General features: G+C 72.4%; 50 protein-coding genes (1 of these 50 only partly in view). 28 read left to right on the top strand and 22 right to left on the bottom strand.

Translation table 11 applies throughout. From position 1 onward, the window contains the following. Positions 1-210: 210 nt before the first annotated feature. From ACFV6E_RS31285 to ACFV6E_RS31320, 8 genes are all read left to right on the top strand, one after another. Positions 211-861, top strand: a complete 651-nt coding sequence (locus ACFV6E_RS31285) for a GntR family transcriptional regulator (RefSeq protein ID WP_385177447.1) — start codon at positions 211-213, stop codon at positions 859-861. Between the two features lie 216 nt (positions 862-1,077). Then, positions 1,078-2,250 carry a 4-oxalomesaconate tautomerase gene (locus tag ACFV6E_RS31290; RefSeq protein WP_385177449.1) on the top strand — a complete coding sequence of 391 codons (1,173 nt, stop codon included), beginning with the start codon at positions 1,078-1,080 and terminating at the stop codon, positions 2,248-2,250. Beyond that, positions 2,231-3,181, top strand: coding sequence for a catechol 2,3-dioxygenase (locus ACFV6E_RS31295; protein ID WP_385177451.1), 951 nt, complete (start codon positions 2,231-2,233; stop codon positions 3,179-3,181). Before ACFV6E_RS31290 ends, ACFV6E_RS31295 begins: the two co-directional genes overlap by 20 nt. A 275-nt stretch (positions 3,182-3,456) precedes the next feature. Next, positions 3,457-4,788 (top strand): MFS transporter, encoded by a 1,332-nt coding sequence (locus ACFV6E_RS31300; protein ID WP_385177453.1) that lies wholly within the window; start codon positions 3,457-3,459, stop codon positions 4,786-4,788. Between the two features lie 279 nt (positions 4,789-5,067). After that, positions 5,068-6,096: an amidohydrolase family protein gene (locus ACFV6E_RS31305; RefSeq protein WP_385177455.1), complete on the top strand. Its 1,029-nt coding sequence runs from the start codon at positions 5,068-5,070 to the stop codon at positions 6,094-6,096. 25 nt (positions 6,097-6,121) lie between these two features. Continuing rightward, the gene (gene ligK / locus ACFV6E_RS31310) at positions 6,122-6,805 is read left to right on the top strand and encodes a 4-carboxy-4-hydroxy-2-oxoadipate aldolase/oxaloacetate decarboxylase (RefSeq protein WP_385177457.1); all 684 of its coding nucleotides are present in this window, start codon (positions 6,122-6,124) and stop codon (positions 6,803-6,805) included. A 261-nt stretch (positions 6,806-7,066) separates the two neighbouring features. Then, on the top strand, positions 7,067-7,987 hold the full coding sequence (locus ACFV6E_RS31315) for an amidohydrolase family protein (RefSeq protein WP_385177920.1): 921 nt from the start codon (positions 7,067-7,069) through the stop codon (positions 7,985-7,987). A gap of 39 nt (positions 7,988-8,026) precedes the next feature. Beyond that, positions 8,027-9,406, top strand: a complete 1,380-nt coding sequence (locus ACFV6E_RS31320) for an MFS transporter (RefSeq protein ID WP_385177919.1) — start codon at positions 8,027-8,029, stop codon at positions 9,404-9,406. A gap of 257 nt (positions 9,407-9,663) precedes the next feature. On the opposite strand, the gene ACFV6E_RS31325 is transcribed toward ACFV6E_RS31320, so the two are convergent. Next, positions 9,664-10,068 (bottom strand): cupin domain-containing protein, encoded by a 405-nt coding sequence (locus tag ACFV6E_RS31325; protein WP_385167052.1) that lies wholly within the window; start codon positions 10,066-10,068, stop codon positions 9,664-9,666. A 183-nt stretch (positions 10,069-10,251) separates the two neighbouring features. On the opposite strand from ACFV6E_RS31325, the gene ACFV6E_RS31330 reads away from it, so the two are divergent. From ACFV6E_RS31330 to ACFV6E_RS31385, 12 genes are all read left to right on the top strand, one after another. Further along, entirely contained in the window at positions 10,252-10,845 is a 594-nt protein-coding gene (locus ACFV6E_RS31330; protein ID WP_385167050.1) for a carboxymuconolactone decarboxylase family protein, read from the top strand. 38 nt (positions 10,846-10,883) lie between these two features. After that, on the top strand, positions 10,884-12,422 hold the full coding sequence (locus ACFV6E_RS31335; protein ID WP_385167049.1) for a sugar ABC transporter ATP-binding protein: 1,539 nt from the start codon (positions 10,884-10,886) through the stop codon (positions 12,420-12,422). Beyond that, positions 12,419-13,426: an ABC transporter permease gene (locus ACFV6E_RS31340; RefSeq protein WP_385167047.1), complete on the top strand. Its 1,008-nt coding sequence runs from the start codon at positions 12,419-12,421 to the stop codon at positions 13,424-13,426. Before ACFV6E_RS31335 ends, ACFV6E_RS31340 begins: the two co-directional genes overlap by 4 nt. 101 nt (positions 13,427-13,527) lie before the next feature. Next, positions 13,528-14,490 carry a sugar ABC transporter substrate-binding protein gene (locus ACFV6E_RS31345; protein WP_385167045.1) on the top strand — a complete coding sequence of 321 codons (963 nt, stop codon included), beginning with the start codon at positions 13,528-13,530 and terminating at the stop codon, positions 14,488-14,490. A 112-nt stretch (positions 14,491-14,602) separates the two neighbouring features. Beyond that, positions 14,603-15,514 carry a LysR family transcriptional regulator gene (locus tag ACFV6E_RS31350; RefSeq protein WP_385167043.1) on the top strand — a complete coding sequence of 304 codons (912 nt, stop codon included), beginning with the start codon at positions 14,603-14,605 and terminating at the stop codon, positions 15,512-15,514. Positions 15,515-15,562: 48 nt separating this feature from the next. Next, positions 15,563-16,495, top strand: coding sequence for a VOC family protein (locus ACFV6E_RS31355; RefSeq protein ID WP_385167042.1), 933 nt, complete (start codon positions 15,563-15,565; stop codon positions 16,493-16,495). Positions 16,496-16,537: 42 nt separating this feature from the next. Further along, positions 16,538-17,986, top strand: a complete 1,449-nt coding sequence (locus ACFV6E_RS31360; RefSeq protein WP_385167040.1) for an NAD-dependent succinate-semialdehyde dehydrogenase — start codon at positions 16,538-16,540, stop codon at positions 17,984-17,986. Further along, the gene (locus tag ACFV6E_RS31365; protein WP_385167038.1) at positions 17,983-18,810 is read left to right on the top strand and encodes a fumarylacetoacetate hydrolase family protein; all 828 of its coding nucleotides are present in this window, start codon (positions 17,983-17,985) and stop codon (positions 18,808-18,810) included. Before ACFV6E_RS31360 ends, ACFV6E_RS31365 begins: the two co-directional genes overlap by 4 nt. Continuing rightward, the gene (locus ACFV6E_RS31370) at positions 18,807-19,178 is read left to right on the top strand and encodes a VOC family protein (protein ID WP_385167036.1); all 372 of its coding nucleotides are present in this window, start codon (positions 18,807-18,809) and stop codon (positions 19,176-19,178) included. Before ACFV6E_RS31365 ends, ACFV6E_RS31370 begins: the two co-directional genes overlap by 4 nt. Positions 19,179-19,204: 26 nt before the next feature. Continuing rightward, complete coding sequence (locus tag ACFV6E_RS31375; RefSeq protein WP_385466191.1) at positions 19,205-19,999, top strand: alpha/beta fold hydrolase; 795 nt, start codon at positions 19,205-19,207, stop codon at positions 19,997-19,999. Further along, entirely contained in the window at positions 19,996-20,502 is a 507-nt protein-coding gene (locus tag ACFV6E_RS31380; RefSeq protein WP_385466194.1) for a heme-binding protein, read from the top strand. The genes ACFV6E_RS31375 and ACFV6E_RS31380 overlap by 4 nt, the downstream gene beginning before the upstream one ends. Before the next feature lie 2 nt (positions 20,503-20,504). Further along, positions 20,505-21,563 (top strand): methionine synthase II (cobalamin-independent)-like protein, encoded by a 1,059-nt coding sequence (locus ACFV6E_RS31385; protein ID WP_385466196.1) that lies wholly within the window; start codon positions 20,505-20,507, stop codon positions 21,561-21,563. Between the two features lie 26 nt (positions 21,564-21,589). Here ACFV6E_RS31385 and ACFV6E_RS31390 read toward each other — a convergent pair whose 3' ends face one another. Then, complete coding sequence (locus ACFV6E_RS31390) at positions 21,590-21,877, bottom strand: putative quinol monooxygenase (protein WP_385466197.1); 288 nt, start codon at positions 21,875-21,877, stop codon at positions 21,590-21,592. 221 nt (positions 21,878-22,098) lie between these two features. On the opposite strand from ACFV6E_RS31390, the gene ACFV6E_RS31395 reads away from it, so the two are divergent. The 5 genes from ACFV6E_RS31395 (at position 22,099) to ACFV6E_RS31415 (ending at position 28,759) form a co-directional block, all read left to right on the top strand. After that, entirely contained in the window at positions 22,099-23,550 is a 1,452-nt protein-coding gene (locus tag ACFV6E_RS31395) for an aldehyde dehydrogenase family protein (RefSeq protein ID WP_385466199.1), read from the top strand. Between the two features lie 45 nt (positions 23,551-23,595). After that, positions 23,596-24,804 carry an L-2-hydroxyglutarate oxidase gene (gene lhgO, locus ACFV6E_RS31400; protein ID WP_385466202.1) on the top strand — a complete coding sequence of 403 codons (1,209 nt, stop codon included), beginning with the start codon at positions 23,596-23,598 and terminating at the stop codon, positions 24,802-24,804. A 185-nt stretch (positions 24,805-24,989) separates the two neighbouring features. Continuing rightward, the gene (locus ACFV6E_RS31405; RefSeq protein WP_385466205.1) at positions 24,990-25,850 is read left to right on the top strand and encodes an amidohydrolase family protein; all 861 of its coding nucleotides are present in this window, start codon (positions 24,990-24,992) and stop codon (positions 25,848-25,850) included. A gap of 9 nt (positions 25,851-25,859) precedes the next feature. Next, positions 25,860-27,599, top strand: coding sequence for a thiamine pyrophosphate-dependent enzyme (locus tag ACFV6E_RS31410; RefSeq protein ID WP_385167023.1), 1,740 nt, complete (start codon positions 25,860-25,862; stop codon positions 27,597-27,599). Between the two features lie 74 nt (positions 27,600-27,673). After that, positions 27,674-28,759: an Ldh family oxidoreductase gene (locus ACFV6E_RS31415; protein WP_385167021.1), complete on the top strand. Its 1,086-nt coding sequence runs from the start codon at positions 27,674-27,676 to the stop codon at positions 28,757-28,759. A 118-nt stretch (positions 28,760-28,877) separates the two neighbouring features. Here the strand turns inward: ACFV6E_RS31415 and ACFV6E_RS31420 are convergent, their stop codons facing one another. Continuing rightward, entirely contained in the window at positions 28,878-29,942 is a 1,065-nt protein-coding gene (locus ACFV6E_RS31420; RefSeq protein WP_385167019.1) for a YncE family protein, read from the bottom strand. 188 nt (positions 29,943-30,130) lie between these two features. Then, positions 30,131-31,936, bottom strand: a complete 1,806-nt coding sequence (locus tag ACFV6E_RS31425; RefSeq protein ID WP_385466208.1) for a hypothetical protein — start codon at positions 31,934-31,936, stop codon at positions 30,131-30,133. A gap of 204 nt (positions 31,937-32,140) precedes the next feature. On the opposite strand from ACFV6E_RS31425, the gene fes reads away from it, so the two are divergent. Next, entirely contained in the window at positions 32,141-33,409 is a 1,269-nt protein-coding gene (gene fes, locus ACFV6E_RS31430; protein WP_385466211.1) for an enterochelin esterase, read from the top strand. 27 nt (positions 33,410-33,436) lie between these two features. Here the strand turns inward: fes and ACFV6E_RS31435 are convergent, their stop codons facing one another. From ACFV6E_RS31435 to ACFV6E_RS31465, 7 genes are all read right to left on the bottom strand, one after another. Continuing rightward, entirely contained in the window at positions 33,437-37,363 is a 3,927-nt protein-coding gene (locus tag ACFV6E_RS31435; protein ID WP_385466214.1) for an amino acid adenylation domain-containing protein, read from the bottom strand. After that, the gene (locus ACFV6E_RS31440) at positions 37,360-38,232 is read right to left on the bottom strand and encodes an isochorismatase family protein (RefSeq protein ID WP_385167013.1); all 873 of its coding nucleotides are present in this window, start codon (positions 38,230-38,232) and stop codon (positions 37,360-37,362) included. The genes ACFV6E_RS31435 and ACFV6E_RS31440 overlap by 4 nt, the downstream gene beginning before the upstream one ends. 16 nt (positions 38,233-38,248) lie before the next feature. Beyond that, positions 38,249-39,943, bottom strand: coding sequence for a (2,3-dihydroxybenzoyl)adenylate synthase (locus ACFV6E_RS31445; RefSeq protein ID WP_385466217.1), 1,695 nt, complete (start codon positions 39,941-39,943; stop codon positions 38,249-38,251). Then, positions 39,940-41,136: an isochorismate synthase gene (locus tag ACFV6E_RS31450; protein ID WP_385466220.1), complete on the bottom strand. Its 1,197-nt coding sequence runs from the start codon at positions 41,134-41,136 to the stop codon at positions 39,940-39,942. The genes ACFV6E_RS31445 and ACFV6E_RS31450 overlap by 4 nt, the downstream gene beginning before the upstream one ends. A gap of 58 nt (positions 41,137-41,194) precedes the next feature. Beyond that, a complete protein-coding gene (locus tag ACFV6E_RS31455) occupies positions 41,195-41,986 on the bottom strand; it encodes a 2,3-dihydro-2,3-dihydroxybenzoate dehydrogenase (RefSeq protein WP_385167008.1) in 792 nt (263 codons plus the stop codon). 694 nt (positions 41,987-42,680) lie between these two features. Continuing rightward, positions 42,681-43,493 carry an SAM-dependent methyltransferase gene (locus ACFV6E_RS31460; protein WP_385466224.1) on the bottom strand — a complete coding sequence of 271 codons (813 nt, stop codon included), beginning with the start codon at positions 43,491-43,493 and terminating at the stop codon, positions 42,681-42,683. A gap of 157 nt (positions 43,494-43,650) precedes the next feature. Beyond that, a complete protein-coding gene (locus ACFV6E_RS31465; RefSeq protein WP_385167054.1) occupies positions 43,651-44,178 on the bottom strand; it encodes an NUDIX hydrolase family protein in 528 nt (175 codons plus the stop codon). Positions 44,179-44,389: 211 nt separating this feature from the next. On the opposite strand from ACFV6E_RS31465, the gene ACFV6E_RS31470 reads away from it, so the two are divergent. After that, entirely contained in the window at positions 44,390-44,881 is a 492-nt protein-coding gene (locus ACFV6E_RS31470) for a VOC family protein (protein WP_385167005.1), read from the top strand. 30 nt (positions 44,882-44,911) lie between these two features. On the opposite strand, the gene ACFV6E_RS31475 is transcribed toward ACFV6E_RS31470, so the two are convergent. The 10 genes from ACFV6E_RS31475 to ACFV6E_RS31520 form a co-directional block, all read right to left on the bottom strand. Further along, positions 44,912-46,147, bottom strand: a complete 1,236-nt coding sequence (locus ACFV6E_RS31475; RefSeq protein ID WP_385466227.1) for a M48 family metallopeptidase — start codon at positions 46,145-46,147, stop codon at positions 44,912-44,914. A 260-nt stretch (positions 46,148-46,407) separates the two neighbouring features. Next, the gene (locus ACFV6E_RS31480) at positions 46,408-46,758 is read right to left on the bottom strand and encodes a UBP-type zinc finger domain-containing protein (RefSeq protein ID WP_385167001.1); all 351 of its coding nucleotides are present in this window, start codon (positions 46,756-46,758) and stop codon (positions 46,408-46,410) included. Then, entirely contained in the window at positions 46,755-48,251 is a 1,497-nt protein-coding gene (locus ACFV6E_RS31485; protein WP_385167000.1) for an ATP-binding protein, read from the bottom strand. The genes ACFV6E_RS31480 and ACFV6E_RS31485 overlap by 4 nt, the downstream gene beginning before the upstream one ends. Continuing rightward, positions 48,248-49,924, bottom strand: coding sequence for an FAD-dependent oxidoreductase (locus tag ACFV6E_RS31490; protein ID WP_385466230.1), 1,677 nt, complete (start codon positions 49,922-49,924; stop codon positions 48,248-48,250). The genes ACFV6E_RS31485 and ACFV6E_RS31490 overlap by 4 nt, the downstream gene beginning before the upstream one ends. Before the next feature lie 86 nt (positions 49,925-50,010). Continuing rightward, entirely contained in the window at positions 50,011-51,297 is a 1,287-nt protein-coding gene (locus tag ACFV6E_RS31495) for a DUF4032 domain-containing protein (RefSeq protein ID WP_385166996.1), read from the bottom strand. A 110-nt stretch (positions 51,298-51,407) separates the two neighbouring features. Next, positions 51,408-51,863: a Crp/Fnr family transcriptional regulator gene (locus ACFV6E_RS31500; protein ID WP_385466233.1), complete on the bottom strand. Its 456-nt coding sequence runs from the start codon at positions 51,861-51,863 to the stop codon at positions 51,408-51,410. Between the two features lie 170 nt (positions 51,864-52,033). After that, the gene (locus ACFV6E_RS31505) at positions 52,034-52,843 is read right to left on the bottom strand and encodes an SAM-dependent methyltransferase (protein ID WP_385466236.1); all 810 of its coding nucleotides are present in this window, start codon (positions 52,841-52,843) and stop codon (positions 52,034-52,036) included. A 38-nt stretch (positions 52,844-52,881) separates the two neighbouring features. Beyond that, entirely contained in the window at positions 52,882-53,388 is a 507-nt protein-coding gene (locus ACFV6E_RS31510) for a hypothetical protein (RefSeq protein WP_385174236.1), read from the bottom strand. A 181-nt stretch (positions 53,389-53,569) separates the two neighbouring features. Beyond that, positions 53,570-53,815, bottom strand: coding sequence for a DUF397 domain-containing protein (locus tag ACFV6E_RS31515; protein ID WP_385466239.1), 246 nt, complete (start codon positions 53,813-53,815; stop codon positions 53,570-53,572). A gap of 3 nt (positions 53,816-53,818) precedes the next feature. Further along, entirely contained in the window at positions 53,819-54,685 is an 867-nt protein-coding gene (locus tag ACFV6E_RS31520) for a helix-turn-helix domain-containing protein (protein WP_385466242.1), read from the bottom strand. A gap of 249 nt (positions 54,686-54,934) precedes the next feature. Here ACFV6E_RS31520 and ACFV6E_RS31525 point away from each other — a divergent pair, with 249 nt between their 5' ends. Next, positions 54,935-56,344 (top strand): hypothetical protein, encoded by a 1,410-nt coding sequence (locus tag ACFV6E_RS31525; protein ID WP_385174244.1) that lies wholly within the window; start codon positions 54,935-54,937, stop codon positions 56,342-56,344. Between the two features lie 82 nt (positions 56,345-56,426). On the opposite strand, the gene ACFV6E_RS31530 is transcribed toward ACFV6E_RS31525, so the two are convergent. Continuing rightward, positions 56,427-56,820 carry the final stretch of an SDR family NAD(P)-dependent oxidoreductase gene (locus ACFV6E_RS31530; protein ID WP_385174247.1) on the bottom strand. Its footprint extends 419 nt past the window's final position, so the window shows 394 of its 813 coding nt (coding positions 420-813); its start codon lies beyond the right edge, outside the window — the gene reads right to left on this strand; it ends in the stop codon at positions 56,427-56,429.

A 56,820-nucleotide genomic window follows, 5' to 3' on the forward strand; every position in this document is an offset into this window, starting at 1 on the left:
GTTCCCGGCCGGGAACCGGCGACCGCGTCTCTGTGAGCGGCGGGGGAGGCGGCGGCGCCGGGCAACCATGGGACTCTTATGGCCGGTCAACGCTGTCGTGGCCGGGGCGCACACGGTCGGGGAGCGTGGCGCCAACATAGAGAACAAAATTGTTGACAATGTTGTTGGCCTAGATTTAGGTTCGACAGGCACTCACTCAGGGAGGGCACGATGCAGGAGGAAGCCCGTCCGGGCACCGGAGAGCAGGCCAAGCAGCACGCACTGGTGCAGCTCAGGCAGGCGATCCTGCGCGGCGAGATGGCACCGGCCCAGCGGCTGGTGGAGAACGAACTCGCCGAGCAGTTCGGTGTGACGCGGGCCAGCATCCGGGCGGCGCTCATCGATCTGGCGTCGGAGGGGCTGGTCGAGCGGATCCGCAACCGCGGTTCCCGGGTACGGGTGGTGACGGTCGAGGAGGCGGTGGCCATCACCGAGTGCCGCATGGTCCTCGAAGGGCTGTGCGCGGCCAAGGCGGCGGTCTCGGTGACCGACGAGCAACTGGCCGAACTGACCGCACTGGGCGAGCGGATGACCAAGGCGGTCGCGGGTGGGGAGCCGGTGAGCTACTCCGAGCTCAACCATGAACTGCACGCCCGCATCCGGGAGTTCTCCGGCCAGCAGGTGGCCGTGGAGCTGCTGGAACGGCTCAACGCCCAGTTGGTGCGCCACCGTTTCCAGCTCGCGCTGCGTCCGGGGCGCCCACAGAAGTCCCTGGGTGAACATCTGGCCATGATCGAGGCGATCAGGGCCCGGGATCCGAAGGCGGCCGAGGAGGCCGTCCGTGTCCACCTCGCCGGTGTGATCGACGCGTTGCGCGAATGACACCCGCCGGGTGGGCCGACCGGCCTGTCCAGCAAGGAGACTGACCATGACGCACGGCAAGGCGCCCACCGCCTGCCGCCCGGCCCGGACGACGGCCGGGCCCGCCGGTTCCACGGCCGCGACGACGGCCGGCACGCACCTCGTAGCCCTCCAAGGACGGCGGTCCGGCGGCGCTTCCCGCCCGCAGGTCTGTGCAGCGGCTCCCGGGAGGCTGTCATGAGCGGCCGGGACGCGGCCACCGCTGCCGTGCACCGTACCGGCGACGGGACGCCGGACGAGGTGCGCTGCATGCTCATGCGCGGCGGTACCTCCAAGGGTGCCTATTTCCTCGCCGAGGACCTGCCCGCAGACCCCGCGGCCCGCGACGATCTGCTGCTGCGCGTCATGGGCAGCCCCGACCCGCGCCAGATCGACGGCCTCGGCGGCGCCCACCCGCTGACCAGCAAGGTCGGGGTCATCTCCGGGTCCGGGGAGCCGGACGCGGACGTCGACTACCTCTTCCTCCAGGTCAACGTCGACACCCCCGAGGTCTCCGACCGGCAGAACTGCGGCAACATCCTGGCGGGAGTGGGCCCCTTGGCCGTGGAGCGCGGTCTGGTACCCGCCGGTGACACCGAGACGTCCGTCCGGATCCGCATGCTCAACACGGGCGAACTGGCCGTCGCCACCTTCCCCACCCCCGGCGGACGCGTCGACTACACCGGCGACGCCGAGATATCGGGCGTGCCCGGCACCGCCGCCGCGGTCGTCATCGAGTTCCCGCAGGGCAGCAGCCCCCTGCTGCCCACGGGCAATGTCCGCGACACCGTCGCGGGCACGGAGGTGACCTGCGTCGACAACGGGATGCCCGTGGTGCTGATCGCCGCGGAGTCCCTGAAGATCACCGGCTACGAGTCACCGGCCGAGCTGGAGGCCGACGAGCGGCTCGCCGCGCGCCTGAGGGAGATCCGGCTGGCGGCCGGCCCGCTGATGGGCCTCGGCGACGTCGAGGGCACCACCGTGCCCAAGCTCAGCCTGCTCGCGCCGCCCAGAAACGGCGGCGCGGTCACCACCCGTACCTTCATCCCCGTCCGCTGCCACACCTCCATCGGCGTGCTCGGCGCCGCGAGCGTGGCCGCGGGACTCCGCCTGCCCGGCGGGGTGGGGGAGCCGCTCGCGGAGCTGCCCGGCAGCGGCGACCGCCTGCGCATCGAACACCCCACCGGATTCCTGGAGGTCGAGACCGCCGTCGACCCCGGCTCCGGTGCCACGGCCCCGGTGGTCCGCCGTACCGCCGTCGTGCGCACCGCACGGAAGATCTTCGACGGCACCGTGTTCCCCCGGCCCGCCGGGACGGCACCGATTCCCGCACCATCCTCTGGAGGCAACGATGACTCCGCCGCTCGGTGACATCGCCCATATCGGCCACGCCCAGCTCTTCACGCCCGACCTGGACGCCAGCGTCGCCTTCTTCACGGACTACCTCGGGCTCACCGTCAACGGGCGGCAGGGCGACACCGTGTACCTGCGCACCTTCGACGACTACGAGCACCACAGCCTGGTCCTCACCGCCCGCGAACAGCCCGGCCTCGGCCGGCTCGCCCTGCGCACCTCCTCGGAGGGGGCGCTCCAGCGTCGGGTGAAGGCCCTGGAGGAGACGGGCCGCCCCGGCCAGTGGGTCGAGGACGAGCCGGGCATCGGCAAGCTGTACGTCAGCACCGACCCCGACGGCCACGAGCACGCCCTGTACTGGGAGAGCGAGTACTACCGGGCCCCCGAGGAGCTGCGGCCCGCGCTGAAGAACCAGCCGCAGGCCAAGCCCAACCGGGGCGTCGGCGTACGCCGCCTTGACCACGTCAACTTCCTCGCCTCGGACGTGCTCGCCAACGCCGAGTTCCAGGAGCAGGTCCTCGGGGCCCGCGCCACCGAGCAGATCAGGCTCGACACCGGGCGGATCGCCGCACGCTGGCTGACCTTCACCGACAAGTCGTACGACGTCGTCTACACGGAGGACTGGACCGGGTCCTCGGGGCGGCTGCACCACATCGCCTTCGCGGCGGACACCCGCGAGGACATCCTGCGCGCCGCCGACCTCGCCATCGACACCGGTGTCTTCATCGAGACCGGCCCGCACAAGCACGCCATCCAGCAGACGTTCTTCCTGTACGTCTACGAGCCCGGCGGCAACCGCATCGAACTGTGCAACCCGCTCACCCGGCTGGTGCTGGCCCCGGACTGGCCGCTGGTCACCTGGACCGAGGAGGAGCGGAAGAAGGGCCAGGCCTGGGGGCTGAAGACCATCGAGTCGTTCCACACCCACGGGACCCCGCCGCTCGGCTGAGTACGGGGGGAGCACGGGGGCAGCAGGGGCGGGCGGCACACCACCACGGGGTGCCGCCCGCCCTGTGTCACCTGGCGGTTCGCGCTGCTCGCGGAGGCTCCGGTGGCGTTGACGAAATCGTTTCTTAGATTGTTGACAAAAGCGTTGACACTCGCGGCCGTCGATCCTTAACGTCGGGCCACTGAAAACCGGGCCGGCCGCTCGAGCCGCTGAGGCCCGGTTCACTCCCCGATCCCCCTTCCAGGGACCCGCCTCCTGGACGAGAGGAAACAACGATGTCCTCCTCACCCTCCGTGGCCGCCCGCGGCAACAGACTGGCCTTCCTGGTCATCGGTCTGTGCTGGCTGGTCGTCCTCTTCGACGGCCTCGACATGTTCGTCTACGGCTCCGTGCTGCCCCACATGCTGGAGCACCACGCCCTCGGCCTCGACGCGTCCAAGGCCGGCGACCTCGGCAGCTACGCCACCTTCGGCATGCTGATCGGCGCCCTGTCCGCGGGTACGGTCACCGACTGGATCGGACGCAAGAAGGTCATCGTGACCTGCACGGTGGTCTTCTCGCTCGCGTCGGCCCTGTGCGCCGTGGCGCCGAGCCTCGGAGTGTTCGGCCTCGGCCGCTTCATCGCGGGCCTCGGCCTCGGCGGACTGCTGCCCACCACCATCACCATGGTCGCCGAGTTCGCGCCGCGCGGCCGCGCCGCCCTGGTCGTGGGCACGCTGATGACGGCCCACCAGGCCGGCGGCATCCTGTCCGGCTTCGTCGGCCTGTGGACCGGCGGCGCCAACGGCTGGCGCGTCGCGTACTGGATCTGCGTGGCCCCGCTGGTCATCGGCGTGCCGCTGGTCCTGAAGTTCCTGCCGGAGTCGCTGAGCTTCCTGCTGGCCCGGGGCCGTACCGAGGAGGCCCGCGCGCTGGCCGCCCGCTACGACGTGGAACTGCCCGCCGCCGACGCGGAGCGGCCCGCCGCGGGCGACCGCTGGAGCGCCGTCGCCGCCCTCTTCCGCGGCGGCCTGTGGGTCAACACCCTGATGTTCTGGATCGCCTCGTTCGGCGGTCTGCTCCTGGTCTACGGCGTCAGCAACTGGCTGCCCACGATGATGCGCGGCGCGGGCTACGAGCTCGGCTCCTCGCTGTCCTTCGTGGTGGTCATCAACCTCGGCGGCATCGCGGGCATGCTGATCGCCGGCCGGTTCTCCGACCGCTTCGGCGCCCTGCGCGTGGCCACCATCTGGTTCGCGGCCACTGCCGCCGGTGTCTACCTGCTCGGCGTCCACATGCCGCTGGCCCTCACCTACGTGGTCGTCTTCCTGACCGGCCTGTTCCTGTTCAGCGCCCAGGCGATGATCTACGCGGCCGTGGCCGGCCGGTCCACCGCGGACAACCGGGCCACCGCCGTCGGCTGGGTCTCCGGCATCGGCCGCTTCGGCGCCGTGGTCGGTCCGTGGCTCGGCGGCCAGCTCGTCGCCAGCGAGTCCGAGAGCTGGGGCTTCACGGTCTTCGCCGCGACGGCCGTGCTCTCCACCGTCTTCATCGCCCTCGCGGGCCTCGGCGGCCGGTCGGGGACCCCCGCCGCCAGGACTCCCGAGCCGGTGTCCACGGCGGGCTGACCGGGTCCGGTCACAGGTGGGGCCGCGTCCGCGCGGTCCCACCTTTTTCGTCACCGATATTGTCAACAATATGGTCAGAGGTTAGGTTGAGGGTGTCGACGGACCGAGGGAGGGCGTCGCCGGCAGCCGCCGGGCCGGGACTCCCGGCCACGCCGACGACGGATCCGCACCGCAGGCCGCCCCGGGTGGTACGACAGCGAGGCCGCGCCGCGGCATCCCGCCGACAAGCCGTCACCCCGCGGTTCCCCGTCGCCTCTCGGACCTTGAGGAGCTATCACGATGATCATCGACTGCCACGGTCACTACACGACCGCCCCGCCGGCGCTCGCCGACTGGCGGGACAGGCAGATCGCCGCCCTCGCCGACCCCGCCGCCGCGGCCCCCGACCCGGCCGAACTGCGCATCAGTGACGACGAGCTGCGGATGAGCATAGAGACCAACCAGCTCCGCATGATGGACGAGCGCGGCATCGACCTGACGGTCTTCTCGCCCCGCGCCTCGTTCATGGCGCACCACATCGGCGACTTCCACACCTCCGCCCGGTGGGCGTCGATCTGCAACGAGCTGATCCACCGTGTCAGCACCCTCTACCCCGAGCGGTTCGCGCCCGCCGCCATGCTGCCGCAGTCCCCGGGCGTCGACCCCGCCACCTGCGTCCCCGAACTCAAGCGCTGCGTCGAGGAGTACGGCGCGGTCGCGGTGAACCTCAACCCCGACCCCTCCGGCGGCCACTGGACGGCCCCGCCGCTCACCGACCGCCACTGGTACCCGGTGTACGAGGCGATGGTCGAGTACGACATCCCGGCCATGGTGCACGTCAGCACCAGCGTCAACCCCGCCTTCCACACCACCGGCGCGCACTACCTGAACGCCGACACCACGACGTTCATGCAGCTCATCCAGGGCGACCTGTTCGCGGACTTCCCCACGCTGAAGCTGATCATCCCGCACGGCGGCGGCGCCGTACCGTTCCACTGGGGCCGCTTCCGCGGGCTCGCCATGGCGCTGAAGAAGCCCCCGCTGGAGGAGCACGTCCTCAACAACGTCTTCTTCGACACCTGCGTCTACCACCAGCCCGGCATCGACCTGCTGCTCGATGTCGTGCCGCTGCGCAACGTGCTGTTCGCCTCGGAGATGATCGGCGCCGTCCGGGACATCGACCCGTGCACCGGCCACCACTTCGACGACACGCGCCGCTACGTGGAGAGCGCGGTGCTGTCGCCCGAGCAGCTCGCCGGGATCCAGGAGCACAACGCCCGCACCGTCTACCCCCGCCTGAACACCTTGCTCACCCGGCAGGGCCGCTGAACCCCACGAGGAGAACGGCAACTTCATGTACGAACTGGGAGTCGTCCACCGCACCGTCGACCGGCCCGACCGCGCCGAAGTCGACGCGCTCGCGCCCTTCGGCGTGAGCACCATCCACGAGGCCATGGGACGCACCGGCCTGATGCGCCCCTACATCCGGCCCGTCTATCCGAGCGCCAAGCTGATCGGCACCGCCGTCACGGTGCTGCTCCAGCCCGGCGACAACTGGATGATGCACGTGGCCGCGGAACAGCTGAAGCCGGGTGACGTGCTCGTCGCGGCCTGCACCACCGAGTGCGAGGACGGGTTCTTCGGCGAACTGCTCGCCACCTCCATGCGCGCACAGGGCTGTGTCGGCCTCGTCATCGACGGCGGCGTCCGCGACGTCGCCGAGCTGGAGGAGATGGACTTCCCCGTCTTCAGCCGGGCCATCAACTCCAAGGGCACCGTCAAGGCCACCCTCGGCTCCGTCAACGTGCCCGTCATCTGCGCCAACGCCCAGGTCAACCCCGGTGACGTGGTCGTCGGCGACAAGGACGGCGTGGTCGTCGTACCCGCCGGGCGCGTCGCCGAGGTCGCCGAGGCCGCCGCGAAGCGGGAGGCCAGCGAGGAGGGCAAGCGCAAGCGGTTCCGGGCTGGCGAACTCGGCCTCGACATCTACGGGATGCGCGAGCCGCTTCAGAAGGCGGGCCTGCGCTACGTCGACTGACACCCTGCGGGGCGCGGGCCGGACCCGTCCGGGACCTCCGGCCCGCGCCCCGGCCCCGGCGGACGGAACACCTCCGCCTCCCCCCTCTTCTTCCTCCGCCGGCCGGCGTGCCCGCCCGCGCACCGGCCCCCGCTCCGACGCCGCCGAGCCGCCCGGCCGTCCGGACCGCCCGCCACCTCGCGCCTCCCGCGCCGTCGCGCCCTCGGCGACCACCTCACGCACCCAGCACAGCCGTCCACAGCACTGCCCCAAGGAGTACCGATGAGCGCCACAAGCACCAAGACCCCCGGATGGCTGGACTGGTACCCGAACCCCTCACGGCCCGCCCTCGCCCTCCCGCCGGGAGCCGTGGACGCCCACTGCCACGTGTTCGGACCGGCCGGGCGGTTCCCGTTCGCTCCGGAGCGCAAGTACACGCCCTGCGACGCGAGCAAGGACCAGCTCGCCGCGCTGCACGAGCGCCTGGGGATCAGCCGCCGGGTCATCGTCCAGGCGACCTGCCACGGCGCGGACAACAGCGCCATGGTCGACGCGGTGCGTGCGGCCCGGGGGGCGGCCCGCGGGATCGCCACGGTACGGGCCGACGTCACCGACGCCGAACTGCGCGAACTCGACGCGGCGGGCGTCCGCGGCGTCCGGTTCAACTTCCTCAAGCGGCTGGTCGACACCTCGCCCAAGGACGAACTCGCCGCCGTGGCCAAGAAGATCGCCCCGCTCGGCTGGCACATCGTCATCTACTTCGAGAGCGAGGACCTGGCCGAGCTCGAGGACTTCTTCGGCTCGCTGCCCACCCCGCTCGTCGTGGACCACATGGGCAGGCCCGACGTCACCAAGCCCGCCGACGGACCCGAGTTCGGCCGCTTCCTGCGCTTCGTCGAGCGGGGCGACGTCTGGGTCAAGGTGACCTGTCCGGAGCGGCTCAGCGTCACCGGGCCCGCCGCCCTCGACGGCGAACGCCACGCCTACACCGACGTCGTGCCCTTCTCCCGGCGCGTGGTCGAGGAGTTCCCCGACCGGGTCCTGTGGGGCACCGACTGGCCGCACCCCAACCTCAAGAACCACATGCCGGACGACGGACTGCTCGTGGACCATCTGCCGCTGATCGCGGTCACCGAGGAGCAGCGGCACAAGCTGCTCGTCGCCAACCCGACGCGCCTGTACTGGCCCGGCGAAGAAGCCTGACCCGCCCAGCCCCACCCGCTTCTTCGAAAGGGCACCACCGTGCAGCACTCCAATGCGGCGAACCGGCTGGACCGGCTGCCGATCTCCCGCTTCCACAAGGTCACCCTGCTGGCCGTGTCGTTCGCCTACTTCTTCGAGTTCGCGGACATCAACAGCTTCGCCACCACCGCGCCCCGCCTCATCAAGCTCTGGGGCGTCACCGTCGACCAGGTCGCGTACGTGACCTCGCTGTCCTTCGTGGGCATGTTCATCGGCTCCGTCGTGGCCGGCGCCATCGCCGACCGCTGGGGCAGAAAACGGGCGCTGACCTGGACCACGCTCTTCTTCGGCGTGTTCTCCCTGGTCTCCGTCTTCTCCTGGGACATCGTCTCGCTCGGCGTCTTCCGGGTGCTCACCTCGGCGGGCCTGTCCGCCATGACGGTGGTCGCGGTGATCTACGTCAGTGAGCTCTACCCGGCGGCCGTGCGCGGCAAGTACCAGGCGTACGCCATCGTCATCGGCATCTGCGGCACCCCCGTCACCAACCTCATCGCCAGCGCCGTCGTCCCGCTCTCCCACTGGTCCTGGCGGCTGGTCTACCTGTGGGGCGCCCTCGGCATCCTCTTCGTGTTCTTCACCCGGCACCTGAAGGAGTCGCCGCGCTGGTACGAGAGCCGCGGCCGGCACGCCGAGGCGGACGCCGTGCTGACCGAGATCGAGGCCCGGGTCACCGCGGAGCAGGGCCCGCTGCCCGAGCCCGCGCCGCCGGTCGAGCAGCCGGTCACGGCGAAGGTCCCGCTGCGCCTGCTGCTCCAGAAGAAGTACCTGCTGCCCACGCTGCTGCTCACGGTCCTGTGGGTGACCCAGACCATCGGCTTCTTCGGCTACTCGAGCTGGGCGCCCACCCTGCTGGCCAAGGAGGGCTTCAGCGTCGAGAAGTCCATCTTCTACGTGGCGCTGACCACCGTGGGCGCGCCGCTGGGCTCGTACCTCGCCTCGCTGGTCACCGACCGGTTCGAGCGCAAGTGGTGCCTGGTCGCCTTCGGTTCGGTGATCGCGGTGTGCGGTCTGCTGTACGGCCTCACCTTCGACCCGGTCCTCATCGTGGTCTTCGGCTTCCTCGTCAACCTCTTCGAGCGCGGCTACACCGCCCTCGGGTACGCGTACTCGCCCGAACTCTTCGACACCCGTGGCCGTTCGCTGGGCACCGGCATCTCCTACGGGCTCGGCCGGCTGTCCAACGCGGCGGGGCCGCTGATCATCGCCGCGCTCTACAACCGGACCGGCTACCAGAGCGTGTTCTTCTTCATCGCCGGGACCTGGCTCCTGGGCGCGATCGTGCTCGCCGTCTTCGGCCCGCGGACCCGGCGCGCGGCGGCCGAGGCCCTCGCCCGGCAGCAGGCGGCGGCCGCGCACGGCGAGGTGAAGCAGCCCTCCTGACCGTCCGCCCGCGGACACCCGACCGGCCGGCTCCGCCGGGTTCCCGCCGTCCCCTCGGCGGCGGGAACCCGGCGGAGCCGTGTGCTGTCCGCACCCTGGCCGCCCTGCTCCGGCCGTGCTGCGGCAGCGCGAATAATCGTCAACGATGTAGTTCAACATCTTGCCGACATAATCCCCGCGCGGTTACGGTCACCGCCACACGCACAGATCCGGGGAGCCGCTCATGGATCAACAGCAAGCCCCGCCGAGCCGCCGTCTCAGCCCATCAGGTCCTCGGCCGACAGGTGTTCCACCGTCACGCCGGTATCGGTGAACGTCCGCGTCACCTTTCCCGACGTATAGACCCACAGGATCCGCAGCGGGGTGTCACCGACGTTCCGGAAAAGGTGCGGAACGGGGGAGGGGACGTACGTGGTGTCGAAGCGCTCCAGTCGTGTCACCTCACCGTCGACCACGACCTCGGCCTCTCCGTCCAGAATCGTCACGTGCTCGTCGCAGTTGTGGGAGTGCATCGGCGCGCCCGAACCCACCGGATAAACGCTCATTCCGCTGGTGATCAGATTCTCGCCGTCCGCCGCCGGAGTCGTGATCAGAGGAGTCGTCACGACCGAGCCTCCACGGTCGAGCAAGCGCACGGAAGCGGCCTTGATGATGACTGTCATGCGGAAACCCTCTCCAGACGTGGCGTCGTCCGACGTTAAAGGCCCGATGGGCGAACGAGACTCCTCCGGCGTGCAGTTTTACCTTGCATTCCGGGAAGGGTGAGCGGCTTCCGCCCGGATGTACCGTCGGCTGCCGTCGCACGGATTTCCAGGCCGTGTCACCCAAGAAAGGCAGGCACCGGCATGAGGCTTCCCGTCCTCGCCACCGATGACATGACCGAGCGTCAGCAGGAACTCAGCGCCCGCATCACCGCACGCCGCGGCGGAGTGCGCGGACCGTTCCGGGTGTGGCTGAACAGCCCCGAACTCTGCGAGCGCGTCGAGTCGCTCGGCGCGTATCTGCGCTTCGAGTCGAGCCTGCCGAAGCGGCTGCGCGAACTGACCCTGCTGATGGCGGCCCGGCACTGGGACGCCCAGTACTCGTGGAACGCCCATGCCGCCACCGCCGTCGAGGCCGGCATCCCGGAGGCCGCCGTCAAGGCCGTCGCCGAGCGCCGCACCCCGCACTTCGACAGCGAGGAGGACACCGCGTTCCACGCGTTCTGCCACGAACTCCTGGAGCAGCACTTCGTCTCCGACGAGACCTTCGCGCGCGCCCACGCCTTCTTCGGCTCCCAGGGCCTGGTCGACGCGGTGGGCTCGCTGGGCAACTTCAGCATGCTCGGCATGTGTCTGAACGCCTTCCAGGTCGACCTCCAGGCCGACCGCGAGCCGCCCTTCCCCGACATCCGCGGCTTCGAGCGGATCTCCGGCGACGGGGACCGGTCACAGCCGTGATCGCCCGCCCCGACCGACGCACCCAGGGGAGCACCGACGTGCCACCCAGGACCGCGCCCCACCCCGGGCGGGCGAGCAGTGCCGCGGCGCCCGCGCCGGTGGTCCGCATCCGCGACCTCACCAAGAGCTTCGGCGGCGCGCAGGCGCTGGGGGGCGTCTCGCTCGACATCCGCCCCGGTGAAATCCACGCCCTCATGGGCATGAACGGGGCCGGCAAGTCCACCCTGGTCCAGCTCCTCGCGGGCGTGCACCAGGGCGACGGCGGCACCATCGAGGTCGGCGGTCAGTGCCAGTCCGCGCTCACCACCCGCAAGGCACGGCGGCTCGGCATCGCCACCGTGCCCCAGCGCCGCGAGCTGGCCATGGACCTGACGGTCGCCGAGAACGTCCTCCTCGGCGACCTCCCGGCCGCCGGCTCCCTCGTCTCCTGGAAGGCCGTCAGGGACCAGGCCCGCACGTCGCTGACCGCGCTCGGCATCGACATCGACGTGACCCGCACCGCGGGCGGGCTCACCGTCGCCGAGCAGACGATGGTCGAGGTGGCCCGCGAGGTGCGGCGCGGCGGCAAGGTGCTGATCCTGGACGAGCCCACCGCGTGCCTGGGCGCCGACGCGGCCGACCGGATCAGGAGGCTCGTACGCACCCTGCGCGACGAGGGCGTGGCGGTCGTCTACATCTCGCACTACATCGACGAGGTGCTGGCGGTCGCCGACCACGTCACCGTGTTGCGCGACGGCCGCGTGGTGCACAGCGGCCCCGCCGCCGCGACCGACGCCGCCGGACTCGTCCGCAGCATGGTCGGCCGCGACGTCGTCTCCGTCCGCCCCGAACGGCCCGCCCCCAAGGACGAGATCGCCCTGGCCGTACGGGGACTGAGCGACGGCCGGGCCGTCAGGGACTTCGCCGTCGAGGTGCGCCGGGGCGAGATCGTCGCGGTGCTCGGCCCGGCCGGCGACGCCCAGTCCCGTCTGTTCGACCTGCTGTCCGGACGCCGCCGCCCGGACGCCGGGGAGCTGACGGTGGACACCACCCGCGTGCCCTTCGGAAAGGTGGCGCTCTCGCTGGCCAGCGGGCTGCGCTGCGTCACAGGCGACCGCCGCGCCCTCGGCCTGATCCCCGAACTCTCCCTGGACGAGAACCTGATGCTCGCCACCGACCGGCTGGCCCGGCGGCGGCTCCAGCGCTGGTCCTCCCTCACCCGCCGGGCCGCCCCGCTGCGGGAGAGCTACGGCGTGGTCTCGCTGACCCGCAACCCGGCTGTCGGCCGGCTCTCCGGCGGCAACCAGCAGAAGGTCCTGCTGGCCAAGTGGCTGCAGACCGCGCCCGTCGCCTGCTTCCTCGAAGACCCCACCAACGGGGTGGACGTCGCCGCCATGGCCGAGATCCACACCCTCGTCGACGACCTCGCCGCCCAGGGCGCGGCCGTCCTGCTCGCGTCGTCCTCCGCCGAGGAGGTCATGCGCCTCGCCGACCGCGTGATCGTCGTCAGCGGCGGCCGGACCGTCGCCGAACACGACATCACCGCCATCACCCACGACGAACTCGTCGCCACCGCCCTCGGAGGGCAGCCCCAATGAGCCTCGAAGCACCACCGGCAGCGCCCGGCACCCCGCGGGCCCGCAAGGCCGCACCGGACCGGAGCCCGCTCGGCGCCCTGCGCGGCGTACCGCACATCGGTCTGGTCGTGGTCCTGGTCCTCGTCGTCGTCTTCGCGGGCGTCGAGACCGACTCGTTCGCCACCTCCACCAACGTGCTGAACATCCTGCGACAGGTCAGCGTGGTCGCGGTGATCGCCGCGGGGCTCACCCTGCTGATGACCGCGGGCGGCATGGACTTCTCCATGGGCAGCAACGCCTCCGTCGTCACCGCGGTCGCGGCCCAGCTGCTCGACCACGGCAGGTCCACCGCCTTCACCGTCGTCGTCTCGCTGCTGATCGCCACGGCCATCGGACTGGTCAACGGCGCCGTGGTGACGTTCACAGGCGTCGCGCCGTTCGTCGCCACCCTCGCCACCGCCACCCTCCTGGACGGCGTGGCCCTGCTGGTCCTGGACGGCCTCAGCGTCTCCATCGGCGACCACCTGTCGTCGCTGGGCTCCGGCACCTCGCTCGGCATGCCCCACCTGCTCATCACGGCGATCGTCGTGATGGCGGCGATCGGTCTGGTCATGAAGTACACCGTCTTCGGCCGCGACGCGTTCGCCATCGGCGGCAACGAGCACGTCGCCCAGCTCAGCGGCATCGGCGTCGGCCTGCACAAGATGGTGCTCTACGGCCTGACCGGTGCCCTGTCGGGGCTCGCGGGCCTGATGCTGCTGGCCCGGCTGGCCGCCAGCAGCCCCGGCACCGGCGGGCTCACCCTCCAGCTCACCGCCGTCGCCGCGGTCGTCATCGGCGGCACCGCGCTGGCCGGCGGCTCCGGCACCGTCATCGGCACCGTCCTCGGAGTGCTGCTGCTCGGCGTGGTCGCCAACGCGCTGAACCTGCTCCAGGTCTCCAGCTACTTCCAGACCATCTCCGTCGGCGCCGTCCTGCTGATCGCGGCCATCGCCAACCAGTTCCACAAGAAGTCCCGGCACTGACGCGGCAGCCGCCACCGGTCACCGACGACCGGTCGCGCCCACCCACCCGGCGGACGACCGCACGTCCGCACCCGCACCCGTACGCCACGAAAGGCAGCTCAATGACGAACCTGTCCCTCCGCCCCCGCAGAGCCCTGGCCGTCTCGGCCTGCTCGCTCACCCTCCTGCTCAGCGGCTGCGGCGCCGATTCCGATTCCGGTTCCAAAGGCGGCGGCGGGACCACCCTCGGCTTCGTCAACGGCGCGGACACCGAGTTCCACACGTGTCTGCAAAAGTCCATCGAGCAGACCGCCGAGAAGCAGAACGTCAAGCTCTACACGGCCAACTCGCACCAGAACCCCGGTACCGAGCTGTCCAACATCGAGGACATGATCTCGCGCAACGTCAGCGCGCTCGTCGTCCAGACCGTCAACACCGACGCCCTCAAGGGCGACATCGCCAAGGCGAAGGCCGCGGGCATCCCGATCTTCCTGACCTCGGTCAGCAGCGAGGCCGACGACATCCTGGGCGCGGTGCTCGTCGACCTCACCCAGGTCGGCAAGCTGGACGCCGGCTGGGTGGAGAAGGACGCGGGCGGGAGGTCCGTCCAGGTCGGTGTCGTCGCGGGCGCCCCCGGAGCCGCCTCCGACCTGCTGGTCGACGGATTCACCAAGGCGCTGCCGAAGAACGCGAAGGTCGTGGCCAACCAGCCCGGCATGTTCAACGCGGCCAAGGCCCAGGACGTCGCCGAGAACATGATCCAGGCCCACCCGGACCTCGACTACGCGTTCGTGGCGAACGAGGAGATGGGCTTCGCGGTCCGCAAGGCGTTCGACGCCGCGGGCAAGAAGGACGTCAAGATCGTCACGGTCAACGGCACCGACAAGGGCCTGGCCGCCGTCAAGGACGGCCGCTTCTCCGCCACCGTCGCCAACTCCGCCAAGGACACCGGCGAGATAGCCGTCAAGAACTCCGTCGCCCTGCTGCGCGAGGAGAAGACGGAGAAGATCGCCCACACCCCGATCCGGCTGATCACCAAGGACAACACCGACACCGCGCCGCTGTACTGCCCCGCCGACAAGTGACCCCGGCGGCTCGGCACCCGCCCCGCCCGTGCCGCACGACGGCACGCCCACCCGCACCAGCTATGCCCGACACGGCCCCCGACCCCGGCGGCCGTGACCGGACGGAGGAACCATGGACCGTCTGCTGCTCATGCGCAGCTTCGTCACCGTCGCCGACGTCGGCAGTTTCAGCGGCGCGGCCAAGCTGCTGAGCTCCTCGGGATCACTTGTCTCGCGCCATGTCGCGGAGCTGGAACGGCAGATCGGCGTCCGCCTGGTCAACCGCACCGCCCGGTCCGTCAGCCTGACCGAACCGGGCGTGCGGTACGCCGAGTTCGCCGCCCGCATCCTCGACGAGATCGAGGCGGAGGACTCGAGCATCGCGCACCTGCACGACCGCGCCGAGGGCTCGCTCAACATCATCTGTCCCAAGTGGATCGGCAGCCTGGACCTCGGCGACGCCATCGCCGCCTTCTCGGCCGCCCACCCCAGGATCGTCGTCCGCTTCGAGCTGGGCGGCATGTCCGACCGGACCTACGACTTCCTGGACAGCGGCTTCGACGTCGCCTTCCACACCCGCGACCTGCGGGACTCCAGCGTGCGGCTGAAGAAGATCGCCTCGCTGCCGTTCGTGCTGTGCGCGTCGGAGAAGTACCTGGACCGGTGCGGGACCCTCGGCCACCCCAACGACCTGGCGGAGCACGAGTGCCTGGTCCATGTGAACGACCCGGTCTGGCGCATCGGACACGGACACGCCAGCACCCTGCACAAGATCCGTAACGTCGCCTTCTCCTCCAATTCCTATCTCGCCCTCCAGAAGGCCGCCGTGCACGGCCGGGGAATAGCCCTGCTGCCGCAGCGGCCGGCCTACGACGATCTCGTCTCCGGCGCGCTGCGGATTCTGCTGCCCGAACTGGCCGTACCCGACCGGCCGCTGTTCGCCATTTACGGACCGGGCCAGGAAACACCCCGCAAGGTCACCGTTTTCCTGGATTTCCTCACCCAGTGGTTCTCGGAGAATCCCATTCCCGCGATCGGCCGGTGACGTAAGCGTTGTCCAGTTCATTGTCCGCGCATGCGAATTGAGGAGTCCATGGGAATTCAGCGCATCGAATCCGTCACCTACGGCGTCGAGGATCTCGACACGTGCGTGCGTTTCTTCGGCGACTTCGGCCTGACGCTCGTGGAACGGACCGACGACCACGCCGCGTTCGAGACGCTCGTGGGACAGACGCTCTGTCTCGACACCCGGCCGAGCCCCGCGCTCCCGCCGCCCCTGGAACCCGGTCCCACCCTCCGCGAGGTCGTCTGGGGCGTGGACACCGAGGACGAACTGCGCACGCTCGTCTCGCTCGTCGCCGCCGACCGGGACGTCACCGAGTCCGCGGACGGCGTCCACCACACCGCCGACGAGACCGGCTTCGGCCTCGGACTCGCCCTGGCCCGCCCCCGCCCGGGGCCCGACGCCGCCGTGCGCACCGCGAACGTCACGGGCAGCGTCCGCCGCTGGAACGAACCACTGACCTCCGTCGGCCGCGTACGGCCGCTGCGCATGTGCCACGTCGCGCTCAACATCCCCAAGGAAGGACGCGAGCGTGCCTGGGCCTTCTACACCGACCGCCTCGGCTTCCGGCCGACGGACATCGTCAAGCCCATGGGCGTCTTCATGCAGTGCGAGGGCGACGACGACCAGCACAACTTCCTGCTCTGCCACCGCCCCGACCGCGCGGGACACAACCACGTCTCCTTCGAGGTGCCCGGCTTCGACGACGTCGTCGAGGGCGGCAACCACATGATCGAGAAGGGCTGGCGGGAGGCGCGCAGACTCGGCCGGCACACCGTCGGCTCCAATGTCTTCCGCTTCCTCCACGCCCCCTGCGGCGGACGCGTCGAGTACGCGGCGGACATGGACCGCGTCGACGACTCCTACGCCACCCGTGTCCACGAGACGACGCCGCCCCACCACATCTGGGCGCTGCGCACCAACCGGGACGACGACCAGCAGGACACGGCCGCAGCCCGCTGACCCCCTACGCCCACCGAACTCCGGCCTGAGAGGGCACCCTTCATGACCACCGATGACGGCTATCCCGCCGTCCGCATGTACATAGCGGGCGAGTGGTGCCAGGGCGGCACCGGACACACCGCCCCCGTAGTGAACCCGGCCACCGAGGAGGTGATCGGCGCCGTCCCCCTCGCCACGCCCGGGGACCTCGACCGGGCGCTCGACGCCGCCGGGCAGGGGTTCAGGACCTGGCGCGTGACACCGGTCGCCCGGCGCACCGCGATCCTGCACGCCGCCGCCGACCTGATCGCCGAGCGCGCCGCTGAAATCGGCCGCGTCATGACCCTGGAGCAGGGCAAGCCGCTCACCGAGTCGGAAGGCGAGGCCCGCAGGACCGCCGACACCCTGCGCTGGCACGCCGACGACGCCCGCCGCGCCTACGGCCGCATCATCCCCTCGGCCCCCGGCACCGTCCTCAGCGTCCGGCGCGAGCCCATCGGACCCGTCGCCGCCTTCGTACCGTGGAACTTCCCGGTGGGCGGCCCCAACCGCAAGATCTCCTCCGCCCTGGCGGCCGGCTGCTCCCTCGTCATCAAGGCGTCCGAGGAGACCCCGGCGACCGCCGCCGCCCTGGTCGCCTGCTATGCGGACGCCGGGCTGCCGGCCGGGGTGCTCAACCTCGTCTTCGGCGAGCCCGCCGAGGTCTCCGCCCGTCTCATCGCCTCCCCGGTCACCCGCCTCGTCGCGTTCACCGGCTCGGTCCCGGTCGGCAAGCTGCTCGCCGCCGACGCGGGCCGGGTCATGAAACCCGCCCTGATGGAGCTCGGCGGGCACGCTCCCGTGATCGTGTGCGCCGACGCCGACCCGGGGCAGGCCGCCCGCCGGGCCGCGCGGGCCAAGTTCTTCAACGCGGGCCAGGTGTGCACCTCGCCCAGCCGCTTCCTGGTCCACGAGAGCCTGACCGAGGACTTCACCGCCGAGTTCGTCAAGGCCGCCGAGGCGCTCGTGGTCGGCGCCGGGCTGGAGCCGGGCACCACCATGGGCCCGCTCGCCAACGAACGCAGGCTGCGGTCGGCCGAGCGGCTGACCGCGGACGCCGTGCGCCGGGGCGCCACCGTGCGCACCGGCGGCGAACGTCCGGACCGGCCCGGCTACTTCTTCCAGCCGACCGTCCTCACCGACGTACCGGCCGACGCGGAGCTGCTGTCCGAGGAACCCTTCGGACCGCTCGCGCCGATCCTTTCCTTCAGTGACCTCGACGACGCCCTGGCCACCGCCAACTCCCTGCCGTACGGCCTGGCCGCCTACGGCTTCACCCGGTCCGCGGCCACCGCCGAGCGGCTGTCGGACGGCCTGGAAGCGGGCATCCTCTCCCTCAACCACTGCGGCGGCTCGGTCCACGAGGCGCCCTCCGGCGGTGTCAAGGACAGCGGCTACGGCCGGGAGGGCGGACCCGAGGCGCTGGACGCCTACCTGATCACCAAGCGCGTATCGCACCTGCTGGCGCCATGAGGTACGCACGTGTGTCGGCCGGCGGCCGGGCGGTCTGGGGCCGGGTCGGCGAGCGGGACGTCGAGCTGCTGTCCGGCAGCCCGCTCGACGGCGACCCCCACGTCATCGGCACCATTCCGGTGGCCGGTGCCGTCTGGCTGCCGCCCGTCGTACCGCCCGTGTTCTACGCGGTCGGCTTCAACTACCCGCGCCACATCGCGCACGCCGGGGCGGCCACACCCGGCCGGCCCGAGGTCGGCTACCGCGCCAACAACGCCCTGACCGGCCACCGTTCGCCGATCGTCAGACCGGCGGGGGTGACGGGCCGGTTCGAGGCCGAACCCGAACTCGTCGCCGTCATCGGCCGCACCCTGCGCCACGCCACCCACGCGGAGGCCCGCGCCGCCGTCTTCGGCTGGACCATCGGCAACGACGTCAGCGCCCGCACCTGGCAGCACCAGGACCGCACCTTCTGGCGCGCCAAGAACAGCGACACGTTCAAACCGATGGGCCCCTGGATCGAGACCGACACCGACGCGCTGGCCCAGACGACCACGCTGCGGGTCAACGGCGAGGAACGGGCCTCCTTCCCGACCGGCGACATGGTCTTCGACCCCTTCGACTTCATCGTCGAGATCACCAGGCACATCACCATGCACCCCGGCGACGTCCTGTGGATGGGCGCCGAGGCCACCTGCCCACTCGAAGCCGGGGACACCGTCGACATCGCGATCAGCGGCATCGGCGTCCTGTCCAATCCCGTACGACTCGAAGCGGAACACCCCGTCAGGCCCGAAGCGGAACACCCCGTACGACCCGAAGAGGAGCAAGGGACACAGCCATGAGCGCAGCACCCCGCTACATCCACCACGTCAACTTCCCCACCACCGACCCCGACCGGACCGCCGAGTGGTACACGAAGGTCTTCGGCATGAAGCGGATCATGCCGAAGTCCAACACCCGCGTCGTGCTGATGACCCGCGGCAACTTCGACCTGCACTTCACGCCGGTCGAGGAGATGGAGCGGATGGCGCCGTACCACTTCGCCGTCGAGGTGGACGACTGGGACGAGTTCCTGGCCCACCTGGGGGAGCTGGGCATCCGGCACACCCGGCCGATCGAGCGGCCCGAGAACCAGTCCAAGTTCTGCTACATCCACGACCCCGACCACACCATGATCGAGCTGGTCTTCCACGGCAAGCGCCCCAACTGACGCCGTAGAGCGAGGAGTTCATCCCCATGCCCATCGCCGACTCCGACGGCACCGCCGTCTACTACGAGCGTCACGGCAGCGGTCCCGCGATCCTGTTCGTGCACGGCTCGGGCGGGCACCACGCCGCCTGGTGGCAGCAGGTGGCCGCGCTGCGCGAGGAGTTCACCGTCGTCACCGTGGACCTGCGCGGCTTCGGCAGGTCCGACAGCGATATGAGCGAGTTCGACGGCCAGGACTTCCCCGGTGACGTCGTCGCCGTCCTGGACCGGGAGGACCTGACCGACGTCATGCTCGTCGGCCAGTCCATCGGCTCGGTGGCCGCCCTGCGCGCGGCGCTGCTGCGTCCCCGGCGCGTCTCCTCCGTCGTCCTCGGCCACTCGCTCGGCGGCGTCAGCCACCCCGAGCTGAGGGAACTCGCCGCCGCCGACCGCGCCGAGGCCGTCAAGCTCCCCGTCATCGACCGGCTCCTGACCAAGGAGTTCCAGCGGGAACGGGCCGACCTCACCTTCCTCTTCCAGCAGATGGGCACCTTCAACGCCGCCAGGATGGCCGACCTGCGCAACCTCGACACCGACGGCCCGACCCTCCAGGACATCGCGGACTCCGGCGTCCGGGTCGCCTTCCTGGCCGGCGAACGGGACGCCGTGCTCAGCGTGAAGACCGTCACCCGCGCCCACGAACTGCTGCCCGGCTCCCACCTGGAGATCGTCCCGGACGCCCCGCACTCCATGTACTGGGAGGCGCCCGCCGAGTACAACCGGGCCGTCGCCCGCCTGCGCCGCACCCTCACCGCACCGAAGGAACAGAAGGAAACCGCATGAGCAGCCTCACCCTCGACGCAGCCGACGCCGTCATCGACGCCGTCATCGAGCGCGCACGGGCCCTCGGCAAGGCGGTGAGCGTCGCCGTGGTGGACGCGGGCGGCTTCGTCGTCGCGGTCCGCCGGTCCGACGGGGCGCGCCCGCTCACCCCGGACATCGCCCGCGCCAAGGCGTACACCGCCGCCGTGATGCAGCGCCCCGGGAAGATGCTGAAGAAGTGGCAGGAGAGCCAGCCGGTCTTCTTCTCCCAGCTCTCCCAGCTCCCGGGCGCCGCCCTGCCCATCATGGCCACCGAGGGCAGCGTCACGATCAAGAAGGACGGCGAGATCATCGGCGGCCTCGGCGTCGCCGGGGGCACCGCCGACGAGGACCAGGTGCTCGCCGACGAGGTCCTCGCGGCCCTCGGCTACGAGCTGGAGTTCGCCGCGTGGGGCGTGGCGGGCACGCCGGCCGGGGCCGGTGACGGCAACGGGGCGGCCCGGACCACCGGAAAGGGCGTCTGATCATGGCGGACACCTTCAACTACCGCATCGACCACCACGGCAGCCTCGTACGCCCCGACAGTCTGCGGACCGCCCGGGCCCGGGCCGCCGCCGGAGAGCTCGACGCCGACGCGCTGCGCGAGGCGGAGCGCACCGCGGTCGAGGAGGCGGTGGCCCTCCAGCGCAAGCTGCGCTGCACCGTCGTCACCGACGGCGATCTGCCCCGCGAGGACTTCCGCAGCGCCGTGCTCGACGGCGTCTCCGGCTTCCGGCGCACGGGCCGGGAGACGGACGGCCTGGCCCGCTGGGTGGCCGAGGCGCCGCCGAAGGCGGAAGGACCGCTGGTGGCTGACTGGGCCGACCTGCTGGCCCAACTGACCGTGATCGCCCCCAAGGTGTCGCTGCCGTCCCCGGCCTACCTCGCCGCGACCTGCTTCGACCCGGACCTGGCCGGCTCGGGCGGCCCCGCCTCGGCCCGCGAACTCGGCGAGGCGCTGGCCGGGATCGTGCACGCCGAGATCGGGCTGCTGCTCGCCCGGGGCGTCCGCCTGGTCCAGCTGAACAACCCGCTGCTCCTCGCGCACACGGCCGCCGAACCCGGCCCGGCGGGCGCGCTCTCCTTCGCGGACGCGCTCGCCGTCGACGCGGCGGCGGTCCGGCTCGACGAGCGCCCCGAGGGCGTACGCATCGGCGTCTGCCCCGGCTGGGCGGCGCCGGACACGGTGGACCGGGCCCGCGCCGAGCGCCTGTACGCCGAGGTCCCCGCGGACCGCTGGGTGCTGCCCTACGACCGGGGCACCGGGGCCGAGCTGGAGCTGCTCAGGGCGCTGCCGGAGGACCGGGACGCCTGTCTCGGCGTGGTCGGCCCGGCCGTACCGGTGGGGGAGGACCCCGACATCGACACGGTGCTGGCCCGCGTCGACGCCGCCGCGGAGGTCAAGGACATCGAGGACATGGCCCTCGCCCCGTCCCGCGGCTTCGCCGACGCGGCCGGCCGCCCGCTGCTCGGCGCCGAGGACCAGCGGCGCAAGCTGGTCCTGGTGGAGACGCTGGCCCGGTACTGCTGGGGCAACGAGTTCTGACGCGGGCGCCCGGGAAACGCCGGGGCTCAGAGCACCTGGGCGAAGGTGACCGTGCGGTCGGTCAGCAGCGGCCGTACCGTCCGCACGATCAGCTCGTCGAAATAGCCGGCCGCCGCGTGGGCGTCGAACCCGGCGCGGTCGGTGTACTGCTCGTAGAGCACGAACGAGCCCGGCACGTCCGCCTCCGCGTGCACGGTGTACGCCAGGTTCCCCGGCTCGTCCAGCGTGTGTTCGCGCATCTTCAGCAGCGCGGCGCGCACGGTGCTCTCGTCGGCGGGTGCGCAGCGGTAGTGGGCGACGACGGCGAATGCCATGGGTGGGTCCCTGCTCTCGGTCACGGCTGTGGGCGTGCTGATTCCAGCACGCCCCGGCCCGGCTCCACGCAGGTCCGGGCGTGCGCGGCACGCAAGCAATGCATGCCGCCGCGGGGCTGGTCGGCCCGCCCGGTTCTCGTGTGTCGTCGGTGCGACCACACACCACGGTGCGACCACACACCACGGTGCGGCAGCACACCGCTTCGAAGGGAGCAACGATCTTGACGCGCACGATGGAAACCCTCTCCGGCGGGCAGTGGGTCGCGTCCGACGCCTGGCTGGACGTCCACGACCCGTCCGACCTCCGCGAACCCGTCGCCCGGGTACCGGCGATGACCGCGGACGACGTCACCCGCGCCTTCGGCCACGCGGCGGAGGGCTTCGCCGTCTGGAAGCGCACCAGCCCCTTCGAGCGCGCCCGGATCCTGGGCGGCGCGGCCCGGCTGCTGCGCGAGCGCGCCACGGACATCGCCGCCGACCTGGTGGCCGAGATGGGCAAGACCCGCGCCGAGGCGACCGGCGAGGTGGGCAAGGCCGCCGACTTCCTGGAGTACTACGCCGGGACCGCCCGGGCCGGCTACGGCACGCTGCTGCACGATGTACGCCCCGACACCCGCACCAGCCACCGGCGCGAGCCCCTCGGTGTCGTCCTCGCCATCACCCCGTGGAACGACCCGCTGCTCACCCCGGCCCGCAAGCTCGCGCCCGCTCTCGCGGCCGGCAACGCGGCCGTCCTCAAGCCCGCCACCGAGACCCCGGTCGTCGCCCTGCACTTCGCGCGCGCCCTGCACGACGCGGGTCTGCCCGCCGGGGTGCTGAACGTGGTCACCGGACGCGGCTCGGCCATCGGTGACGCGCTGATCGCCGACCCGCGCATCGCCGCCGTCACCTTCACCGGCAGCAACGAGGTCGGCGAGTCACTGCGCGCCGCACTGGCCGCGCGCAACGTGCGCTTCCAGGGCGAGCTGGGCGGCAAGAACGCCACCGCCGTCCTCGCCGACGCCGACCTCCCGGCCGCCGCGAAGGCCGTCGTCGCGGCCTCCTTCGGGCAGGCGGGGCAGCGCTGCACCGCCACCAGCCGGGTGATCGTCGAGGAGCCGGTGGCGGAGCGGTTCACCGAGCTGCTGCTCGCCGAGGTCGCCGCGCTGCGCACCGGGCCCGGCGCCGATCCCGCGACCACCATGGGACCGCTGGTCAGCGCCGGGCAGCGGGACGGTGTCCTCGCCGACATCGGCCGCGCGGTCGAGCAGGGCGCCCGGGTGCTCACCGGCGGCGACCGGCCCGGGGACGAGGCCCGCAGGCACGGCTGCTACGTCAGCCCCACCGTCCTCGCGGACGTCACCGCCGGGATGAACGTATGGCGCGAGGAGGTCTTCGGGCCGGTCATCGCCCTGCGCACGGTCGGCTCCTTCGAGGAGGCCGTGACGGCCGTCAACGACTCCGTGTACGGCCTCGCCGCCGCCGTCTTCACCCGGGACCTGGCCTCCGCGTACCGCTTCGCCGACGAGGCGGAGTGCGGCCAGGTCGCCGTCAACACCACCACCTCCGGCTGGGACGTCCACCACCCCTTCGGCGGCTTCCACGACTCCGGATCGGCCTTCAAGGAGCAGGGCGAGGAGGCCCTGCGCTTCTACACCCGCGTCAAGACCGTCGCCGTCCACTTCGGCGGATGACGGTGACCGCGCCCCGCGGGGCGGCACGCAGAACGGAGAACCACCATGGCTGACGAGACGATCGGGATCGTCGGCGCCGGCATCGTCGGGCTGGCCACCGCCCGCGAGATCACCCTGCGGCGGCCCGGCACCCGGGTCGTCGTCCTGGACAAGGAAGAGCGGGTGGCCGCCCATCAGACCGGCCACAACTCGGGCGTCGTGCACGCCGGCATCTACTACACGCCCGGCAGCCTCAAGGCCCGCCTGTGCACCCGCGGCACGATCCTGCTGCGCGAGTACTGCGCCGACCGCGCGCTGCCGTACGACGAGTGCGGCAAGCTCGTCGTGGCGGTCACCGACGAGGAGGTCCCGCGCATGGCGGCCCTCGGCGCCAGGGCGCGCCGGAACCGGGTGCCCGGACTGCGCGAGGTGTCCGCCGGGGAGATCCGCGAGATCGAGCCGCACGCCGCGGGCAAGGCGGCCCTGCACTCCCCGCGCACCGCCATCACCGACTACACGCGGATCGCCGGGGAGTTCGCCAGGGACGTCGAGGACGGCGGGGGCGAGGTCCGCCTCGGCTTCCGGGTCACCCGCGTCACCCAGGTGCCGAACGGCATCGAGGTGGCGTCGGGCCAGGACACCGTCCGCGTCGGCCGGCTCGTCCTCTGCGCGGGGCTCCAGTCGGACAGCGTCGCCCAACTCGCCGACGACGGGGCCGAACCGCGGATCATCCCCTTCCGCGGCGAGTACATGACCGTACGCCCCGACAGGGCACACATGGTGCGCGGTCTCATCTATCCGGTGCCCGACCCCCGTTACCCGTTCCTCGGCGTCCACTTCACCCGCCGCGTGAACGGCGAGGTGGAGGTGGGTCCCAACGCCGTGCTCGCCGGTGCCCGCGAGGGCTACCGCCGCTCCCGGATCTCGCTGCGCGACCTCGCCCGGACCGCGGCCTGGCCCGGCACCTGGCACATGGCCGGACAGCACTGGCGGACCGGCCTGAAGGAGCTGCGCGGCTCACTGTCGAAGACCGCGTACATGAAGGCCGCGCGGGCCTACGTACCGGAGATCGGCGCCGCCGACGTGGTGCGCGCGGGCGCGGGCGTACGGGCCCAGGCCCTGGACCGGGACGGCACGCTCGTGGACGACTTCCGCATCCACCAGGTGGGCCGTGTCACCGCCGTCCGCAACGCGCCGTCCCCGGCCGCGACATCCTCGATGGCCATCGCGGAGCACCTCGCGGACGCCGTGCTCGGCGAGCGCCCGAGGGGCTGACCACCGCGCGCCCCACCCTCTCGCCCGACCCCTGAACACCCATCTCAACAGCAGCTTTTCGCGCAACAAGTGCTTGCGCGCGCAGCTCTCGGCAGACCCGCCGGGGCCGCCTAACGTCTGATCAGCCCAGCGTCCTTCCGGCAGCTCTCGCGGCGGCCGGCCGCCCGACAGAAAGAAGCACCGACATGTTCGTCGTCGACTCCCAGGTCCACATCTGGCTCGAAGAGTCCCCCGACCGTCCGTGGGTCCCCGGAGCGCGCGAGCGGATCCGGCTGAACGGCCACCGCGAAGAGCCCTTCAGCCACGAGGAGTGCCTGGCGCTGATGGACGAGGCCGGCGTCAACCGCGCGCTGATCCTCCCGCCGTCGTGGGAGGGCAACCGCATCGACTACGCCCTCGAAGCCTGCGAGGCCCACCCGGACCGCTTCGGCATCATGGCCCGCGTCCCGCAGGACAACGAGGCCGAAGGCACCGCCATGCTGCGGGACTTCGCGCAGAATCCGTACATCAAGGGCACCCGGCTCACCTTCCACCGGCCGCAGGACCGCAACTGGATGATCGACGGCACCAACGACTGGTACTGGCCCGTCGCCGAGGAGCTGTCGATCCCCACCATGGTGCACGCCCCGATCTGGAAGAAGGAGCTCGGCGTGATCGCCGCCAAGCACCCCGGGCTGAAGATCATCATCGATCACATGGGCATCATGGCCCGCTGCGTCGACGACGCCATCGGCTACTGGGTCCAGGAGACCGCCGACCTGCACGAACACCCCAACATCTACGTCAAGGTCTCGGCGCTGCCCGGCTACTCCACCGAGCCGTTCCCGAACAAGAACATCGAGAAGTACGTGCGCGAGATGGTCGACCGGATGGGCCCGGAGCGCTGCTTCTGGGGCACCGACATCACCCGCCTGCTGGGCCACGGCCTGACGTACACCGACACCATCGAGCAGTTCACCAAGCACTTCGACTTCACCGCCGAGGAGCTGGAGTGGATCATGGGCCGGGGTATCTCGGAGTGCCTCGGCTGGCCGATCGAGGGCTGAGGGACCGGGATGACCGACACCGTGAACACCCCGGGCGCCGACGGCGGTGACGCCGTCGTCTCCGCCCTCCATGCCGCCGGCGCCGACTACGTCTTCTGCTCATCGGGGTCCGAATGGGCCCCGGTATGGGAGTCGCTGGCCCGCCGGCACCGCGACGGGGAGCCCGCACCCCGCTACCTCGACCTCACCCACGAGACCGTCGCCGTCGGCATGGCCACCGGCTACGGACTGCTCGCCCGCCGCCCGCAGGGCGTGCTCCTGCACGCGGCGCCCGGCCTGCTCCAGGGCTCGATGGCGGTCCACGGCGCCCTGCTGGCCGGGGTCCCGATGGTGGTCGCCTCCTCGGAGTCGAGCACCTACGGCGACGGTCCGGGCCCGGACCCGGGCGGCCAGTGGTACCGCAACCTGTCCATCGTGGGCGGCCCGCACCACGTCGCCCAGCCGTTCACCAAGTGGGCCAACGAGGCGGCGAGCGTCCACACCCTGCCCACGATGATCACCCGGGCCGCCGAACTGGCCTGGCGGGCGCCCGCGGGACCCGCCTATCTGAACATCCCGCTGGAGATCATGCTCCAGGAGTGGGACGGCCGCGCGGCGGGGCCCGTCGTCCGGCCGGGCGCCACCCACAGCTCGCCCGAGGAGGTCGACCCCGTCGCGCGGATGATCCGCGAGGCGCGCAACCCCGTGATCGTCACGGAGACGGCGGGGCGCGAGGCGGGCGGCTTCGAGGCCCTCCTCGCCTTCGCCGAGGCGTGGCAGATCCCGGTGGTCGAACCCGACTCGGCCGTGTGCGGCAACTTCCCGCGCACCCATCCGCTGCACGCTGGCAGCGACATCGGACCGTGGATGGCGGAGGCGGACCTGATCCTCCTGGTCAACTGCCGCGCCCCGTTCTACCCGCCCAGCCGGCGCCCCTCGAAGGCGCAGGTCGTCGTCATCGACGAGGTGCCGCAGCGCCCGCACGTCGGCTACCAGGTGCTGTTCGCGGACACCTACCTGGAGGGCAGCGTCGCCAACACGCTGCGCCAGCTCGCCAAGCGGGCGAAGGAGCTGGACGTCGCGGCCGTCACCGCGCGCCGCGCCGCCCAGGAGGAGCGGCACTCCGACGAGCAGGCCGCCATCGCCGCCGCCGAGGCGAAGGCCGCGGGGCGGACGGACCGGGCGGGGGAGTCCGGGCAGGCCGAGGGCGTCGATCCGGTGCTGGTCGCCGCCGCGCTGCGGGGGCTGCTCGACGGCCGGGACGGCATCGTCGTCGACGAGACCATCACGCACAGCCGGATCGTCAAACGGCACCTGCGGACCTCGGAGGCGGACTCGTACTTCTACGTCCAGGGCGGTCTCGGCCAGGGCATCGCGGTCGCGCTCGGCGTCAAACTGGCCGCCGGGGACCGCCCCGTGGTGTTCACCGTCGGCGACGGCGCCCTGATGTACAACCCGGTGCTGCCGTCGTACGACGCCGCCAGGACGTACGGACTCCCGCTGCTCATCGTGGTGTTCAACAACCGTGTCTACAAATCGATGAACCTCAACCACCGCAGGTTCTACCCCGAGGGTGCCGCCGCCGGGACCGGTGAATGGCTCGGCACCGATCTGCGCCGGCTGCCCCGGCTCGCCGCGTTCGCGGAGCCGTTCGGGATGCACACCGAGACCGTCGACACGGCCGACGCCCTCGTCCCCGCCCTGGAACGCGCGTTCAAGGCCGTGGCGGAGGGCACCACCGCCGTCGTCGACGTCCTCGTCACCCGCTGAACCGCTGAACCGCTGCCCAGCCGAACACCTCACCCGCTGAACCCCGGCCCCTGAAACAGGAGGCACCCGCCGCCATGTCCGACACACCGCCCCCGACCCCCCAGCCGGGCAAGGTGCTCGTCCCCGCCGAGGACCTGCGCACCTTCTCCGCCGCCCTGCTAGAGAAGGGAGGGCTCGCCGCCGGGCACGCGCGGACCACCGCCGACGTGTTCGTCTGGGCCGCGCTGCGCGGCGTCGACTCGCACGGCGTCGCCCGCGTCCCCGCCTACCTCGACCTGCTCGCCAAGGGCGTCGCCAACGCCGACCCGCGCATCGGGATCGAGTCCACCACCCCGGCCGCCGCCGTCCTGGACGCCGACCGCGCGCCGGGCCCGGTGGCGCTCACCGCCGCCGCCGAGGAGGCCGTACGCCGGGCCGGCACGAACGGCGTCGCGGCGGTGGGCGTGCGCCGCACCGTCCACACCGGCGCCATCGGCTACTACGTGTCGAAGATCGCCGAAGCGGGCCTGGTCGGCATCGGCTTCGTCGCCGGCATGCCCAACATGGGCTACACGGGCGTCAAGGGCGCCGCCGTCGCGACCAGCCCGCTGGCCGTCGCCGTCCCCTCCGCCGCGTCCTCGGACCGGGCCCCGCTGCTCCTCGACATGGCCACCGCCACCATCGCGCTGGGCAGGATCCGGCAGGCGAAGGCCAGTGGCACCCCGCTGCCCGAGAACGCCGCCGCGACCGAGGACGGCACCCCGACGACCGACCCGGAACAGGCGGTCATGCCGCTGCCCCTGGGCGGCGCCAAGGGGTCCGGCATGTCGTTCGCGTTCGAGCTGCTGACCAGTGTGCTCGTCGGCGCGCCGATCTTCGCCGCCTTCCACTCGGACGACCCGCAGGGGCGCAAGCACCGCCAGAACGCGCTGCTGATCGCCCTGGACCCGGCGGCCTTCGGCGGCGCGGAGCGGTTCGCCGCCGACGTCGACGCCACCCTCGGCACGCTCAAGGGGCTCCCGGTGGCGGACGGCGCGGACGGCGTCTTCTACCCCGGCGAGCGCAGCGCGGCGGTGGCGGCCGGACGTGGCGCGGCCGGCATCCCGGTGGCGCCCAAGGTGTGGCGAGAACTGCTCGACCGCGCCGAGCAGTTGGGCGTCACACCCCCTCCGACAGGCTGACCGGCTGACGGCCGGTCCGCCGCGGGGGAGCGGTACGGCACAGGAACGGGCGCCCGGCCCGCCGCATGGAGGAACGGCGGTCCGGGCGCCCGAGTCGTGCCCGCGGGTCCGCGGCCGGTCAGCGGCCGAGACGGATGCGGTTGACCTGGTCCTCGCCGTTCGCGCCGGCGCCGGACTTGTCGACCACGTACGCGGTGCCGTTCGCGACCTCGACGTGGTTGGGGTTGGCGCCCGTCGTCAGGGTCTCCTTGACGGTGCCCTTGCGCGGGTCCACGACGGAGACGGTGGCGTCGGTGCGGTTGACGACCAGGACGTCGCCCGAGCGCTCGTCGGTGGCCACGGACAGCGGGCCCGCGCCGGTCGTGACGGTTTTGGTGACCTCGCCCTTGCGCAGGTCGACCACCGAGACGCCGCCGCCCGTCTGGTCGGCGGCGTACGCGGTGCGGCCGTCAGCGGACAGCGAGACCGAGATCGGGCCGTCGCCCGCCGGGATCAGCCGCGGGGTCGCCGACTTGCGGGTGACCTCGATGAGCTGGTCGTTGGTGAGGTCCGCGGCGTACACCGTGCCGCTGCGCTCGTCCACGGCGAGACCCGCCGGGCCCGAACCCTCGACCGTGACGCGCTCCTTCTCCTCGAAGGTCTTGCTGTCGAACGCCACGAGCGTGCCGTCGCTGAAGGCGCTCGCCCAGACGGTGTTGTGGCGCTCGTCGACGACGATCTCCCGGGCGTGGCCCACGTCCGGCAGCGTGGCGAGGTGCTCACCGGTGCGCTGGCTGTAGACGGCGACCGTGTTGTTGCGGGTGTTCGTCGTCCAGACGGTGTTGTGCTCGTCGTCCACGGCGACCCCGTAGACCGCCTCCACCGCGCCGGTGGAGGCGTCGGTGACCGGCGGCGTGTAGGTGGCCTTCACCTTCAGCGTCTTCGGGTCCACCTTCAGGAGGCTGGAGTTGGCCACCGGCGGCCGGCCGACCGCGGAGGTGGTCCACAGCACGTGGTTCCGCTCCGAGTACGCGGACTGGTAGAGGCCGGTCACGAGGGGCGCCTGGTCGACGGCCGAGGCGGTCGTCCGCGCGGTGCCCGCGGACGCGGTGCCCGTCAGTGCCAGGCTGCTGCCCGCGGCGAGCGCTGTGGCGATCGCCGCGCCGACTGCGGTACGGCGGCGGCTGCGGGTGGGTGTGGTCATGCTGAGTCATCTCCCTGACGTGGGTCGCACGGGTGATCAGTACCCCTAGAAGTTAGCTTAGGCTTACCTAAGTAGCCCGGGGTTCGGGGTGTGATGCGGACTACATTTCGCCGCGAAGGCGCGGGTGGCGCGACGGAGTTGGGCCGGGGCCCGCCGCGGGCGGTCCGGTACGGGCACGGGGCGGGGCGTCAGCCCGTCGCCGTGGTGCCCGTGCCCATGCCCGCGCCGCCCCGGCGGCGGACGACGAACAGGGTGGTCGCCGCGGCACCGGCGGCTCCGCCGACCGCCGCGGCCGCCGCCGACCAGGCGACCGTCGCGTAGGAGACGGACGTGTCCGCGGCGGCGGCGACGGTGCTGACCGACGTGCCGGGCGCGGCCGTGGCGGACCCGCCGCCGTCGGCCGCCGCACCGGCCGCGGTCACCCGGAAGTCGACCTTCAGACTGGTGGGCGGGTTCGGCGCGAGGAAGCGCAGCCAGTGGGCGCCCGTCGAGGTGTCGGCCGGGATCGTCACATCGCCCTCGTAGGAGCCCTGTTCGTCGGCCTTCCACTGACCGAGGATGCCCTCGTCGTCCAGCTTGACGGTGACGGTCTCACCGGCGGGGAACTTGCTCACCTCGAAGTGGAGCTTCCCGCCGGGCTGCACCTGACTGGCCGTGATCCGCGCCTTCGCCCCGGTCTCGGGATCGGTCGCGGAGGCCGGGGCGCCCGAGGCGGCGGGTACGGGCGTCGCGGACGTACCGGAGGCCCCGGACGGGTCCGTCGCGGAGGCCGCGCTCGTGCCGTCCGCCCCCGAGGTGACGGTGAAGCCGGCCTTCAGGCTGGTCGCGGGGTTCGGGGCCAGGAAGCGCAGCCAGTGGGCGCCCTCGGTGGTGCCCTCCGGGACGGTCACGCTGCCGGAGAACGAGCCGTCCGCCCCGATGCCGCCCGACCACTGCCCGATGATCTTCGCGTCGTCCAGTTTCACGGTGAGCTGCTGTCCCGCGGGGAACCCGGTCACCCGGAACGAGACCTTGCCGCCCGCGGCGACCCGCGAGCCCGCGGTGATGGTCGCGGACGTCCCGGCCGAACTCCCCGCCCCCGAACCGCCGGAGCCGGAACCGCTCCCGCTTCCGGACCCGCTTCCGCCCCCGCTCCCGGACCCGGACCCGCTTCCGGACCCGGATCCGCTGCCCGAGCCGCCGCCGGAACCGCTCCCGCCGCCGCCCGAGTTCGTAGACGACACCGTGATGTCCGCCCTGAGGCTGGTCGCGGGGTCCGCCGCCAGGAAGCGCAGCCAGTGCCCGCCCGCCGCCGTGGACGCCGGTACGGTCACGGACCCGGAGAAGGTGCCGTCGGCCCGCACGGCCGACTTCCACTGGCCGACGATCTCGCTGTCGTCGAGCTTGACCGTGACGGTCTGGCCCTCGGTGAACCCGGAGAGGCTGAAGGAGACCTTGCCGCCCGCCGCGACCTTCGAGCCGCCGAGCCTCACCTCGGGCGCCGACGCGGTCGGACTCGACGTGGGCGTGGGGGACGGGCTCGGGCCCGAGGACCCGCCCGTCACCGTGAGGTCGGCGCTGCGCACGCTGGTCTGCGGTGCCAGGAAGCGCAGCCAGTGGCCGCCGCCCGCCGTGGTGCCCGCCGGGATCGTCACCGCGCCGGAGACCGTGCCGTCGTCGCCGATCGCGAACTGCTTCAGCAGCGTCGCGTCGTCCAGCTTGACGCTCAGGCTCGCCCCGGCCGGGAAGCCGGTCACCTGGAACGGCACGTCGCCGCCGGGCTTCACCGAGGTGGTGCCGAGGGTGACGGCGGGCGACGTCGCGTCCGCGGCGAGTGCCACGGGCCCGGTGCCGTCCGTGCCCTGGGTGCCGGCCGTCGCGAGCGGCACGGCGAGGGCGCCGAGTCCGAGGGTGGCGCCCGCGGTGAGCGCGGCCACGCGGCTCAGCCTGGTGCGGGCGGGGCGCGGGGCCCGGGACGGCACGGTCCCGGCGGGGACGGGTCTGTCGGAGTTCATGAGGGGCTGCTCCTGGCGGGCGGCGTGAGAGGGGAAGGGAGAGGTGCGCGGACGAGTCCGTCGGCAGCGGTGCGACAACACGCCGCGAACGCGCAGTTAGGTTAGCCTAGCCTAATTGACTGCCGTGAGGGCGAAGCCGAAGGGAAGTCATGCCCTCCGAGTAAGGTGACCCTTGGTCGATCACCCTGTCCCCGGAGTCCCCTCATGATCACGTCGGTGCCGCCGCAGGGCGCCCCGAACCATCCGCCCCGGCTGCCGCGGCCGGACGAGGTGCCGAGGCTCGCGACGCCCGGCCGCCACCTGCCGGCCCCGGGGACCGGGAACACCGACGCGTTCTGGGCCGGCGTAGGGCGAGCCGGCGCCCCGCTCGTGGCACCGGACCCGCTGGGCAGCGCCGGACACCGGGCGGTCACCTTCCTGTGGCGCGGCGGCCCGGAGACCCGGGCGGTCCAGGTGCTGCCGAACAAGCTCGGCGACCCGCGCGCCCCCGAGGGCAACCTGATGGAACGGGTGCCCGGCACCGACGTCTGGCACTGGACGCTCCGGCTCCGGCACGACTGGCGCGGCACCTACGACCTGTTCGCCGACGAGGGCGGCGGCCCGGAGCCGGGCACCGCCGAGTACTGGCGCCGGCTGCGCGGACAGCACCGCACGGATCCCTTCAACTCCCGTACGCTGCCGCGCCGTTGGGGCGGTGACCCGGTCCCGTACGCGGAGCTGGAAGCGGCGCCGTCCGCGGCCGACTGGGAACCGAGGCCGGACACCGCCAAGGGCACCGTGACCGAGGAGAAGGTGGCGAGCGCGCACCTCGGGGGAGAGCGGCGCGTCTGGACGTACCTGCCGCCGGGGGCGGGTCCGGCGTCCGCGCCGCTGCCGGTCCTCGTGCTGCTCGACGGCGAGCACTGGCAGCCGCGGCTCGGGCTCTGTCACCTCCTCGACAACCTGATCGCCGACGGCCGCCTCCCGCCGGTCGCCGCCGTGCTCCCCGAGTCGGTGGACGCGGCCACCCGCTGGGCGGAGCTGACCTGCCGCCCCGAGTTCACCGCCTTCCTCACCGAGGAACTGCTGCCGTGGGCGGCCGGACGGCTGCCGCTCACGGACGACCCCGCGCGCACCGTGCTCGCCGGGCAGAGCCTCGGCGGACTGACCGCCGCGTACGCGGCGCTGTCCGCCCCGCACCGCTTCGGCAACGCCCTGGTCCAGTCGGGCTCCTTCTGGTGGCCCGCCGCGGGGCCGGAGGCCGAGTGGCTCACCGGCCGGATCGCCGAAGGATCGCGGCTGCCGGTACGGCTCCGGCTCTCCTTCGGCACGCAGGAGTGGGTGGCCCTGCCCGCCGCCCGGCGGCTGCGCGACACCCTCGCAGCCGCCGGTTACGACGACGCCTCCTACCGCGAGTTCAACGGCGGCCACGACTACCTGTGCTGGCGCACGGAACTCGCCGACGGGCTGGTGGAACTGCTCGGCCGGGGATGAGCCCACCGCGAGTTCCACGCGTCCGGGTCACCCGTCGAGCTCCTTCAGGCGGGCCGCCACCACCGCGGCGATGTCGTCGAGGTACCGGTCGCGCAGCAGTTGCGGATGGGTGCAGTCCAGGTCGTGGTTGGCGATCGTGCCGCGCACGTGCGGGCGCCACGCCTCACGGGTGAGCCAGTCCTCGGCACGCGGCGCGGCGGCCGTGAAGAACTGCACGTCGCCGTCGTACACCCCGTGCTCGTGCGCGCGCATCATGCGCGCGTGGTTCGGCACGATGTCGACGATCCGCGACAAGGTGTGGTCGGAGAGCCCGGCGAGCGGGCTGCCCGCGCGGCGCAGCCGGGCGAGCACGTCCTCCCGGGTGCGTTCGCCGGTGCGCTCGAAGCCCGCCATGCGCAGCACCGCGGTCAGCGCGTCGCCCTCCTCGGGCGCGGGCCGCTCACGCCACTGCTCGGCCGGGAACGCGTCGAGCAGCGCGAGGAAGTCGACCCGCTCCCCGTCCCGCTGGAGCAGCGTGGCCACGGTGTGCGCGAGGATGCCGCCCACGGACCAGCCGAGCAGCCGGTACGGGCCGTGCGGCCGGACCTCGCGGATCCGCTCCACGTAGTCGGCGGCCTGCTCCTGGAGGGAAGCGGGCAGCGGCGCGCCGTCCGTGAGACCGCGGGCCTGGATGCCGTACAGCGGCTGGTCCGGGCCGAGGCGGGCGGACAGTCCGGCGTAGCACCAGGCGATGCCGCCCGCCGGGTGGAAGGCGAACAGCGGCGGCCGTTCGCCGCCGGAGCGCAGCGGCAGGACGACGTCGAGCGCGTCCCCGGAGGCCGGGCCGGCGTCGTCGAGGCGGGCGGCGAGCGCGGCCGGGGTCGGTGCCTCGAACAGCGAGCCGATCGTCAGCTCGCAGCCGAACTCCTCCTTCACCCGCGTCACCAGCCGGACCGCGAGCAGCGAGGTGCCGCCCAGGTCGAAGAACGCGTCGTCCGGGCCGATCCGTTCCGCTTCCAGGACCTCCGCGAACAGGCGGGTGAGCGCCTCCTCGCGCGGGCTCGCCGGGCGCCGCGCGGCCTCGCCGCCGGCGAAGACCGGGGCGGGCAGCTCGCGGCGGTCCAGCTTCCCGTTGGGGCTCAGCGGGAATGTGCCGAGGACGACGACGGCCGCCGGGACCATGTGCTCGGGCAGCTCACGCGCCAGCGCGGCCCGTACGGCGGCGGGGTCCGCGTCGCCCGTGACGTAGCCGACGAGCCGGTCGTCGCGGACCAGGGCGCAGGAGCCGTCCACGCCGGGCTGCGCCGCGAGCGCGGCCTCGATCTCGCCGAGTTCGATGCGCTGCCCGCGCAGCTTCACCTGGTGGTCGGTGCGGCCCAGGTACTCGACCTCGCCCTGCTCCGTCCAGCGCGCCACGTCACCGGTGCGGTACATGCGGGTGTCCGCAGGACCGAACGGGTCGGGGACGAACCGTTCGGCGGTCAGCTCGGCACGGTTCAGATAGCCGTCCGCCAACTGCCGCCCCGCGAGGAACAGTTCGCCGGGTACCCCGGGCGGGCACGGCTGGCGCGCCGCGTCGAGGACGTACAGGCGGGTGTTCCACACGGGCCGGCCGATCGGCACCGGGCCCGTGCCGGAGGGGGCGCAGGCGTGGTACGAGACGTCGACCGCGGCCTCCGTCGGGCCGTACAGGTTGTGCAGCTCGACGCCGGGCAGGACCCGGCCGAAGGCGTTCGCCGTCTCGCGGGGCAGGGCCTCGCCGGAGCAGAAGACGCGGCGCAGGCCGGTGCAGCCGGCGGCCTCCGGGACCGCCAGGAACACCTGGAGCATCGACGGCACGAAGTGGCAGGTGGTGACCGCCTGTTCGCGGATCAGCCGGGCCAGGTACACCGGATCCTTGTGGCCGCCGGGCTCGGCGACGACGAGCGTCGCGCCCTCGCGCAGCGGCCAGAAGAACTCCCACACCGACACGTCGAACGACGACGGCGTCTTCTGGAGCACCCGGTCCCGCGCGCTCAGCCCGTACGCGTCCTGCATCCAGCGCAGCCGGTTGTCGATCGCGCCGTGCGACACGACGACGCCCTTGGGGCGGCCGGTCGAGCCGGAGGTGTAGATGACGTACGCGGGGTGGGCGGGCGTGAGCGCACGGGCCGGGTCGACCGCCGGGTAGCCGGAGACGTCGAGGCCGTCCAGGACGACCAGCGGGACCCCGGTGTCCTCGGGCAGCCGTCCCGCGGAGTCGGTGACCGCGCACACCGGGGCCGCGTCCTCGAGCATGTACGCCAGGCGCTGCGCCGGGTAGTCCGGGTCGAGCGGCAGATACGCGGCGCCCGCCTTCAGCACGGCGAGCAGTGACACCACCAGCTCCGCCGAGCGCGGCACGGAGACCGCCACGATCGCGCCGGGCCGCGCGCCGAGGGTGCGCAGGTGCCGGGCCAGCCGGTTGGCGCGGGCGTTGAGCCGGGCGTAGGTGATTGTGGTGCTCCCGTACACCAGGGCGGTGGCGTCCGGGGTCCGCGCGGCCTGAGCCTCGATCGGGCCGATCAGGGTGGTCGGCGGGAGCGCGCGCTCCGTGCGGTTGAACTCCTCGACCACCAGGGCGTGTTCGGCCGGGGTCGCGATGCCGTGGGCGGCGAGCGGGAGGTGCGGATCGGCGCCGGCGAGCCGGTCCAGCAGGTGCAGGAACCGCTCCTGGTGCGCGCCCAGGTCCGTGTCCTCGTACAGGGCCGGGTTGCCGTCGTGGTCGATGCGCAGGCCCTGGCCGTCGGCGCGGTCGTAGATGTTGACCGTGAGGTCGTCGACCGGGCCCGCGGACAGGTTGCGGGCGCGGGCCGGGGCCCCGGCGAAGTCGGCGCCGTAGTCGAAGGGCATGACGTTGACCAGCGGGCCGACCAGGCCCCGGTGCTCGCCGAGCAGACCCAGGTCGCGGCGGATGTCCTCGTAGCGGTAGCGCTGGTGGCGGCGTATCCGCCGGATGCCGAGCACGACCTGCCTGACCAGTTCGGCGAAGGTCGCCTCCGGGGTGACGGTGAGCCTCAGCGGCAGCACGTTCATCACCATGCCGGGCACCCGCAGCGCGACCGAGCCCATGCGGCCCATCATGGGCAGCCCGAGCACGACGTCACAGCGGTCGGTGGCACGGGAGGTGTACAGCGCCTGCGCCGCGATCAGCACGTCGGGCCAGGTCGCGCGGAGCCGGTCGGCGAGGTCGCGCACCCCGTCCGTGACGTCCGGCGCGAGGTACGCCGTGCGGCGGCGGAACGTCCGCGCGGGCAGCGCGCCGCGGCCCGCCGGCCGGGGCGGCTCCGGACGGTCGGCGAACGCCTCCGTCCAGTGTGCGCGGTCGGCGGCGAAGGTGTCCGAGGCGCGGTAGGCGGCGTCCTCGGCGACGAGATCGGCCAGGCTCCCGAAGCTGCGCGGGGCCGGTTCCTCGCCGCGCACGAGGGCCGTGTAGACCTCGGCGGTGCGCCGCACCAGGAGCGAGTAGCCGTAGCCGTCCATCACGAGGTGGTGGATGCGCTGGTACCACAGCCACCGCTCGTCGCCGACGCGGAACAGGGCGTGCCGGAACAGCGGCCCCGTGGCCAGGTCGAAGGGTTCGGCGAGGTCGGCGCGCATCCAGGCGTCGGCCCGCTCGCCGGGGTCGTCCACCGCGCGCAGGTCGCGCACGCTCAGCGGCGATTCGAAGGCGTCGCTGTCGCGCAGGTGCTGGCGCGGGCCGTCGGGGGTGTCCTCGACGGTCACACGCAGCGCGTCGGCCTCCGCGGTGACCCGCCGCAGCGCGGCGGCGAACAGGTCCGGGTCGAGCGGCCCGTCGATCTCCAGGCACTCGGCGGTGTTCTGCGCGGGGCTGGCCGGGTCGAGCGCCTGCGCATACCACATGCCCGACTGGGCGGCGGTCAGCGGCAGTACGGTCGCGGGCGTGTCGTCCGCGAGACCGCAAAGGCCGGGAAGGGCGGCCGGGAGGACGGTCATGACACCCCCAGCAGCGGGGCCCACGCCTCGATGGCGGGCCGCTCGGCGAGGTCGGCGAAGGCCGCCTCGACGCCGTGCCGTTCCCGCCAGCGGGCGAGCAGCGACATGATGCGGACGGAGTCGAGACCGTAGTCGACGAGGCTCTCGTCGAAGGGGATGTCCGCGGGGTCCTCGCCTAGGGAGTCGGCGACGTCGCTGCGGATCTGCTCCAGGGTGAGGGCTGTGCGGGGCATGGGTCCGGCCTCCTTGCAGAGCGCGTCGGTGGTGGTGACGACCGCGCAGCGGCCGGCGGCCCAGCGCAGGGCCATGTCGTGGTCCTCGCGGGAGAAGTCGGCGACCGCGTCGGCGACGACGAACGCCCGGATGTCCCGCTGCCACGCGTCGGCGGCGCTCATGAGCACCCCGATGTGCGCGTACACCCCGGTGATGACGAGTTGGTCGCGCCCCGAGTCGCGCATCAGCTCCTCGAGTCCGGTGCGGACGAACGCGCTGTACTTCCACTTCGTCAGGACGGTCTCCCCGGGCTCGGGGGCGACGGCCTCGGGCGCGGCGAGCGCCGCGGGGTCGTCCGCGACGCCCGGCCCCCAGAAGTCCAGTTGGAGGCCGCGCTCCTCGGGGGTCTGGCCGCCGCGCTGGGCCGAGTGGACGACCGGGACGCCGAGCCGGCGGTACTCCTTCAGCAGCCGGGCGGTGTTGTCGAGCATGCCGGTCACCGGCTGCCGTCCGGCGGGGAACGCGCTCAGGAAGTGCTGTTGCAGATCGTGCACGAGCAGCACCGCGCGGTCGGGGTCCACGGTCCACGCGACGCGGCCCGCGGGCAGTTCGTCCGCCCGGGGCAGCGGATAGGGGGCGATGGCGGGAAGTGCCATGTCAGTGGGGGGCCTTTCAGTGCTGCTCGGGGGTGACCGCGGCGGGCCGCGGTCCCTGCTGCTCGGGGGCGGCCGCGGAGGACCGCAGTCCCTTCTTGCTGACCTTGCCGACACCGGTCTGCGGGAAGGCGTCGACGAACTGCACGAGGTCGGGGACCTTGTAGGAGGCGACACCGCGTTCGCGGACGAAGCGTTTGACGGCGACGGGCTTCAGCGGTTCGGCGTCCGCGCGCAGGACGACGTAGGCGAGGGAGCGCTCGCCGAGGTACTCGTCGGCGACGGCGACCACGGAGACGTCGTGCACGGACGGGTGGGACAGGATGATGTTCTCGATCTCCTCCGGGGCGATCTTCTCGCCGCCCCGGTTGATCTGGTCCTTGGCCCGGCCCTCGACCACGAGATGGCCGGTGGCCGTACGCCGCACGATGTCACCGGTGCGGTAGAAGCCGTCCTCGGTGAACGACCTCCTGTTGTGGTCGTCGGCCCGCCAGTAACCGCGGATCGTGTACGGGCCCCGGGTCAGCAGATGCCCGAACCCGCCGTCGGCGACGTCCTGTCCGGCGTCGTCCACGACCCGGATCTCGTCGTCCGGGGAGATCGGCAGCCCCTGGGTGGTGACGACCGTCTCCGGATCGTCGTCCAGGCGCGTGTAGTTGACGAGCCCTTCCGCCATGCCGAAGACCTGCATCAGCCGGCAGCCGAGGGCGGGCTCGAGGCGGCGCGCCGCCGCCTCGCTGTACTTGGCGCCGCCGACCAGGACCAGCTCGAGACTGGACAGGTCGTGCCCGGACTTCGGACCGGCCTCCGTCCACACCAGGGCCAGCGGCGGCACGAGCCCGGTCATGGTGATCCGTTCCCGCTCCACGAGCGGGAACGCCGTCTCCGGGTCGGGCGCGGGACACAGCACGTTGGTGCCGCCCGCGTACAGCACGCCCAGCCAGCCGGGCGAGCTCATCGGGAAGTTGTGCGCGGCGGGCAGCACGACGAGGAAGCGGGTGTCCCCGTCCACGCCGCAGATCTCGTTGGAGCCCCACAGCGAGTACATGTAGTCGTCGTGGGTGCGCGGGATCAGTTTGGGCACACCGGTGGTGCCGCCCGAGAGCTGGAGGAAGGCCAGCTCGTGCGGTTCGGGCCCGGCGGGCGTCCCCCCGGGCTCGCGCGGCACCTCGGCGAGGGCCGTGTGCTCGCCCGCATCGCCCACCACGAAGACATGCCGCAGCGTGGGGTTGCGCTCCTTGACCCGGGCCGCCAGCTCGCGGTGGTCGAAGCCCGCGTGCCGGTCGGGGATCACGTAGGCGACGGCCCCGGTGAAGGAGCAGAAGTAGTCGATCTCCGTCTCCCGGTGCGCGGGCAGCGCGTACACCGGCAGCGCGCCGATCCGGAACAGCGCGAAGACGACCTCGACGAACTCGCCGACGTTCGGGAGCTGGAGGACGACCCGGTCGCCCCTGCCGATCCCGCGCGCCGCGAACCCCGCGGCCAGCCGGTCGGCGCGTTCGTCCAGCTCACGATAGGTCCAGGTGCGGCGCTCGGGGGCCGGGTCGACGAGCGCGATCCGGTCGGGATGGGCGGCGGCGCGCTCGCGCAGCACACCCCCGAACGTCTCGCCGCGCCAGTACCCGGCGGCGCGGTAGCGCTCCGCGAACTCGGCCGGCCAGGTGGGGGCGTCGACCCCCGGGGTGAGTGCGGCGACGGATTCGGCAGCGGTCACAGTTCGGCCCCCACGGCGTTGAGGAACGTACGGAACTTGGCACCGGTCTCCGCGGTCTCGGCCTCCGGCGACGAGGCGGCCACCACGCCGGCCCCCGCGAACAGGCGCAGTCCGCGTCCCTCGGCCTCGGCGCAGCGGATCGTCACGACCCACTCGCCGTCGCCGTCCGCGTTCTGCCAGCCGACCATACCGGTGTACGGGCCGCGGTCGAAGGGCTCCGACTCGGCGATGACGGCGCGCGCCACGTCGGTCGGCGTGCCGCACACCGCCGGGGTGGGGTGCAGCGCGGACGCCAGGTCCAGGGCGGTGACGTCCTCGTCGGCGAGGTCGCCGGTGACGGTCGTCGACAGGTGCCACATGGCCTCGGTGCGGACCAGGGTGGGCCGTTCGGGCACGTCGAGGCGGGTGCAGAAGGGTGCGAGCGCCGCGCGGACGGCCGCGACGACCACGGCGTGCTCGTGCAGGTCCTTGGGCGATTCGAGCAGGGCGACCGCGCGCCGTACGTCCTCGGCGAGGTCGCCGCTGCGGGGCGCGGACCCGGCCAGCGGGTTGGCCGTGAGCTGCCCGCCGCGGCGGGCGACGAGGAGTTCGGGGCTGGCCCCGATGAGCGTGCGGCCGGGTCCGGTGGGGACGGCGAAGGTGTAGCCGCCCGGGTCGCGGCGGGCCAGGCTGCGCAGCATGCCGGGCAGGTCGAGGCGGTGCGGCGAGGTGAGTTCCAGGGTGCGGGCGAGCACCACCTTGTCGAACTCACCGGCCCGCATGCGGGCGACGGCGGCGGCGACGGCCTCGGCGTACCGCTCGGGCGCCGGGACCTCCGTCACCTGCCAGTCGGGCCGCTGCCCGGTACGCGGCACGGGCAGCGCGACCAGCGGGTCCTCGCGCAGCGGCGGCGCCCAGCGGACGTTCTCCGGGACCGCGAGCGCGGCCGGGGCGCCGGGCGCGAAGGGTATCGAGCCGACGACGACCGGCCCGGGGTCGCCCGCGGCGCGCCGGGCGGCCAGGGTGTCGCGCACCCGCCGGGCAGGCGGCCGTGCGTCGTGCGGTACTTCGGTGGCGGTTCCGCTGCCCAGCAGGGTGTGGTGGGGGGTGGCAAGGAACCGGTCGCCGCCGGGCCGGTAGGCCTCCAGCAGCGCGGTCGCCGCGCCGGGGGCGACCAGATCGGAGGTGACGGGTTCGCTCAGTGAAGCGGACATGGGGTGTCTCCAGAGGGTGTGGGGGACGAGCCCGGGTCGTTAAGCGGGCGGGGTCGGTTCAGGCCCGCAGGGTGGCGCCGCCGTCGACGTACAGGTCGTGCATGGTGATGTGACGGGCGCGGTCGGAGACGAGGAAGACGACGGCGTCGGCGATGTCGGCGGGGTCGGCGATCCGGCCGAGCGGGATGCCCGTGCGGTGGCTCGCCAGGTCTCCCTCGATGACGCGCCGCGCGGCGGCCGTCTCGTCCTGCCCGGCCGTCCACAGGGCGCGCTGCATGTCCGTGAGGGTGGAGCCGGGGGAGACGGTGTTGCAGCGCACGCCGTGCGCGGCCACCTCCAGGCCCAGGCACTTGGTGAACATCACGGCCGCGGCCTTGGAGGCGGCGTAGGCGGACAGGCCCGCGCGGGGGATGCCCGCCGCGTTGGAGGCGACGGTGACGATGCTGCCGCGGCCGCGCCCCGTCATCCGCCGGGCGGCGGACCGCGAGACATGGAAGACCCCGTTCGCGTTGACGGCGAAGGTGGCCGCCCAGTCCGCGTCGGTCAGGTTCACGACATCCGAGGAGCGCAGTGTCCCGGCCACGTTGACCGCGATGTCCAGCGGTCCGAGGGTGCGTTCGGCCTCCTCGACGAGGGCCTCGACGGCGGCCGCGTCCGTGACGTCGAGGGCGCGGGCGGTGACCCGGTCGCCGTACTCGGCGGCGAGCGCTTCCAGCCCGTCGGGCAGCACGTCCGTGGCGAGGACGCGGGCACCGCGCTCGACCAGGGCGGCGACGACCGCCGCGCCGATGCCGCGTGCGGCACCGGTGACCAGTGCGAGCCGGCCCGCGAATTCGGTCTCCGCGCTCATGCGACCACGGCCTTGCGGGCACCGGCGGACCTCGTGACGGCCGCCCGACCGCCGCCCGGACCCGTCCGCCCGGCCGCGCCGGACACGGTGGCGCGACCGCCCCTCACCAGACCGAGCCGCGGGTGCGCGGCGGCCGTGGCGGTGGGGTGGGCGGTGCGACGGGCGGGGGGACAGGGGTTCGGCGCCATGGCCTGGGATCTCCGTACGTGGTCGGGAACAGGGGGGTCGGGACCGGCGGCACGGTCGGCGCCTCGGAGCCCGAAAGCCCTTGCTGCGCAAGGCAGTTGAGGCATTTCCGGGCAGGGTGAAGCCGGCCGTTCCGTCACCGCTCGGTGACGACCTTAGGTTAGGCTAACCTAATGCGAAACCCCAGGCCGAAGAGACTGTCAACAATCGGCGAGAGTGGCTCGCTCGCTGTGTGTCCGCCATGAATCCGCCCCTGTTGGCGTTATCGGCAACGAAATTGTTGACAATAATCAGGACGCGGAAATACCTTCGTGATCACGAGCAATCAGGAGTGGCGCGGTGGCGGGCCGCACCGAGTAGCGCCCCGCCTCGCCCGCAGACGCGGTGACCGCCCCGGGCACCGCCGCCGCGACGCCGGGTTCCACCCTTTCTCAGTCATGAAGGGCCCGGCGTCGCGGCGCCAGCCGGTCGCCGGCGCGGGTACGGTCGGCCAGAACCCGTCAGATGCTCACGGCTTGACGGCCACCGCGCCGAACTGCGGGAGCGTCACCCCGGCGCCGGGTTCCGCGCGCCACTGCCCGCACGACACGAGGCCCGGCTCCACCAGGTCCAGGCCGTCGAAGAACGCGGTGATCTCCGCACGGGTGCGGGCGGTGATCGGCGGCGTGGCGTTCTCGTTCCAGATTTTCATGGCCGGCACATTGCCCTCGCCGCCCAGGTCGCCGTCGGTCGTCGGGTGCGTCAGGACGAGGCAGCTGCCCGAGGGGACCGCGGCCATCACCCGGCGCACGATGTCCCGCGCCTTGCCGGCGTCCAGGACGAAGTTCAGGATGCCCAGCATCATCACCGCCACCGGGCGGTCGAAGTCCAGGGTCGACGCGGCGCCCTCGACGATGGCGTCCGGGTCGTGGGCGTCGGCGTCGATGTAGGCCGTGGCGCCCTCGCCGGTACTGGTGAGCAGGGTCCGGGCGTGGACCAGCACGATGGGGTCGTTGTCGACGTAGACGATCCGCGACTCGGGTGCGATCCGCTGGGCGATCTCGTGCGTGTTGTCGAGGGTCGGCAGCCCCGTGCCGATGTCCAGGAACTGCCGCACCCCGCGCTCCCCGGCCAGGAAGCGGACCGCCCGGCCGAGGAACTCCCGGTCCGCCCGCGCCACGTCGCGGATCACCGGGAACATCGAGGCGACCTGCTCGCCCACCGCCTGGTCGACCTCATAGTGGTCCTTGCCGCCGATCCAGTAGTTCCAGACCCGGGCGTTGTGCGCCACCGAGGTGTTCAGTCCGCCCGAGGCACCCGACGGGCGTTCGGTCTCGCTCACGTTGTCCCCTTCCCTGCGCACCCGTGCGCACCCGCGAGGTGCCCGGGTGCGTGCCGCCGCCGCGGCGGCACCTGACCGTGACGGCCATTGTGCCCCGTTGATCGGTACGCCGAGGCCCGGACCCGGACCGCGACGGCGGATGACGGTACGTCAGGAGCTAGGGCAGACAGCCGACATGGGCGAGGGCCTGCTTGAGGAGCACCCCGTGACCGTTCGGCATCTCGTTGAGGACCAGGGGCGACGACGCCTCCTGCGGGCTGAACCAGACCAGGTCCAGGGCGTCCTGCCGGGGGCGGCAGTCACCGGTCACCGGCACGATGTAGGCCAGCGACACGGCGTGCTGGCGGGGGTCGTGGAACGCGGTGATCCCGTGCGTCGGGAAGTACTCCGCGACGGTGAAGGGCTGGAGCGAGGTGGGGATGCGGGGCAGGGCCATCGGGCCCAGGTCCTTCTCCAGATGGCGCAGGAGCGCGTCGCGGACCCGTTCGTGATGCAGCACCCGGCCGGAGACGAGGGTGCGGCTGACGGTGCCGTCGACGCCGATGCGCAGCAGCAGCCCGATGCTGGTCACTTCGCCGCTGTCGTCGACGCGTACGGGCACCGCCTCGACGTACAGGATCGGCATGCGGGCACGCGCCTGCTCGAGCTCGTCAGGGGTCAGCCAGCCGGGCGAGGTCTCGGTCATGTCAGACATTGGGTGATCATACTTTCCAAGCCTCGTATGGGGCGGGTGCCGACACAAGTCGTCCGTAATGCGCACCGCGGGCACGTCTCGTGCGCTCTGCACAACCGGACGGGGCGCGGTTTAAAGTGACCCGTTGGTGGTTGAAACCCCAACCAGATATGCCGCGATGTTCCCCGGAGTTCCCCGTTCCGTTCCGCAGGAGGAGCACTTCATGGATGCAGTGGACCTGGCCGCGACCGAGACGGAGCGCGAGCGCGTCCGTGAGACCTATCTGAGCGACGACCGGCCGGCGAGTTCCGCGCGCGGCGTGCACCACGTCGCGCTGCTCTCCTCCGACGTGGAGCGGACGGTCCGCTTCTACCAGGGCGTTCTCGGTTTCCCGCTCACCGAGGTCGTCGAGAACCGCGACTACCGTGGCTCGACCCACTTCTTCTTCGACCTGGGCCACGGCAACCTGCTGGCCTTCTTCGACTTCCCCGGCCTCGACCTCGGCCCCTACGCCGAGGTGCTCGGCGGACTGCACCACCTCGCCGTCTCGGTCGACCCCGACACCTGGCGGCACCTGCGCGACCGGCTCGCCGCCGCGGGGGTCTCCTACCAGGAGGAGAGCGGTACGTCGCTGTACTTCCGTGACCCCGACGGCACCCGCGTCGAACTGCTCGCCGAACCGCTGGGCGAGATGTACGGGACGTCGGTGAGCTGAACCGGCGGCGCGCCGTCCCGTCCGGGTCCGTCAGCTGTCGTAGCCGTCGTAGCCGTCGCGGAGGATCCGCCGGGCCACCGTGGCGCGAGCCTCGGCCAGTTCACCGGCGATCCGCTCCTCGCGGTCCCCGCCGCTCGTGACCGCCGCCGGCACGGGCACGCCGGCGAGCAGGCACTCGCGCCGCAGATGCGTCGGCGGGTGGGTCGAGTCGACGCTGTGCCCGCGCAGGGCGCCGGCCCGCCGCTGACGTGTGTACTCGTGCTCGGGCACCGACCGCAGATGCACGGCGAGCCGGTCCCACATCCCGGCCGCCCAGGCCGCGTGGGAGCTGTCGCGCCGCCGCGCCCGCGGATCGTTGGTCTCGCGCCGCAGGGCGACGACGACCGAGTCCGCGACCAGCAGTCGGTCCATCAGGCCCACGGCGCCCTCGGTGGAACCGGCCCGGGCCGCCATGGCGTCGGCCAGGTACTCGGCGCGCTGGGTGGCCCGCAGGGTCGCCCGGTCGAGCAGCATCAGTACGCCCTGGACCAGCGTGCGGGGCACGAGGTAGGCGAGGTTGACGAACCACTCGACGGGCGTCGGGCGCGCGATCGGCGCGAGGTAGTACCGCCAAGTGGTCAGCGAGCGGTAGGCGGTCGCGACGACGAGTCCGTGCCGGGTGTCGCCGTTGCTGTAGTGGCCGAGTTCGTGCCCCAGCAGCGCGATCCGCTGCCGCGGCGACAGGATCTCCCACAGGGGCAGCCCGAGCGTCAGCAGGCGGCGGCCGCGCAGACTGCAGGTGGTCACGCTCGCGTTGACCGAGGCGTCGACCGCGATCACGTCGACGCCGCGGGTGCCGGCGACCCGGGCGATCTCGTCGACCAGGCCGTACAGCTCCGGTGCGGCGTCCCGCCGCAGCACCGGCCGGTCGTCCGGCACCCGGGGCAGCCGGGGCCTGAGCGGCCACGCCAGTGCCAGCAGGAATACGCCCGGAATCATCGCGGGCACGCCCCAGCCGGCGACCAGGAACAGGACGCCCGCAGCGACCACCGCCAGGGTCACACCGTGCACGGCGAGCGCGATGGCGTGGGCCAGCAGCGCTGAGGCGTCCCGCCGGGGGCGCAGGTCCGCCCCCGCGGTCACTTCGGCGAGCAGCTTCTCGCCGTGCCTGCGGGCCAGTTCGCGCCGGGCCCGCTCCAGACGGCCCCGCTTCTCCTCGGGCCGGCCGGGGTCCACGTTCCAGTCGCAGGCGGCGCACCAGACGGTGAACCGGTCGTCCGTGTGCATCCCGGCCCCGCACTCCGGGCACGACCGGGCCGTTGTCTCCTCAGGGCTGCGCACGCGCGCGCCCTCCCTTCCCCCACGGCTCCTCCCCAGAGGCCGCCTGTACATGACAGGGCGAACATGACGGGGCCAAGCTGATCATGTTCGGCACTCGCGCGCAAAGCCGATTGCCACCGCGCGGACGGCTCCCGCCCGGCGGCCGGGCACCGCGCCCGTGGAGTTCCCCGGCGACCACGGCGGCGCGGCGTGAGGGACCGTGTCCGTCAGCCCAGGGTCTCCCGCCAGTTCGCCGGGACGCGGTCCGCCGGGCCGGGGGCGGGCTGGTCCGCCGGGCGGCTGAGCGGGGGAGCGAGGTCGGGACCCGACTCGTACAGCTCCGACGTCTCGTAGTTCCAGAACCAGCTCTCGCCGGGCTCGAAGCTGCGGACGAAGGGGTGCCCGGAGGTGCGCGCGTGCTCGGTGGCGTGCTTCGAGGGCGAGTCGTCGCAGCAGCCGATGTGCCCGCACTGGGCGCAGCGCCGCAGATGGAACCACCAGCCGCCCACGGCGTCGCAGTCGACGCACCCCGTGCCGCCGGGCGGGACGGCGGGGTCGATTCCGGCGGGCAGGCTCATGACGGCTCCTCGGGAGAGTCGGGGGAGAGAGGGGAGTCGGGGGAGCCGGGAGGGGGCGGGGCGTCCGGGGTCGGCGCGGTCAGGGGCAGCCGGACCTGGAAGCGGGTGTCGCCGGGGACCGACCGCACCTGGAGGCTCCCGTGGTGCTTGTTGACGACGATCCGCCAGGAGATGTCCAGGCCGAGGCCGGTGCCCTCGCCCACCGGCTTGGTGGTGAAGAACGGGTCGAAGATTCGGTTCCGGATCTCCTCCGGCACCCCGGGCCCGGTGTCCCGGAACTCCACCAGCAGGGTGTCCCGGTCGAGCGCGGTGCGTACGGTCAGCGTCCCCTCGCCGGCCATCGCCGCCACCGCGTTGTCGATGAGGTTCGTCCACACCTGGTTCAGCTCACCGGGGTAGGCGGGGACGCCCGGCAGCGTCCGGTCGTACTCCTTGACGACCTTGATGCCGGGTCCCGTCTTGCCGCCGAGCATCATCAGCGTGCTGTCGAGCAGTTCGTGCACGTCCGCGATCCGGTACGGTGCGCGGTCCAGCTGCGAGTACTGCTTGGCCGCGCCCACCAGGTTGGAGATGCGGACGGTGGAGTCCTCGATCTCGTTCATCAGCAGCTCGGTCTCGACGGTGTAGTTGAGCCACCGCACCGCGCCTTCGAGGGTCTGCTCGTCCACCGCCGCCGCGACCTGGTCGAGCCAGTCGGTGTCGAGCCCCGCCTGCACGAACGTCGGAGCGAGCTGCCAGCCGCCGTCGATGCCGTGGTCGTCCAGCCAGTCGGCGAGCGCGTCCTCACGGTCGGACGCCTCCAGCGGGCTGAGCGGGGTGGCCTTGGCGACCTGCTCGGCGGTGCGCTCCTGGATCTCGACGAGCGTTTCGAGCGTGTCGCGCCGGTAGGGGCCGGAGGCGATCGCGCCCAGCTTGTGCCGCATCCCGGCCACCCGCTCGCGCAGCGCCGAGGTGGCCCGTACCGCCGCGGCGGCCGGGTTGTTCAGCTCGTGCGTCAGGCCGGCGGAGAGCGAACCGAGCGCCAGCAGCCGTTCGCGCTGGCCGATGGTCTGCTGGGTCTTCTGGCTGCCGTAGAACATGCCCTCCAGCAGGTGCACGGCCATCGGGAACCAGTCCCGCAGCACCGCCGCGAACACCTCGGCGGGCAGGATGAAGAACCGCGACGGCTCGGTGACCCGCAGGGAACCCTTGTACCGCGCCTCCTCCGGCGCGACGCTCAGATAGGACTGCATGGCGCCCGCGTACACCCCGCGCTGGGAGGTGCGGTTGGTCTCCACGTCGTCGCCGCCTACCCGGCGCGTCATCACCAGGGTGCCTTCGAGGAGGACGAAGAGGCAGGTCGCGGGGTCACCCTCGTGGTAGACGTAGCCCGGCTCGAAGAGCTCGACCCGGCCCTCGCCGCACAGCCGGGCGAGCTGGTCCTCGTCCAGCTTCTCGAACAGGAACAGCGACGCCAGTTCCGCCCGGTCGCAGGGCATCGGCCGCCCGCTCACGACTGCTCCAGATAACGGTGGACGAGCATGACGGCCATGGCTCCCTCCCCGACCGCGGACGCGACCCGCTTCGCGGACTCCGCCCGCGCGTCACCGGCGACGAACACCCCGGGCACATTGGTCTCCAGGTGGTACGGCGGCCGGTCCAGTTCCCAGCCGGCGGGCGGCTGCCCGTCCGGCGTCATGTCCGGGCCCGCGAGGATGAACCCGCGCGAGTCCCTGAGCACGGTCTCGCCCAGCCAGTCGGTCAGCGGGGCCGCGCCGATGAAGACGAACAGCCACTGCGCGCCGACGAGTTCGGTGTGCCCGCTCGCCACGTCCCGCAGGGTGAGCTGCTCCAGGTGTCCGTCGCCGTGCGCGGACTCCACGACCGTGCCGGTGCGCACGTTGATATTGGGCGCCCCGTCGATCTGCTGGATCAGGTAGTGCGACATCGACGCGGTCAGCGAGGAGCCCCGCACCAGGATCGTCACCGACTTCGCGCCCCTGGACAGATACATGGCCGCCTGGCCCGCCGAGTTGGCGCCGCCCACGATGTACACGTCCTGGCCCTGGCAGGCGGGCGCCTCGGTGAGCGCCGAGCCGTAGAACACCCCGCAGCCGGTCAGCTCGGCCAGCCCCGGCGCCTGGAGCTGCCGGTACGACACCCCGGTCGCGAGGATCACGCTGTGCGCGGAGATCGCGGAACCGTCCGAGAACCGGATGGTGCGCGAGGACCCGGCGACCTCGAGCCCGGTCACCTCCCGCGCGGTCAGGATCTCCGCGCCGAACTTCCCGGCCTGGCGCCGGGCCCGGTCGGTGAGCTGGGCCCCGGACACCCCGTCGGGGAAGCCGAGGTAGTTCTCGATCCGCGAGCTCTGCCCCGCCTGCCCGCCGGTCGCGGACCGCTCGACCAGCACCGTCCGCAGGCCCTCGGAGGCCCCGTACACCGCCGCCCCGAGACCGGCCGGACCGCCGCCGATGACCACCAGATCGTAGAACTCGGCGGCCGGCGTCGTCGCCAGCCCGACGTGGGCGGCGAGATCCGGGTCCGCCGGCTCGACGAGCGGGGTGCCGTCCGGGGTGACCACGAGCGGCAGCCGCTGCCCGTCCTCCCCGGCCGCCGACAGCAGCCGCCGGCCCTCCGGGGTGTCGGACGAGTACCAGCGGTACGGCACCTGGTTGCGGGCCAGGAACTCCCGTACGTCCGAGGAACGCGCCGACCAGCGGTGCCCGACCACCTTGCAGACGGGGACCGGCCGGTGGTCGGTGGCCCGCCAGACGTCGAGCAGGTCGTCCAGGACCGGATACAGCTTCTCCTCCGGCGGGTCCCACGGCTTGAGCAGATAGTGGTCCAGATCGATCACGTTGATCGCGTCGATCGCCGCGCTGGTGTCGGCGTACGCGGTCAGCAGCACCCGGCGCGCCCCCGGGTACACGTCGAGGGCCTGCTCCAGGAACTCGATGCCGTTCATCTGCGGCATCCGGTAGTCGGCGAGGATCACCGCCACCTGCTCGCCGCGCAGCTTCAGCTCCCGCAGCGCGTCCAGGGCCGTCTCCCCGGACTCCGCCCGCACGATACGGTGCGCGTCGCCGTAGCGGCGCCTGAGGTCGCGGGCCACGGCGCGCGACACACCAGGATCGTCATCCACGGTCAGAATGACGCTCCGCGCAGATACGGCGGCCTGTGTCATACGTCTCCCACCCCGAACCGAAAGTTTGTGCAGCCACAATCCTAGGTACCGGCGGCGCGCTCCGCCCCCGGTAACCGGACGCGCCCCTACGCGGAGGGCTCCGCCTCCTCCGCGGGCGGCGCCAGCCCGTCCCGCACCCCCGGCAGCACGTTCTCGATGTAGTCCCGCACGGCCGTGTCCAGGCCGATGTCGTGCTGGGCCCGCTCGGACAGGTACCAGCGGTGTTCGAGCAGCTCGTGGTACAGCTCCGCCGGGTCCATGGAACCGCGCAGCTCCGGCGGCACGGCCCGCACGGTGGGCCGGAACACGTCGCGCACCCAGCGGTGGGCCAGGACCTCCGGACGGGCGGCGTGGGGGTCCCCCCTGCCCGAGCGGAGCCGAGAGCTTGGGGGAGGGTCGCCGGGCGCGTAGTCGTCCTGGGTGGCCATCCAGCTCTCCAGGTCGTTCAGCAGCCGCCGCGCCTGGTTCTCCTCGGCGTCCAGACCGGTCAGCCGCAGCAGCTGGCGCTGATGGTGCCCGGCGTCGACGACCTTCGGCACGAAGGTGACGGTGTCGCCATTGCTGGAGTTCGCTATCTGCATCTCCGCGACGTCGAACCCGAGGTCGTTCAGCCGCCGTATCCGGCGCTCGATGTAGTGGTACTTGCCCGCCGGGTAGACGGAGGTCCGGGTCAGCTCCCGCCACAGGTCCCCGTAGCGGCCGCAGATCTCGGTGCCGAACGCGACCGGGTCCACCGACGGGTGCAGCGCGCCCGCCGCCTCCAGGTCGAGCAGTTCCCCGCTGATGTTCACCCGGGCCAGATCGAGGTCGTAGTCGCGCTGCCCGTCGCTGAGCCGCGCGTGCAGGTCCCCGGTCTCGGCGTCCACCAGGTACGCCGCGTACGCGCCCGCGTCCCGCCGGAACAGCGTGTTGGACAGCGAGCAGTCGCCCCACGCGAACCCGGCCAGGTGCAGCCGCACCAGCAGCACGGCGAGCGCGTCCATCAGCCGGTTGATGGTGGCGGGCCGCATCGTCGTCTCGAACATCGACCGGTACGGCATCGAGCCGCCCAGGTGCCGGGTGACCAGTACGGGTTCCAGCGGGCCCGCCGCGCCCTCGCGCCCGGTGACCACGGCGAGCGGGTCCACCGCCGGGATGCCGAGCCGGTCGAGATCCCGCAGCAGCCCGTACTCGCGCACCGCGGGCCGTTCGGCGAGCTCCTTGACGGCGATCACCTCGGCGCCGGCCCGCGCGTAGCGCACCACGTGGCGAGAGATGCCGCGCGGCAGCGGCACCAGGTGGTGTTCGGGCCACTCCTCCAGGGGCAGCTCCCACGGCAGTTCGAGCAGGAGCGCGGGGTGCTCCGGGTTGGTGGCGCTGATCTGCAAAGCCATCGCTGTGCTGCCCTGCCTCGAGGTCGACGATCATCCGGCAGCGGTATCTCCGCATCCGGTGGCCGGTTTCGTCAACCATGAGGTCCGTGGCCGCCCCCGCCGGGCGGTCCTCACCGCACGCCGCCCCCGTGCCGCGCGTAGTGCTCGATCAGGGCCGCCCGGGTCGTCTCCAGGCGGTGGGCGAGGATCGCGGCGATCGTACGGGTCAGCGACAGTTCGAGCCCGGGGTCCTCGGCGCACAGGGCGCGCACCTCCCCGGCGTCGAACTCGTAGGCGCGCACGGGGCTGAACGCCTCGGCGCCGAAGTCCCAGCGGTGCGGCGGGAACAGCCAGGACCAGCCCAGCAGATCGTTCGGGCCCAGGGTCGCGACGGAGATGCGTCTGCCCGGGACGACCTCCTGGTCGAGCGAGACGGTCCCGGAGTGGATCACCCAGAAGCGGTCGGCGGTGCCGCCGGCCTCGAAGATCCTGCCGTCCTCCGGGAAGGCGACCTCGCGGGATACCCCGAGGAGGCGTTCGCGGTGGTCGGCGGAGAGGGCGTGCAGCAGGCGGAGCGGTGTGGGCATCGCGCACCTCCCTCGCGCCGCCCGGCCCCGGCCGGCGACGGGTGCCGCGGCGCGTCTCGTACCCGTTGGTGTCCCGTCACTCTCCATTGGAGCGGAATCCGCGCGTTCCGTCGCGTCGGAGGCCGGGATCCCGGTCCTTACCGGCCTGTGCGCCGTCCCCGGCGGGGCGGTCAGGGCTTGCGGGCCACTCCGCCGTGCACGTCCGTGGGCTGCGGGTCACTGCCCGCCCCGGGGCGCCACAGCGGGCAGGAGACGATGCCCGGCTCGACCAGTTCGAGCCCCTCGTAGAACGCGGTGATCTGCTCCGGGCTGCGCAGCACGTACGGGACGGCCCCGGTGTCGTCGTAGCCCTGCTGGGCCTCCTTGAGCGCGGCGTCCGTGTCCGTGCTGTCGTAGTGCACGAAGTAGCTGCCGGACGGCAGGGCGGCCTGGAGGCGGCGGACGATGGACACGGCCTCGCCGTAGTCCTGGATGTGGCCGAGGATGCCCATCAGCATCAGCGCCACCGGCCGGCCGAAGTCGAGGATCCGGGCGGCCGCCTCGATGATCTTCTCGGGCTCGTGCAGATCGGCGTCGATGTAGTCGGTGACCCCCTCGGGGGTGCTGGTCAGCAGCGCCTGGGCGTGCCGGAGCACCAGCGGGTCGTTGTCGACGTAGACGATGCGCGACTCGGGGGCCACCCGCTGGGCGACCTGATGGGTGTTGTCGTACGTGGGCAGGCCGGTGCCGATGTCGAGGAACTGGCGGATGCCGAGCTCGCCGGCCACGTACGTGACGGTGCGGATCAGATAGCCGCGGGAGGCGCGGGCCATGGTCTCGATGTTCGGGGCGACCTCCTTGTAGGCGTCGCCCGCCACCCGGTCGACCTCGTAGTTGTCCTTGCCGCCCATCCAGTAGTTCCAGATGCGGGCCGAGTGCGGGACCGATGTGTCGATCTTGGACAGTGCCTCTTGGTCGGGGATGGACCGGCCCTCTGCCATGGGGATTCTCCTGCCGTGCGTCACGCGTGGTCTGCTACTCAACCTACCGTCAACCTCCCCCCGCATCGCCCGAGTTGAAAGTGCGGAGCGGGGCCGCGGATCGGCTGTCCGGGCTCGCCGGGGCCGACGGTGACGACCGGGACGTGCTGGGCCAGGGTGCGCAGCGCCCGCGCGTAGGCGTTGACCACGGCGGCGTCGGCCTCGCCGGGGACGGGACCGGCGGTCAGGTGGACGAGTGCGCCGTCACGTTCCGCCACGGCCTCGGCGAAGTCCATCGCCTGGATCCAGGTCACCCGTGAGTGCCCGTGGCGCAGCGGCCCGTAGACGAGTTCGTGGACGAGACCGCCGTCGACGGCCAGCCGTCCGGGCGCGGCGAGGAGTTCGCGGTACGGCCGGGTCGGGTCCACATGGTGCAGGGCGCCCCGCGCGGGCCGGATCAGGAAGCCGTGGCGGGCGAGCTCGGCGAACAGGGCGGATCTGCCGACGCCGTCGGGTCCTTCGACGACGAGCGTCCGGCACTGGGTGAGAGCCTCCCGCAGGATCATCCCCGCATCCCTTCCTGACGGCGGACGCCTTCGACGCGCGCACGCTTGACGCGCACACGTTCTTCAGTGTGGGGGACAACCCGCACGGCGGGAGTAGTCGTGCGGGTTGTCCGGTTGTGCGGGCGTAGTGGTGCGGTACGGGCGCCCGCACGATCGGGGGCGGCCCCGGGCGGCCGGCGGGTCAGGCGACCAGGAAGTCGGCCCGGCCCGACTTCACGCCCGCCACGAACGCGGCCATCTCGTCCCGCGAGTAGACGAGGGCGGGACCCTCGGGGTCCTTGGACTGGCGCACTGCCACCTTCCCGTCGGGCAGCAGCTTGACCTCGACGCACGCCCCGCCGGTCGGGCCGCTCCAGGGCTTCAGCCAGCCCTCGGTCCCCAGGTCGGTGGCGCTCATGCCGCTGCGGACGGGGTCCGTCGCTCCCATGGATCACAACTCCTTACGCAGTTCCGCCAGGATGTCCCTGGTTCTTGCGACCGGCTCCGCCTGCACGGACATCCGGTCCAGTACTTCGAGATGGGTGACCACGTCGGCCGGCTGGTCCACGTAGACCGCGCCGGTGAGGTTCTCGGTGTAGACGACGTCGGGCAGTTCGGAGAAGCCGAGCCTGAGGTAGTGGAAGGGGCCGAAGGCGCCGGGGTGCGCACCGGCACGGAAACGCATGACCTGAATCCTGACCTTGGGCAGGTCCAGGACTTCCTGGAGCCGGTCGATCTGGGCCCGCATCACCTCGGACCCGCCGACCGGCCGGCGCAGCACCGTCTCGTCCAGCACGGCCCAGAGCGCGGGCGCGTCGGGCTTGTCGAGCAGGCTCTGCCGCTTGACCCGCAGGTCGACCCGGCGGGCGATGTCGTCCTTCGACTTGTTCGGGAAGCCGACGCGTATCAGGGCGGTGGCGTAGTCGCGGGTCTGCAGCAGGCCGGGGACGAAGTGAGGTTCGTAGACACGGATGACGCTGGCTTCGCTCTCCAGGCTCACATAGGCGCTGAACCAGTCGGGGAGCACGTCGCGGTACTTGTACCACCAGCCCGGCCGGTTGGCCTCCCTGGCCAGCCGGACGAAGTCGTCGATCTCGCGGTCCCGCACCCCGTAGGTGCGCAGCAGCTCCTTCACGTAGGGGATGCGGAGTCCGACCTCGGCCTTCTCGATCCGGCGGACCGTCAAAGGGGTGACCTCGATGGCCCGCGCCGCCGTCTCGAACGAGACTCCGGCCTCTTCCCGCAACTGTCGCAACCGCTTGCCGAGAACCATCCGCAGGACGGTCGGCGCGCTGCCGCCGGAGCGGTTCTCGCTCACGTCCTACCTCCCGGAACGGGCGTCACAGCGTGCAGTGTGTCACGCGGGCGGACGGTGGTGACAGGGCGATGCACCGCTTTCTGAAATTATCAGAACGCCGGTTGCAGGCTGAGTCTGTCCGCCACCATAGTGAGTAAGTGACCTGTCGCACACACACCGGCGACGACGTCAACCGCTGCCCGCGGACACGGACCTGACGGATCGCCGGTCACCGGCGGCAGCCGCACGTGACCGTGATGCGAGACCTGGGTGGCCACCGTGATGGACGGACAGTCGAGGAGTTCCGGCAGGGGAACCGCCGCCAACAACGCGCTGGCCGCGGCGCTCAAGGACGCCGGCTGCTCGTACGCCTCGCTCGCCCTCCGGGTCAACGAACTGGGACGCCGCCAGGGTGCGGACTCCAATTACGACAAGGCGTCGGTCACCCGGTGGCTCCAGGGGCAGCAACCCCGCGGTGTCACACCGGAGTTGATCGCCACCGTCCTGTCGGAACGGCTGGGCCGCGCCGTCTCGCCCGCGGATCTCGGTTTCCACCCCGACCAGCAGCGTCCGGTCGCGGGCCGGGCACTCGTGTATGGCGAAGACGTGGCAGAAACCCTTCACACCCTGGCGGAGCTGGGGTCGACAGACATCTCCCGGCGCAGCCTGCTCGGCTCGGTGCCGTTCGTCGCCGGCGCGCTGGCGAATCCGCAGCGCGAGTGGCTGCTGTGGCTGCTCGAACACGAGGAGGGCGCGCATCTGGCGCTGGTGCCGGACGGCGGCCCGGTCGAGCAGGTGCACGCGATGATCCGCATGTTCGACGAGATGGACAACCACTTCGGCGGCGGCGGAGTACGCACCAGCATCGTCCACTACCTGGCCACCGAGGTCGTGCCGCTGCTGCAACGGCGGGGCGTGGCCCCGCGCCTGCAACGCCGGCTGTTCGCCGCGGCCGGACGCCTGGCCGCGATGGCCGGCTGGAGCTCGTACGACGCGGGGGAGTACGGCCTCGCGCAGCGGTACATGATCCAGGGGCTCAGGCTCTGTGCCGAGGGCGGTGACCGGGTGCTCGGCGGGCAGATCCTCGCCGGTCTCTCCCATCTGGCCACCAGCCTGGGCCGCCCCGACGAGGGGGTGTCGCTGGCCCGGGCCGGTCTCGTCACCGCGAAGGGGGCGGGCAGCCCGCTCGGCCTGATGCGGCTGTACGCCATGTCGGCGCGCGGGCACGCGGCCCAGGGCCGCCGGGCGGAGGCCGCCGAGGCGCTGCGGCTGGCCGGGACACAGCTCGGCGCGAGCCGCGGAGCCGACCAGGAGTCGCCGTGGGTGCGCTTCCTCGACCACCACTATCTCCAGGCCGAGTCCGCGCTGTGCTTCCGTGACCTCGGGCTCGGCGCCCAGGCGGAGCGCACGGCGAGCGAGTCGGTCAGTGCCAACGCCGACCGGCGCAGGCGCCAGGCGATCAGCCGGTCCGTACTGGCGACGGCCCACCTCCAGCAGAACCGCCTCGACGAAGCCGTCGGCGTGGCGAACCAGGCGCTCGACACCCTCAGCACCGTCCACAGCGAGCGGTCGATCCAGGCGCTGCGGGACTTCCGCAGACGCCTCGAACCGCTCCGCCGGGAACCGGTGGTGCAGGAGTTCGAGCGGAGGTCCCGTCCCGTGCTCGGGGCGGTGGCATGACCGGGCGGCCCGGGCTGTCGGCGGCCGGGCCGCCCGGTGTCCACACGGCCGTCGGGGAGGTCGCCGAGGCGTGCGCGGTGTGTCAGTAGCCGTCGGGGGAGGGCGCGTTCTGGGCCCGGTCCACGGGCAGGTGCGCGCCCGAGATGCCGCTCGACCAGTCCGAGAGCAGGAAGGCCACCACCCGGGCGACCTCCTGCGGCGCCACCGGCCTCCCCGACGGCAGCTCCTCGGCCACGAAACGGGCGTACCGCTCCGGCTCGTCCGTGCGCATCCGGTCCCAGCGCCGCCCCGGGATCAGCATCGAGCCGGGCGAGACGGTGTTCACCCGGATCCCGTCGGGGCCCAGCTCCCGGGCCAGCGAGGCGGCCAGCTGGATCTGGGCGGCCTTGGCGACGCCGTACTGCGCGTACGGGCCCGGCTTCCAGCCGGAGATCGACGCGATGACGACGGCCGAGCCGCCGCCGGCCGCCCGCAGA

Origin of the sequence: Streptomyces sp. NPDC059785 (genome assembly GCF_042732375.1) — a bacterium.
GTDB lineage: Bacteria > Actinomycetota > Actinomycetes > Streptomycetales > Streptomycetaceae > Streptomyces.

Bases quoted from the DNA above. Each gene is read 5' to 3' on its own strand.
- ACFV6E_RS31285 (WP_385177447.1), top strand. From the start codon at position 211: ATGCAGGAGGAAGCCCGTCCGGGCACCGGAGAGCAGGCCAAGCAGCAC.
- ACFV6E_RS31290 (WP_385177449.1), top strand. From the start codon at position 1,078: ATGAGCGGCCGGGACGCGGCCACCGCTGCCGTGCACCGTACCGGCGAC.
- ACFV6E_RS31295 (WP_385177451.1), top strand. From the start codon at position 2,231: ATGACTCCGCCGCTCGGTGACATCGCCCATATCGGCCACGCCCAGCTC.
- ACFV6E_RS31300 (WP_385177453.1), top strand. From the start codon at position 3,457: ATGTCCTCCTCACCCTCCGTGGCCGCCCGCGGCAACAGACTGGCCTTC.
- ACFV6E_RS31305 (WP_385177455.1), top strand. From the start codon at position 5,068: ATGATCATCGACTGCCACGGTCACTACACGACCGCCCCGCCGGCGCTC.
- ligK (WP_385177457.1), top strand. From the start codon at position 6,122: ATGTACGAACTGGGAGTCGTCCACCGCACCGTCGACCGGCCCGACCGC.
- ACFV6E_RS31315 (WP_385177920.1), top strand. From the start codon at position 7,067: ATGAGCGCCACAAGCACCAAGACCCCCGGATGGCTGGACTGGTACCCG.
- ACFV6E_RS31325 (WP_385167052.1), bottom strand. From the start codon at position 10,068: ATGACAGTCATCATCAAGGCCGCTTCCGTGCGCTTGCTCGACCGTGGA.
- ACFV6E_RS31330 (WP_385167050.1), top strand. From the start codon at position 10,252: ATGAGGCTTCCCGTCCTCGCCACCGATGACATGACCGAGCGTCAGCAG.
- ACFV6E_RS31340 (WP_385167047.1), top strand. From the start codon at position 12,419: ATGAGCCTCGAAGCACCACCGGCAGCGCCCGGCACCCCGCGGGCCCGC.
- ACFV6E_RS31345 (WP_385167045.1), top strand. From the start codon at position 13,528: ATGACGAACCTGTCCCTCCGCCCCCGCAGAGCCCTGGCCGTCTCGGCC.
- ACFV6E_RS31350 (WP_385167043.1), top strand. From the start codon at position 14,603: ATGGACCGTCTGCTGCTCATGCGCAGCTTCGTCACCGTCGCCGACGTC.
- ACFV6E_RS31355 (WP_385167042.1), top strand. From the start codon at position 15,563: ATGGGAATTCAGCGCATCGAATCCGTCACCTACGGCGTCGAGGATCTC.
- ACFV6E_RS31360 (WP_385167040.1), top strand. From the start codon at position 16,538: ATGACCACCGATGACGGCTATCCCGCCGTCCGCATGTACATAGCGGGC.
- ACFV6E_RS31365 (WP_385167038.1), top strand. From the start codon at position 17,983: ATGAGGTACGCACGTGTGTCGGCCGGCGGCCGGGCGGTCTGGGGCCGG.
- ACFV6E_RS31370 (WP_385167036.1), top strand. From the start codon at position 18,807: ATGAGCGCAGCACCCCGCTACATCCACCACGTCAACTTCCCCACCACC.
- ACFV6E_RS31375 (WP_385466191.1), top strand. From the start codon at position 19,205: ATGCCCATCGCCGACTCCGACGGCACCGCCGTCTACTACGAGCGTCAC.
- ACFV6E_RS31380 (WP_385466194.1), top strand. From the start codon at position 19,996: ATGAGCAGCCTCACCCTCGACGCAGCCGACGCCGTCATCGACGCCGTC.
- ACFV6E_RS31385 (WP_385466196.1), top strand. From the start codon at position 20,505: ATGGCGGACACCTTCAACTACCGCATCGACCACCACGGCAGCCTCGTA.
- ACFV6E_RS31390 (WP_385466197.1), bottom strand. From the start codon at position 21,877: ATGGCATTCGCCGTCGTCGCCCACTACCGCTGCGCACCCGCCGACGAG.
- lhgO (WP_385466202.1), top strand. From the start codon at position 23,596: ATGGCTGACGAGACGATCGGGATCGTCGGCGCCGGCATCGTCGGGCTG.
- ACFV6E_RS31405 (WP_385466205.1), top strand. From the start codon at position 24,990: ATGTTCGTCGTCGACTCCCAGGTCCACATCTGGCTCGAAGAGTCCCCC.
- ACFV6E_RS31410 (WP_385167023.1), top strand. From the start codon at position 25,860: ATGACCGACACCGTGAACACCCCGGGCGCCGACGGCGGTGACGCCGTC.
- ACFV6E_RS31415 (WP_385167021.1), top strand. From the start codon at position 27,674: ATGTCCGACACACCGCCCCCGACCCCCCAGCCGGGCAAGGTGCTCGTC.
- ACFV6E_RS31420 (WP_385167019.1), bottom strand. From the start codon at position 29,942: ATGACCACACCCACCCGCAGCCGCCGCCGTACCGCAGTCGGCGCGGCG.
- ACFV6E_RS31425 (WP_385466208.1), bottom strand. From the start codon at position 31,936: ATGAACTCCGACAGACCCGTCCCCGCCGGGACCGTGCCGTCCCGGGCC.
- fes (WP_385466211.1), top strand. From the start codon at position 32,141: ATGATCACGTCGGTGCCGCCGCAGGGCGCCCCGAACCATCCGCCCCGG.
- ACFV6E_RS31435 (WP_385466214.1), bottom strand. From the start codon at position 37,363: ATGACCGTCCTCCCGGCCGCCCTTCCCGGCCTTTGCGGTCTCGCGGAC.
- ACFV6E_RS31440 (WP_385167013.1), bottom strand. From the start codon at position 38,232: ATGGCACTTCCCGCCATCGCCCCCTATCCGCTGCCCCGGGCGGACGAA.
- ACFV6E_RS31450 (WP_385466220.1), bottom strand. From the start codon at position 41,136: ATGTCCGCTTCACTGAGCGAACCCGTCACCTCCGATCTGGTCGCCCCC.
- ACFV6E_RS31455 (WP_385167008.1), bottom strand. From the start codon at position 41,986: ATGAGCGCGGAGACCGAATTCGCGGGCCGGCTCGCACTGGTCACCGGT.
- ACFV6E_RS31465 (WP_385167054.1), bottom strand. From the start codon at position 44,178: ATGACCGAGACCTCGCCCGGCTGGCTGACCCCTGACGAGCTCGAGCAG.
- ACFV6E_RS31470 (WP_385167005.1), top strand. From the start codon at position 44,390: ATGGATGCAGTGGACCTGGCCGCGACCGAGACGGAGCGCGAGCGCGTC.
- ACFV6E_RS31475 (WP_385466227.1), bottom strand. From the start codon at position 46,147: ATGCACACGGACGACCGGTTCACCGTCTGGTGCGCCGCCTGCGACTGG.
- ACFV6E_RS31480 (WP_385167001.1), bottom strand. From the start codon at position 46,758: ATGAGCCTGCCCGCCGGAATCGACCCCGCCGTCCCGCCCGGCGGCACG.
- ACFV6E_RS31490 (WP_385466230.1), bottom strand. From the start codon at position 49,924: ATGACACAGGCCGCCGTATCTGCGCGGAGCGTCATTCTGACCGTGGAT.
- ACFV6E_RS31495 (WP_385166996.1), bottom strand. From the start codon at position 51,297: ATGGCTTTGCAGATCAGCGCCACCAACCCGGAGCACCCCGCGCTCCTG.
- ACFV6E_RS31500 (WP_385466233.1), bottom strand. From the start codon at position 51,863: ATGCCCACACCGCTCCGCCTGCTGCACGCCCTCTCCGCCGACCACCGC.
- ACFV6E_RS31505 (WP_385466236.1), bottom strand. From the start codon at position 52,843: ATGGCAGAGGGCCGGTCCATCCCCGACCAAGAGGCACTGTCCAAGATC.
- ACFV6E_RS31510 (WP_385174236.1), bottom strand. From the start codon at position 53,388: ATGATCCTGCGGGAGGCTCTCACCCAGTGCCGGACGCTCGTCGTCGAA.
- ACFV6E_RS31515 (WP_385466239.1), bottom strand. From the start codon at position 53,815: ATGGGAGCGACGGACCCCGTCCGCAGCGGCATGAGCGCCACCGACCTG.